Source organism: Pseudoalteromonas luteoviolacea (assembly GCF_001696455.1).
GTDB classification, from domain to species: Bacteria; Pseudomonadota; Gammaproteobacteria; order Enterobacterales; family Alteromonadaceae; genus Pseudoalteromonas; species Pseudoalteromonas luteoviolacea_C.
Window position 1 is genome coordinate 1 of sequence record NZ_MAUJ01000015.1, and the last position, 57671, is coordinate 57671.

General features: G+C 43.4%; 44 protein-coding genes and 1 tRNA gene. 17 read left to right on the forward strand and 28 right to left on the reverse strand.

Translation table 11 applies throughout. From position 1 onward, the window contains the following. The 4 genes from A7985_RS23395 to A7985_RS23410 all read right to left on the reverse strand — a co-directional run. Positions 1-2765, reverse strand: a 2765-nt coding sequence (locus A7985_RS23395; RefSeq protein ID WP_305119520.1) for a FimV/HubP family polar landmark protein, incomplete at its 3' end; no start/stop codon positions are given. Positions 2766-3035: 270 nt separating this feature from the next. Next, positions 3036-4052 (reverse strand): aspartate-semialdehyde dehydrogenase, encoded by a 1017-nt coding sequence (locus tag A7985_RS23400; RefSeq protein ID WP_065792837.1) that lies wholly within the window; start codon positions 4050-4052, stop codon positions 3036-3038. A gap of 2 nt (positions 4053-4054) precedes the next feature. After that, positions 4055-5185: a 4-phosphoerythronate dehydrogenase gene (locus A7985_RS23405; protein ID WP_065792838.1), complete on the reverse strand. Its 1131-nt coding sequence runs from the start codon at positions 5183-5185 to the stop codon at positions 4055-4057. Positions 5186-5244: 59 nt separating this feature from the next. Beyond that, positions 5245-5535, reverse strand: coding sequence for a DUF6419 family natural product biosynthesis protein (locus A7985_RS23410; protein WP_065792839.1), 291 nt, complete (start codon positions 5533-5535; stop codon positions 5245-5247). Between the two features lie 201 nt (positions 5536-5736). On the opposite strand from A7985_RS23410, the gene fadE reads away from it, so the two are divergent. Next, on the forward strand, positions 5737-8187 hold the full coding sequence (fadE, locus tag A7985_RS23415) for an acyl-CoA dehydrogenase FadE (RefSeq protein WP_065792840.1): 2451 nt from the start codon (positions 5737-5739) through the stop codon (positions 8185-8187). A gap of 164 nt (positions 8188-8351) precedes the next feature. Here fadE and A7985_RS23420 read toward each other — a convergent pair whose 3' ends face one another. The 4 genes from A7985_RS23420 to A7985_RS23435 all read right to left on the reverse strand — a co-directional run bounded on the left by A7985_RS23420 (position 8352) and on the right by A7985_RS23435 (position 13360). Continuing rightward, the gene (locus A7985_RS23420) at positions 8352-9428 is read right to left on the reverse strand and encodes a DUF6136 family protein (RefSeq protein WP_065792841.1); all 1077 of its coding nucleotides are present in this window, start codon (positions 9426-9428) and stop codon (positions 8352-8354) included. A gap of 8 nt (positions 9429-9436) precedes the next feature. Then, entirely contained in the window at positions 9437-10021 is a 585-nt protein-coding gene (locus A7985_RS23425) for an ABC transporter ATP-binding protein (RefSeq protein WP_065792842.1), read from the reverse strand. 92 nt (positions 10022-10113) lie between these two features. Next, positions 10114-11016: an SMP-30/gluconolactonase/LRE family protein gene (locus A7985_RS23430; RefSeq protein WP_065792843.1), complete on the reverse strand. Its 903-nt coding sequence runs from the start codon at positions 11014-11016 to the stop codon at positions 10114-10116. 94 nt (positions 11017-11110) lie between these two features. Continuing rightward, on the reverse strand, positions 11111-13360 hold the full coding sequence (locus A7985_RS23435; RefSeq protein ID WP_141685437.1) for a DUF5916 domain-containing protein: 2250 nt from the start codon (positions 13358-13360) through the stop codon (positions 11111-11113). 173 nt (positions 13361-13533) lie between these two features. Between A7985_RS23435 and A7985_RS23440 the strand changes: the two genes are divergently transcribed. The 3 genes from A7985_RS23440 to A7985_RS23450 all read left to right on the forward strand — a co-directional run bounded on the left by A7985_RS23440 (position 13534) and on the right by A7985_RS23450 (position 19465). Further along, positions 13534-15615: a winged helix-turn-helix domain-containing protein gene (locus A7985_RS23440; protein ID WP_081310708.1), complete on the forward strand. Its 2082-nt coding sequence runs from the start codon at positions 13534-13536 to the stop codon at positions 15613-15615. Between the two features lie 161 nt (positions 15616-15776). Continuing rightward, complete coding sequence (locus tag A7985_RS23445) at positions 15777-17720, forward strand: hypothetical protein (RefSeq protein WP_065792844.1); 1944 nt, start codon at positions 15777-15779, stop codon at positions 17718-17720. 11 nt (positions 17721-17731) lie between these two features. Next, positions 17732-19465, forward strand: coding sequence for a HEAT repeat domain-containing protein (locus A7985_RS23450; RefSeq protein ID WP_065792845.1), 1734 nt, complete (start codon positions 17732-17734; stop codon positions 19463-19465). A 269-nt stretch (positions 19466-19734) separates the two neighbouring features. Here A7985_RS23450 and A7985_RS23455 read toward each other — a convergent pair. The 4 genes from A7985_RS23455 to A7985_RS23470 form a co-directional block, all read right to left on the reverse strand. Then, positions 19735-19811: transfer RNA gene (locus A7985_RS23455), tRNA-Asp, on the reverse strand. A 226-nt stretch (positions 19812-20037) separates the two neighbouring features. Further along, complete coding sequence (locus tag A7985_RS23460) at positions 20038-21414, reverse strand: TIGR03503 family protein (protein ID WP_065792846.1); 1377 nt, start codon at positions 21412-21414, stop codon at positions 20038-20040. Positions 21415-21428: 14 nt separating this feature from the next. Then, positions 21429-22139, reverse strand: coding sequence for a DNA polymerase III subunit epsilon (dnaQ, locus tag A7985_RS23465; protein ID WP_065792847.1), 711 nt, complete (start codon positions 22137-22139; stop codon positions 21429-21431). A 194-nt stretch (positions 22140-22333) separates the two neighbouring features. Further along, complete coding sequence (locus A7985_RS23470) at positions 22334-22897, reverse strand: hypothetical protein (RefSeq protein ID WP_065792848.1); 564 nt, start codon at positions 22895-22897, stop codon at positions 22334-22336. Positions 22898-23088: 191 nt separating this feature from the next. On the opposite strand from A7985_RS23470, the gene A7985_RS27095 reads away from it, so the two are divergent. Beyond that, complete coding sequence (locus A7985_RS27095; protein ID WP_065792849.1) at positions 23089-25641, forward strand: PKD domain-containing protein; 2553 nt, start codon at positions 23089-23091, stop codon at positions 25639-25641. 107 nt (positions 25642-25748) lie between these two features. On the opposite strand, the gene A7985_RS23480 is transcribed toward A7985_RS27095, so the two are convergent. Next, complete coding sequence (locus tag A7985_RS23480; protein ID WP_065792850.1) at positions 25749-26807, reverse strand: metallophosphoesterase; 1059 nt, start codon at positions 26805-26807, stop codon at positions 25749-25751. Between the two features lie 328 nt (positions 26808-27135). Between A7985_RS23480 and A7985_RS23485 the strand changes: the two genes are divergently transcribed. Together A7985_RS23485 and rnhA are read left to right on the forward strand one after the other, a co-directional pair. Further along, the gene (locus tag A7985_RS23485; RefSeq protein WP_176716797.1) at positions 27136-29148 is read left to right on the forward strand and encodes a winged helix-turn-helix domain-containing protein; all 2013 of its coding nucleotides are present in this window, start codon (positions 27136-27138) and stop codon (positions 29146-29148) included. Between the two features lie 95 nt (positions 29149-29243). Next, positions 29244-29714, forward strand: a complete 471-nt coding sequence (rnhA, locus tag A7985_RS23490) for a ribonuclease HI (protein ID WP_065792852.1) — start codon at positions 29244-29246, stop codon at positions 29712-29714. A gap of 5 nt (positions 29715-29719) precedes the next feature. On the opposite strand, the gene A7985_RS23495 is transcribed toward rnhA, so the two are convergent. Then, entirely contained in the window at positions 29720-30466 is a 747-nt protein-coding gene (locus A7985_RS23495; protein ID WP_065792853.1) for a class I SAM-dependent methyltransferase, read from the reverse strand. A 52-nt stretch (positions 30467-30518) separates the two neighbouring features. On the opposite strand from A7985_RS23495, the gene gloB reads away from it, so the two are divergent. Both gloB and A7985_RS23505 read left to right on the forward strand, forming a co-directional pair. Beyond that, positions 30519-31286, forward strand: a complete 768-nt coding sequence (gene gloB / locus A7985_RS23500) for a hydroxyacylglutathione hydrolase (RefSeq protein ID WP_065792854.1) — start codon at positions 30519-30521, stop codon at positions 31284-31286. Positions 31287-31484: 198 nt separating this feature from the next. Further along, on the forward strand, positions 31485-33050 hold the full coding sequence (locus A7985_RS23505) for a lytic transglycosylase (protein ID WP_065792855.1): 1566 nt from the start codon (positions 31485-31487) through the stop codon (positions 33048-33050). Between the two features lie 57 nt (positions 33051-33107). Here the strand turns inward: A7985_RS23505 and A7985_RS23510 are convergent, their stop codons facing one another. The 3 genes from A7985_RS23510 to A7985_RS23520 are packed head-to-tail and all read right to left on the reverse strand — an operon-like array spanning position 33108 to position 34608. Then, the gene (locus tag A7985_RS23510; RefSeq protein WP_065792856.1) at positions 33108-33551 is read right to left on the reverse strand and encodes a flavodoxin domain-containing protein; all 444 of its coding nucleotides are present in this window, start codon (positions 33549-33551) and stop codon (positions 33108-33110) included. Continuing rightward, positions 33551-34285, reverse strand: a complete 735-nt coding sequence (gene truC, locus A7985_RS23515; RefSeq protein WP_065792857.1) for a tRNA pseudouridine(65) synthase TruC — start codon at positions 34283-34285, stop codon at positions 33551-33553. The genes A7985_RS23510 and truC overlap by 1 nt, the downstream gene beginning before the upstream one ends. Continuing rightward, entirely contained in the window at positions 34279-34608 is a 330-nt protein-coding gene (locus tag A7985_RS23520; RefSeq protein ID WP_256096842.1) for a YqcC family protein, read from the reverse strand. The genes truC and A7985_RS23520 overlap by 7 nt, the downstream gene beginning before the upstream one ends. Before the next feature lie 148 nt (positions 34609-34756). Here A7985_RS23520 and A7985_RS23525 point away from each other — a divergent pair, with 148 nt between their 5' ends. Then, positions 34757-35782, forward strand: coding sequence for a DUF3549 family protein (locus A7985_RS23525; RefSeq protein WP_065792859.1), 1026 nt, complete (start codon positions 34757-34759; stop codon positions 35780-35782). Then, a complete protein-coding gene (locus tag A7985_RS23530) occupies positions 35783-36088 on the forward strand; it encodes a DUF3301 domain-containing protein (RefSeq protein WP_065792860.1) in 306 nt (101 codons plus the stop codon). A gap of 113 nt (positions 36089-36201) precedes the next feature. Here A7985_RS23530 and A7985_RS26655 read toward each other — a convergent pair whose 3' ends face one another. Both A7985_RS26655 and A7985_RS23535 read right to left on the reverse strand, forming a co-directional pair. Continuing rightward, on the reverse strand, positions 36202-36354 hold the full coding sequence (locus A7985_RS26655; RefSeq protein WP_176716798.1) for a hypothetical protein: 153 nt from the start codon (positions 36352-36354) through the stop codon (positions 36202-36204). Positions 36355-37074: 720 nt separating this feature from the next. Further along, on the reverse strand, positions 37075-37740 hold the full coding sequence (locus A7985_RS23535) for a GNAT family N-acetyltransferase (RefSeq protein ID WP_065792861.1): 666 nt from the start codon (positions 37738-37740) through the stop codon (positions 37075-37077). Between the two features lie 124 nt (positions 37741-37864). Between A7985_RS23535 and A7985_RS23540 the strand changes: the two genes are divergently transcribed. From A7985_RS23540 to A7985_RS23550, 3 genes are all read left to right on the forward strand, one after another. Beyond that, on the forward strand, positions 37865-38092 hold the full coding sequence (locus A7985_RS23540) for a DUF2789 domain-containing protein (RefSeq protein ID WP_065792862.1): 228 nt from the start codon (positions 37865-37867) through the stop codon (positions 38090-38092). Between the two features lie 107 nt (positions 38093-38199). Then, the gene (locus A7985_RS23545; RefSeq protein WP_065792863.1) at positions 38200-38463 is read left to right on the forward strand and encodes a hypothetical protein; all 264 of its coding nucleotides are present in this window, start codon (positions 38200-38202) and stop codon (positions 38461-38463) included. A gap of 1 nt (position 38464) precedes the next feature. Then, positions 38465-39238, forward strand: coding sequence for a Zn-ribbon-containing protein (locus A7985_RS23550; RefSeq protein ID WP_065792864.1), 774 nt, complete (start codon positions 38465-38467; stop codon positions 39236-39238). On the opposite strand, the gene syd is transcribed toward A7985_RS23550, so the two are convergent. Beyond that, positions 39239-39781, reverse strand: a complete 543-nt coding sequence (gene syd / locus A7985_RS23555) for a SecY-interacting protein (RefSeq protein ID WP_065792865.1) — start codon at positions 39779-39781, stop codon at positions 39239-39241. Between the two features lie 60 nt (positions 39782-39841). Between syd and queF the strand changes: the two genes are divergently transcribed. Then, entirely contained in the window at positions 39842-40687 is an 846-nt protein-coding gene (gene queF / locus A7985_RS23560) for an NADPH-dependent 7-cyano-7-deazaguanine reductase QueF (RefSeq protein ID WP_065792866.1), read from the forward strand. A 47-nt stretch (positions 40688-40734) separates the two neighbouring features. Here queF and A7985_RS23565 read toward each other — a convergent pair whose 3' ends face one another. Genes A7985_RS23565 through A7985_RS23580 form a run of 4 tightly spaced genes read right to left on the reverse strand, consistent with a single transcriptional unit; the run spans position 40735 to position 47915 of the window. Next, the gene (locus A7985_RS23565; protein WP_065792867.1) at positions 40735-41616 is read right to left on the reverse strand and encodes a peptidylprolyl isomerase; all 882 of its coding nucleotides are present in this window, start codon (positions 41614-41616) and stop codon (positions 40735-40737) included. Next, a complete protein-coding gene (locus tag A7985_RS23570) occupies positions 41603-42442 on the reverse strand; it encodes a transporter substrate-binding domain-containing protein (protein ID WP_065792868.1) in 840 nt (279 codons plus the stop codon). The genes A7985_RS23565 and A7985_RS23570 overlap by 14 nt, the downstream gene beginning before the upstream one ends. After that, on the reverse strand, positions 42442-46176 hold the full coding sequence (locus A7985_RS23575; protein WP_176716799.1) for a translocation/assembly module TamB domain-containing protein: 3735 nt from the start codon (positions 46174-46176) through the stop codon (positions 42442-42444). The genes A7985_RS23570 and A7985_RS23575 overlap by 1 nt, the downstream gene beginning before the upstream one ends. 14 nt (positions 46177-46190) lie before the next feature. Then, positions 46191-47915: an autotransporter assembly complex protein TamA gene (locus A7985_RS23580; protein WP_081310710.1), complete on the reverse strand. Its 1725-nt coding sequence runs from the start codon at positions 47913-47915 to the stop codon at positions 46191-46193. A gap of 168 nt (positions 47916-48083) precedes the next feature. Between A7985_RS23580 and A7985_RS23585 the strand changes: the two genes are divergently transcribed. Beyond that, complete coding sequence (locus A7985_RS23585) at positions 48084-48410, forward strand: ribonuclease E inhibitor RraB (RefSeq protein WP_065792870.1); 327 nt, start codon at positions 48084-48086, stop codon at positions 48408-48410. Positions 48411-48456: 46 nt separating this feature from the next. On the opposite strand, the gene A7985_RS23590 is transcribed toward A7985_RS23585, so the two are convergent. The 3 genes from A7985_RS23590 to pyrC all read right to left on the reverse strand — a co-directional run bounded on the left by A7985_RS23590 (position 48457) and on the right by pyrC (position 52386). Next, positions 48457-50196, reverse strand: a complete 1740-nt coding sequence (locus tag A7985_RS23590; protein WP_065792871.1) for a DEAD/DEAH box helicase — start codon at positions 50194-50196, stop codon at positions 48457-48459. Positions 50197-50544: 348 nt separating this feature from the next. Then, complete coding sequence (locus A7985_RS23595) at positions 50545-50850, reverse strand: H-NS histone family protein (RefSeq protein ID WP_063359735.1); 306 nt, start codon at positions 50848-50850, stop codon at positions 50545-50547. 495 nt (positions 50851-51345) lie between these two features. Then, positions 51346-52386: a dihydroorotase gene (pyrC, locus tag A7985_RS23600; protein ID WP_065792888.1), complete on the reverse strand. Its 1041-nt coding sequence runs from the start codon at positions 52384-52386 to the stop codon at positions 51346-51348. Between the two features lie 325 nt (positions 52387-52711). Here pyrC and A7985_RS23605 point away from each other — a divergent pair, with 325 nt between their 5' ends. Further along, the gene (locus A7985_RS23605) at positions 52712-55096 is read left to right on the forward strand and encodes a bifunctional diguanylate cyclase/phosphodiesterase (RefSeq protein WP_065792872.1); all 2385 of its coding nucleotides are present in this window, start codon (positions 52712-52714) and stop codon (positions 55094-55096) included. A gap of 46 nt (positions 55097-55142) precedes the next feature. Here the strand turns inward: A7985_RS23605 and metE are convergent, their stop codons facing one another. Beyond that, the gene (metE, locus tag A7985_RS23610) at positions 55143-57413 is read right to left on the reverse strand and encodes a 5-methyltetrahydropteroyltriglutamate--homocysteine S-methyltransferase (protein ID WP_065792873.1); all 2271 of its coding nucleotides are present in this window, start codon (positions 57411-57413) and stop codon (positions 55143-55145) included. Positions 57414-57671: the final 258 nt, after the last annotated feature.

The following is a 57671-nucleotide window of genomic DNA, read 5'->3' on the forward strand; positions in this document are numbered from 1 at the left end:
GCTTCTAGCTCTGGCTCTGCTTCTAGCTCTGGCTCTGCTTCTAGCTCTGGCTCTGCTTCTAGCTCTGGCTCTGCTTCTAGCTCTGGCTCTGCTTCTAGTTCTCGCTCAGTTTCTAGTTCTGGCTCAGCTTCGAGTTCTGGCTCAGCTTCGAGTTCTGGCTCAGCTTCTAGTTCTGGCTCAGCTTCCGGTGATTCAAAACCTTGGGGGATATGTTCCTCTTCATCAAGCATTCCGTCTAAGTGACCAGAATCTACTCGGGAAGCCTGCTCTAACTCAATTTCCTCATTGCGTCCAATTTCAGCAAGATCTTCACCCCGCTCATCATTTAAGAATTCTTCTTCATGCGAAGTGTCTGGCTCTTCAGGTAATGCTTCTTCATCACCAACATCAGCCAGCAGGTCATCGATATCACCTAAGTTATCTTCATTAAGCTCTTCACCAAGTTCAGTGTCTAACACCTCACTCTCTGGTGTGGTGTCAAGTTCTTCAAGTAGCGCATCTTCATCACCGACATCGGCCAGTAAGTCGTCAATATCACCTAGGCTATCTTCGTCAAGCTCTGCGCCGAGTTCAGTATCTAACGCTTCACGCTCTGGTGTGGTGTCAGGTTCTTCAAGTAGCGCGTCTTCATCGCCGACATCGGCCAGTAAGTCGTCAATATCACCTAGGCTATCTTCATCCAGCGCTGCGCCGAGCTCAGTATCAAACGCTTCACGCTCTGGTGTGGTGTCAGGTTCTTCAAGTAGCGCATCTTCATCAGCGACATCGGCCAGTAAGTCGTCAATGTCACCTAGGCTATCTTCATCAAGCTCTTCGCCAACTTCGCCACTGGCTTCTGCCAACAATTCATCGATATCATCAAGCCCACTTTCTGAAATCTCGGATTCCACATTTGCATCTGGGAGTTCTTCGCTGGCTTCCGCTAATAGCTCATCAATGTCATCAAGTTCGGTTTCACCCTGCTCTTCAATCAGTGGCTGTTTGTCTTGCTCATCGACGGTATCACCGCCAGCCTCAGCAAGTAGCGCATCAATATCATCTTCTGCAGCGATCTCTTCTGTTTGCTCAGCTTGCGCGAGTAAATTATCAATATCTTGCTGTTCTTCGCTAACTGGCTCTTCAGCTGCGCTATCAATTAAGTCATCGATATCGCCCAGCTCTAATGCGTCATCAGCATCACTTTGCTCATCTTCGTCCAATGCGCCATCGAGCAAATCATCAATATCGTCAGCACTTAAAATACTCTCAGAATCATCAGCACTATCTGCAACTTCACTCTGCGAAACGTCTGCTGCTTCATCAATTAAGCTGTCTATATCGTCTAAATCTAGTTCATCACTGCTGGTTTCTGTTTGTGTATCCGATTCGTCCGCCAACTCCTCACTAAGTGCAGCCAGCGCATCATCACTCACATCCAAAGTGTCATCTTGTTCGTCACCGACTTCATTGAACAAGTCGTCGATATCGTCTGCGCTGAGAATATCATCGCTATCAGAGGCGCCATCCTCTACATCCAGAGTGACTTCATCACCAAGCGCGTCATCCGTTTCGTCAAAACTCTGCTGTAAGAAATCATCTAAATCATCGCTGCTTTCTGTGGCATCGGACTCATCGTCAAATACGATATCATCACTTAACAAGCTATCTAGTTCATCTTGATCTAGCGTGCTGCTACCTGTTTCAAAACCATCTTCTTCGTCTAGGGAATCAAACACGATGTCATCATCTTCAGGTAGAATATCATCGTCAAGCTGCACGCCTTCATCTAGCGGTGATATTTCATCTGTACCAGGCATATCTAAATCGAGCGGATCTACGGCGGCTGTAGCCGATGTCGCAGCACCAGCTGCTGCAGCCGCTGCCACCGGCGCTTGTGGTAGGAAGTCATCGTCTTCACTCGCAGCCTCGGTTGCCTGTTTACGCTTACGCATAAACAGCACTAAACCTCCGATTACGAGCAATGCTGGAATGGTTGCCAATAAAGCAATAACCAGAGGGTTAGACAACATTTCACCCAAACCAGCTTCTTGTTGCGCCATTTGTTGTGCTTCTTGCTGAGCGATCATTTCGCTCTGCATATCAATTACAACTTTCAACTGCTGCTGAATCTCACTGTCTTTTCCAAGCTGTTCTCTTACATTTTGCAGCTCGTCCGAGATGTCACTTAACTGTTTTCTTAGTTCGTTGTTTTCTTCTAATATTTCTTCAACACTGCTTACCGAAGATTTAAATTCGTTCTGCAATTCAAGCAACTTAGAGTCTTGTTCCATTCTCAAATTTCTAAGCTGATTGGTCAGCTCTTTTTGCGCTTGCTCAACATCTACTTTACGGGCTTGTGTTACACGTTTCCTCGCAGCCTCTATATCCGCTTGATTCAACGTACCGTTTTTCTTGCGCTCCCAAAGTACATCGTCTTGATCGGATTTTTGTTTTGCAATTGATGCATTTACACGGCGGATCTCTGCCAAGGTAGGAATACGTAAATACGCGCCATCACGCATGTGGTTTAAGTTTTGATCTAAAAAAGCATTGGGGTTTTTGTCATACAAAGCTTTCATGACTTGATAGACGGAAACCGAATCATCGGGCCTGATTTTTTGCGCTATTCGCCACAGCGTATCAGAAGATCTGATAGGTCCGACTGATCGGCCTTCCAGCCCGTAATCAACGCCTTTTGGACCTTTCAACACCGTACCTTCTTGAGTGTGAACGGGAGATGTTATGAAAGCCAATGCTAGGATACAAAATAAGGCTAAACCGCGCATGCTGTTCCTTTGTTTCAGGTGACCACTTACCCAACTAGTAAGCGAATAAAAAATTTGCTCATCTTTGCTTTTTGCAAGCTCTGTTCCAATTGCAAACTATAAACCAGTTGTAAGGGAATATCCATTGCCAACGTATTGAATCTTAACATCAGAATAGTCCTTTAGTATTAATTTGAAAATGTTTTATAAATCAGGAAGGTGGTAAATAGAAATGAATTTATAAGAATGTGGGGCAAAATGCTGCCATATTGTTTTCACCCCACACTTTTATTAAAGGTAATTTGCGATTAATTCTTCAGCAATTTGAATGCTATTTGTTGCAGCACCTTTGCGGGTGTTGTCAGAAACCACCCATAAATTTAATCCCATAGGGTGAGAGATATCAGCCCTTAATCGACCAACATAGACGGTGTCGTTACCGCTAGCATCGCCAACCGGTGTCGGATAGTCCTGCTCATCTTCAATCAACTCAATCCCAGGTGCATCATTCAGTAGCTGTTTTACATGCTCTAAATCAAAAGGCATACGAGTTTCTAAATGAATCGCTTCAGCGTGCCCGAAGAATACAGGTACACGCACCGCAGTAGGGTTCACCATTACGCTGCTATCGCCCAAGATTTTTTGAGTTTCCCAGACCATTTTCATCTCTTCTTTGGTATACCCGTTATCTTGAAATGTATCTATCTGAGGGATCACGTTAAATGCAATTTGCTTTGGAAATACTTCATTTTCCATAGGTCTCGCATTCATCAAATTTGCGGTCTGCTTTGCAAGCTCATCCACCGCTTCTTTTCCTGCGCCAGATACTGCCTGATACGTAGATACATTGATACGATCAATACCATAAGCGTCATAAATGGGCTTTAATGCAACCATCATTTGAATGGTTGAACAGTTTGGATTGGCAATAATATTGCGATTTCTAAAATCAGCTAAACTGGATGCATTAACTTCAGGTACAACTAAAGGAACATCGTAGTCATATCTAAAGTGTGATGTATTATCTATGACCACACAGCCAGCCTCTGCAGCAATAGGTGCATATTTTTCAGATACGCTACCACCAGCAGAGAATAAGCCGATATGTGCCTGCGAAAAATCAAACTCTTCAACGTCGAGTACAGTGACTTTTTCGCCCATAAAGTCAATTTCTTCACCGGCACTGCGGCTGCTAGCTAATGGGTATAAAGTATCGACGGGAAACTTTCTCTCAGCCAGTGTTTCAATAATTTGTTTACCCACTAGGCCTGTTGCGCCAAGTACCGCCACGTTAAATTTTTGCGACATGCTTATTCCTCATTCTTTTCTATTCGAAAGCCTAATTGTTGCAGCTTTTGCTGGTGGGCTTGCGGCGCAGATACACTCAATGTAGAAAACTCTCTTCTCACCGGATATTGCTTACGCAGCACATCAAACCCCTGACTTTCTAGATTCGCTCGCATTAAACCATTATCACGGCGAATATCATAGATCATATGCACAATACGGCCATAATCTGTTTCATCAAGTGTTTCATTGAGGCTACAGTGGCCTATAACAGGAATTGGTAAGAATGCTTCAAGTTGCTTAGTTGGGGCTAACTTTAAGGTTTTACAAAGTGCTTCGTATAGCATTTGTGTGCCTCTGGCTTTCCCCTCTAAAGTATGTCCTGCAATATGTACTGACGTATATAAACATTCATCCATCAGTGCGGTTAATATGGCGGGCTCATTTTCCCAAACATCCAATACCAATTCGAGCTGCTGTTTTGACTGTTTTGCTTGCAACAAGGCTTGATTGTCAATTACGTCACCACGGCTGGCATTAATAATTAACATGCCTGGCTTCAAAGCTTTAATTCTCTTTTCATTTAGTAGATGTTTGGTCTGATGCTCACCAAATTTCACAAGTGGCACATGAAACGTAACAAAGTCAGCTTCAGCTAACGCCGTATCAATATCAACATGCTCATCAAGCGTTCCCTCTTGCGCGCGAACTGGATCACATAGAATCAACTCAATACCACTGTATTTCAGCTTTTGCGCTAAGCACTTGCCTATATTACCGACACCCACAATGGCCAACTTTTTACCGCGCAGCAAAACATCACGATCTTGACTGTATGCATACAACGCACTAATGACATATTCCGCGACGGCGATTGCATTGCAACCCGGCGCACTCGAGAATGCTATTCCACGTTTACTTAAATACGTCTGGTCTATATGGTCAACACCAATCGTCGCGGTTCCGACAAACTTCAAATTATGTGCTTGTGCCAATAGGTTTGCATTCACTTGAGTGATAGATCGAGTCAGTAACACATCCGCCGCATGCACTTGCTCTGCGGTAACTGTGCGCCCATCGTAACGCTCTACGCGCCCCAAACTTGAGAAAAACTCTTCCACCAGCGGCATATTTTGATCAGCCAAGATCTTCATTTAACATCTTTCCTACACATTGCACGGAATGCCATTGTAACTCAGCTCTCGACAAGACCCTAGTTCCGCCTCGCACCAATTCCCAAAGCAATGAACATTAAGCAGAGTAAGAACAATACGAGGAGCTTGACGCTTGGCTGCTCTGAAACATTCACAATCGGACTGAAGATAAAGGCTTGAACATTACACCAAGCAAGGAAAAAAGCGGTATGTTGCGCACCAATATAAGCGTAACAAGCACACACAATACTACTGATAAAATTAATAAAGACTGCATGTTCATACGCCTCAACACTCAGCAACATCGCCACGAATGAAATCACAATGATACATATATTACTCAATTGCATAAATATCCCCTCCTTAGGACTTTTTTGTAATATAGATAAGTTTACAAAATTCGCAATTGAACAATTTTTAAGTGATTTGGGCCATTGGCAAGGTACAAAACTGGCTTCTAAAATGAACAATATCGGGCTTTTTTGCTTGAAATAACTGGTCAGACAAGCTAGCCTAACCATGTGGTCAGACCTCTAATAAGGAAGAACAACATGACACTTTTATTCACCCTCGCCTTGATAGCACTGGTCAGCGTGGCCTGTTATCATCGCGCTAGCTGGAATACCTGCTTAGGTGTTGCAGCTGCAACTCTTGTCGTAGGCACCTTTGCGGATGCCTTTGGTGCTTTGTCTTGGCTTATATTCTTAGCCATTGCGGTGCCGTTCTCTGTAACCAATATCCGCCAACAGTATGTGGTAGCGCCGCTTTTTACAGCATTTAAAAAAGTGACGCCAACGATGTCTGAAACCGAAAAATCTGCCATTGATGCCGGAACGACATGGTGGGAAGCTGATTTATTTTGTGGCAATCCTAACTGGAATAAGCTACATCAATTTCCAAAACCAAGATTAACTGCTGAAGAACAAGCTTTTTTAAATGGTCCAGTTGAAGAAGTGTGTGCCATGCTGGATGATTGGGAAGCAACCCATGAACTCACTGACTTGCCACAAGAAGTTTGGCAGTACCTCAAAGATAACAAGTTCTTCGCTATGATCATCAAAAAGCAATACGGTGGTCTTGAGTTTTCAGCTTACGCACAATCTTGTGTGCTTCAAAAACTAACGAGTAAATCCACACTGCTCTCTTCGATTGTGGGTGTACCTAACTCACTCGGCCCGGGGGAACTGCTTCAACACTACGGTACTGAAGAGCAAAAAGACCATTACTTACCGCGCCTTGCTGTAGGTGACGAAATCCCTTGTTTTGCACTGACCTCACCAGAAGCTGGCTCTGATGCGTCATCTATTCCTGATTTTGGCGTGGTCTGTAAAGGCGAATGGGAAGGTAAAGAAACGCTAGGTATTCGTCTCACTTGGAATAAGCGTTATATTACTTTAGCACCCGTTTCTACTGTGCTCGGCCTTGCTTTCAAAATGCAAGACCCTGATGGTTTGCTTGGTGATAAAGAAGATATTGGCATCACTTGTGCCCTTATCCCAACCTCTACACCTGGTGTAGAGATAGGCCGCCGTCACTTCCCGTTAAACGTGCCATTCCAAAATGGACCCACTCGCGGTCAAGATGTATTTGTACCGTTAGATTTCATCATCGGTGGACCGAAAATGGCGGGACAAGGTTGGCGAATGCTGGTCGAATGCCTATCTGTTGGACGTGTGATTACATTGCCTTCTAACTCTACCGGTGGCATAAAAACACTGGCCCTTGCAAGTGGTGCATATAGCCGTATTCGTCGTCAATTCAAATTGCCAATCGGTAAGATGGAAGGGATTGAAGAAGCACTCTCCAAGCTTGGCGGTTACGCATACAGCAGCGATGCTGCACTAAGCATGTCTACTGGAGCGGTCGATGCGGGTGAAAAGCCTTCTGTTATCTCGGCTATCCTGAAGTATCACCTGACAGAGCAAATGCGCGCATCAACCATTCATGCAATGGATATTCATGGTGGTAAAGGCATCTGCCTTGGTCCAAATAACTATTTAGGCCGCGGCTATCAAGGCGCGCCAATTGCAATTACAGTAGAAGGCGCGAACATTCTTACGCGTAATATGATTATCTACGGTCAAGGTGCTATTCGCTGTCACCCATTTGTGCTTTCGGAATTGAATGCTTGTAATATTAAAGATAAGCAAGAAGCATTAGACAGTTTTGATAAAGCATTAATGGGCCATATCGGCTTTACCATCTCCAACCTTGTTCGTACTAAGTGGTTGGCGATCACGGGTGGCCGCTTTAGTAAAGTACCATTCAATGACGAAACAGCTGATTACTACCGCAATGCAGCCCGTTTCAGTGCCTCACTCGCATTGATGTCAGACATTTGCATGGCTGTATTTGGCGGTTCATTAAAACGTAAAGAACGTATTTCCGCTCGCTTAGGTGATCTGCTGAGCTATCTATACTTAGTTTCTGCAACCCTAAAACGCTACAATGACGAAGGCCGTCGCAAAGAAGATCTGCCACTTGTGAAGTGGGCTTGTCAGGAGCACTTATATCTGTGTCAACGCGCGCTAGCAGACTTGATCAACAATATGCCTTCTATGGCACTGCGCGCTGCACTTAAGCTCATGCTATTCCCGTTTGGCCGTCCAGTGCGCAAGCCGACAGATGAGATGGAACACGATATTGCTAAGTTATTACAAACGCCTAATGAGTCTCGTGAGCGCCTAGCAAACTATATCTACACCACAGATGAACCATTGAACTTAATCGGCAAGCAAGAACAAACTTTAAAAGATATCTTAGCTGTTGAGCCTATTTTCGATAAAGTTTGTCGTGCAAAAGGGCAGAAACTTCCCTTTATGCAACTTGATAAAGTGGCACACATGGGACTTGAAAACGGTATCTTAACTCAGCAAGAGGCTGATACGTTGGCGGCCGTTGAAGCGAAACGCCTGGCAGTCATCAATGTCGATGACTTTGACCCAGCTGACCTGCTGGCAGGTAAAGCTCGCATTGTAGACAGCAATGTGAACGCCGCGTAGTTCATGTTAAATACATAAAAAGCGCTGTAGCGGCCTTTTTTATGTATATTGAAATCAGCATCAGTTCACTGTTCAAAATCTTTATGTCTATTTAATCATCGACTTCAGGTTTATTCTGATACAAGGTCCGTAAATCCCCCGCATTGACGAGTATTTGTGCCCTGTTAGCCAAACAGCACTTTACTCAGCATGATGCCAATAACTAACGTCGCCCATACTAGCGCTAAGCTTTTTGGCCGCTTTACAATCGCTAGCATCATCAGTGGCGTCACGAGTAAAATCGAAATCTCGAAAACCCCCATACCAAACAGCAACACACCTATTAGCCAGGCCACAGTCGTACACATCATCACCATCAAATACTGGCTATGCTGCATTTCATCTAACATCGCAAGGCTTTGCCAAAAACCTCGGTGTACAATGACCTGTTTATTGGTATCCAATAATAAACTACTCCACCAAAGTAAGTTGAACAACAATGCCATTAAGCTGTAATAGCTTGATAAGTCTGGCCGTTCAGTAACAATGATCATCGTGCACCAATAGGTTAAGGTACTCATACCAATTCTCCATAACACCATCCAAGGTTGCTCAATGACTAACTGTGTCCAAAACCCATAGGCTGATATAGCCGCAACTTTGTAGTGAGTTGGCCGCGGTTTGATACATGCACCAACCGCCATAACAGCCAGAATTGTAAGAAAGTACACCATTACAGAATTAACAATATAAACCAGCCCTAGCGCTACACATAAGCTCAAAAAGGCACTCTTTGGCCGATATAGCTGCAGCACGGCTAACGCAAATTGCGCCCCCATAAACATGAGCAATTGAGGCGCTTTCATAAGGTTTGCCCACCCCATAGAAACAGCCATCACAAAGGCGGCTAAGAATAACAAGTGGGACAGTAACAATAGGCTGTGATCAGCAATGAATTTGTGCACACGATTGGAAAGCAGAGTATGATGAAAAGTGCGATGATGGCTATCTAAGATCCCGCTTTTTATCGTTTGTATTAATAGGCTTTGCATAAGTAAAAAGCCAAATGACACCTCCAACGTTAAACGCACAGAGTCGCTTTCTACCAACTTTCCGAGCCCAAAGAAAATACCCATAACAAGGCTTGGTAAATAAATAAAAAACATCGCACTTACGAGCAGTGTGAATTGCTCTAGTTGCTTACCAAGCATGCGTAGCTCAGCCTTAAATGCGCGTAAACGGTAGTGATAATAGTGCAGCATTGGCTATCCTATTCAGCAAACAAAGGCTGATGCTCGAATCCAATCTGCATAAAAACGTCAGGATCGTGACAGCTCATTAAAATTTGGTTGGTCGAGGTATTCAGATACTCCACTAGCTTATGAACGCTTGCAGTATCTAATGCTGCGCTTGGTTCATCTAAAATTAAATATGGCGTATTTCGCATAATCGCATTGATAAGTTGGAGCTTTTTCAAGTTGCCTGACGACAGAGCACAAACACGCGTATTTAAAAACGATGAGAACTGTAACACTGAGATTAGCTCATCTGGCATTGCGCAATTCCAGCTCTTCATTGTCATAGCCAGCACTTGCTGTGCAGTCAAGAAGTCAGGAAATACGATAGCATCTGACGCCAACGCAACGACCTTTTGAGGCTCTTTGTATTCTTTATTATCGAATAAAATCTTTCCTTGATATGCTCGGTCAACACCTGCAATTAAGGTAAAGAGCGTGCTTTTCCCTAGTCCATTGGCGGCCTCAACACACACCCTTTGCGCTCTAAATTCCGCGCTATAGTTATCAAAAATAGGGTCGCGTAAAAACACTTTGGTCAGATTTTTAATGCTTATCATAAGCCCTCGAACATCATTGTTTTCAATGATACTAACAAACGAGGACCGAAATAAGGAAACTAAAAAATGTTTCGAAACATATCGAGCATGCGCTAGTAAAAGCCTGCAAAAGCGCGCCCTGCAAATTCAGTCATAAACGTTTCGATGGCACCCCGTTTTTGCATGGTAACAAAGACCTGCTGACCGTGTTCGCCACCAAATGCAATATTTGTCGGGTATTGCCCTTTAAGTTTAACAATTCTTAGTAACTCTCCCTGTGGAGAAATAATGGCAACTTCACCAGCACCATAACGAGCGACATAAAGATTGCCATTCACATCGGTACGCATTCCATCAAGGCCATGATCTTCAAACTGATAAAATAGTGACGCCTCGCCGATTTCACCATTGTGTTTAATTGGAAAAGACCAAATACGTCTTTGTATGCTCTCATTGACATAAAGTACCGTATTATCTGGGCTAACTTCTATGCCGTTCGTCGTGCCCATATTTTCTTGTAAGCGCACCACTTTGCCATTTGTATCAATACGCCATAGCTGCCCATTACCTTCCTGCCAATTGGGATCGCTCGCATACAGCGTACCATCATCTCGAATGGCAAGATCATTGGGTTGATTCATTGCGGGCTCATGGGCAAACACGGAGACCTTTTTATCCGGTGAAATACGCAAAATGTTATGCCCTAGATAGTCTGCAACATACATATTCCCTGAGCGGTCAAAGCGTAATCCATTGCCAATACTGCCTTTTGGCAGCGTAACAAAGAGGCTTGCAGTCCCTTTTTCTGTGATTTGCCCTACCGTGCCCTGCTGGGCAAAGTTAACCGCATATAGCACACCATTTTTACCAACAACAGGACCTTCAACACCTTGCGTAAATACGCCATCCTCCACCCAATCTTTTGCTTCGTAATAATTCGCCGTCGAGCGGTCGAGTAGTTGGCACCCAGATAGTAACCCCACTGCCAATAATGCAGTACTGATAGTAAATTTCATGCTCGCTCCCTGTAAAAATTGTCAGTATGCAACCCCGACCCACGCTTGTGAATTGAGTTTTATTCACACAGCTACTCGTAATTTCGCTCGCGCATTAAAACAAATAGCGTACTTTTAGTATCACGCTGTTTTCGATTGGCTTAGTCCAATTATCTTTGACACTTTCCAACCACGAACTTTGCCCTACTTGGTTTTTATCCAACATATTTAACTGTGTGCCACCTCGCCGATAGACCAGGTAAACATCAGAATACGCCCCCATCCGATAGCGTAACTTAAACTGAGACATCAGTCGTGCATCTTCAAAACTTGTATCTGTGTTGGCGTGTCTGTTTAGCCCGTCAGTGATAATGTCATAAACCCCTTTACTCTTCGCCTCAAGGATTGACCATTGCAAAGTGCTCGAGAACTCTAAATTCTCTGCAATCAGAGCGCTCACTTTTAAGGTATTTATAAACAACGTTCTGTCATACTCTGACAGTTGATTTTTCTGAGTTGCCACCAGCCAACCGTCACCGTCTCGATAATAGTTGTTAAACTTAATATTCCAGTTGGCGTGCGGCATCCAAGTCATGTCCAGTGCTAACTGTAAGGCATCACCGCTCAAGCCTTCCTGATCAAACTCAACACTGGCAGCCCAACTAAACTCACCCGTATAAGGACTCTGATAAAGCACACGGGTCTCAAATACAGTGGGTAAAAAGAAGGGCTCGCTGTTTGCGCCAATGTTGTCTTGCCAACCTGATCGAACTTGGTCCAAATGCACGCTCCACTGAGCGCCATTATTGAGCATCAATTGTGCTTTATAACCTTGTCTAGCAGGTAACTTCAGCCCTTCTGCATTGGCCTCATAGCTGATATTAAGTGTATGCTTTATTCGCGTTAACCAGTCATTACCCACATTGACAGCATGGCTGTAGGCAAGTTTTGAATATTGCCAATCATTGCGTTTCATGTAACCCATATCACGGTTGTCAAAGCCATCATTCAAACGCAAAAATTGCCCTTCAAGCTGAGTATTGGGAGTAAATTGATAACCGAGATTCAATGACAGGCCATTGCCCGATTGCGAGTCCCCTTCATCAATTTGGCTCAACAACACCGCGCTCTGCATCGACCATTTGTCATCTTGGTATTGGCTATCCCACGCTAAACTCTGTGCACTGCGATCCAACCATGGCCGCTCTACATGGGTCGCCAATACACCTGACTGCCAATTAGTCGAACGATAACTAAACCGACCTGCGTAAAAGTCTTTTCCCGCGCCACTGTCCAAACTATTTTCGTTTACTGCGAACGCGCCCCACTGTACGCTTTTTCCTTGGTGTACAAATCTAACAGCTGCGTCAATTGGCGTGATCAACTCACGGTTATCATCACTGCCGGCACCAATTCTACGGGTATGAATTAATTTGGTGTCTTGCAACGCACCGATACTAAACACACTAATATCTTGCGTGAAAAAAGGCCTTTTATCCGTACGTAGCGTTTCCACTGCGGAATAGTTAACATCAACATCATCGCTGTCTACTTGCGCAAAGTCAGGGTTCACAGCAAATGACAAGGTTTGGTGATGCGCAGGTTTATAAAATAGATCAAACCCCACATCGGCTTCATGACTTTTGTTTTGACGCGGCTCGAAGTGATGCTGATAGCTCACATAGGGCACAAAGTTAAGCTGGCTTTGCTGAGGAATGGCCACTTCTATTTTGGGCATATTCAAGAAAAAGTCACTGTTACCTATGGTCTGTTTTTGGTTGGCAAAAATATTATTAGATTTTAAATCATAAAGTTGAATTCCAACCCCAATGGTCGCAGCACCCGCTGCATCCACTTTTGGTGAAAATGACACACTGTGCCAAGGCACAAAGATTTCATTCGACCAGTATAGCGGTTGCTCATCAAATGCACTTTCCCAATCACCATCCCAATCCATATCCGTTGTGCGCTGTGGAGTCACGACAGCGTCTTGCTTTCCCCCTCCTAAAGTTGTCGCAAATAAGTAAGCACTACTACCATCACCGGAAAAGTCGAGATAGATACGATTAAACTCTCCCTGCATAAAACCATCTTGAAGATTAAATTGCTTTTTTCTTTGGGTTTCAGGCTGATAGTTAATTATGCCAATATATATCCCCTGCTCATTGGCCAATACTTTTGCTGCCACTCTATTTTCATATGCTGCATGCGTTGCTGGCACCACCTGAAAGAAAGTCGAGAAATCGATTGCTGACCGCCACGCGGATTCATCCAACTTACCATCAACTTGCATTTCTTGGCCGTAACAGAAAGGCACGCCAAAAAAGAACCCCAAGGCCATAACACCAGGTTTCAACACGCTCATACTTCTACTCCAAACAATTCATATAATGTTGTTACTTAAGCAAAAATATTGGTCAGAAAAGCTTATTTTTATCTGAAGAATGATTTGATAAAGCTGAATAAGATTGACTTTATCCTGAAGCCAGTTACCTTTAGGTGAACCTATATTGATAACAAGCTTGGCAGGAGGCCCACGTGAGTAACTCTCTACCAAATCCACCCACTGACGTGCTAAAAGTAGCGCCTACATGCTTTTACTTTCTGCACTGGCGTTTTGACTCCGAGAAAGATGAACTTTGGAATTTAGAGACACACTCAGCCACCAAACTGGAACCCCAAGTCGCAAGGCTATTATTCATATTGCTTACTCAGCAAGGCCAAGTAATAAGTCGGGAAAGTCTCAATGACGCGCTTTGGCCTAATACCATTGTCGAAGCAAATAGCCTCTATCAACTTTTAACCAAACTGCGTAAAGAATTAAAAGATAATGCTCGCAGCCCAGACTATATAAAAACAGTACCTAAAAAAGGTTATTTATTTTTACCAGAGATAAATACGGACTCACCCTACACAAAAACAATGTCCGTCGGCGATACAAACCGAGAAAAAGCAACTCAGTCCATCATCGCGACGCCTTTTCCTGCGCGTATAAAAAATACACTGCTAAAACACTGCTGGACACTCTTGTTTGCAACTGGCGCGTGTTTTAGCGCTATCGCATTTTTTTCAACAACGCCTTCGCCCGTATCACCGCCAAGTTACGAAAGACATAATATTACTTACGATCTTGGCGTCGAATTTAATATTGCGGCGCATCAAGACAAAAATTTATTGGCTTATGTGGAAAAGTTCAAAACCCTAGAAATTACGGATAAATCTGGCAAAAAATTATTCAAAAAGACTTTTGACACGCGGATTGCGCATCCAACATGGCACCCCTATGAAGAAAAATTGGCATTTTGGCAATATCAAAAAGATGCGTGCGTCTTACACATAGGTAACAGCCGCGCCGAAATTTTACATAGTAGCGATCCAATCCCCTGTCATTTGATCACGCCACCTTCATGGAAAAATGCGGATGAGCTCGTCCTCACAGTTACCGAGAAATACGGCAAAAAAGCCTATTTGTATCGCCACAGACACAATCAACTCGTTAAGCTGCCACTTCCCAAAGAGCCTGAAGAAAGCTATGTGGGAGCCGTACGGGCTTGGGAAGGAAAAATCTACTATCTCATTGTTGATTCCAAATTTCATTCTCGATTGGTTTCTTTGGATGGCAAAGTCCACATGACTTGGACATTTCCGGTTTGGTTATTTAACTTTGACCCAGCCCAACAAAGCATTATCAGTAATGATGGCAGTGCTCATCACAACCTCATTGGCAAATATAGAAACGGGCAAACTTACCCCGTATTTGCGACCACACAAGGGATGTTTACCAGCCTGTCAGTAGATAAATCCGGTGATATATTCACCGCCGCTGAAAGCTGGCAAGTCAATATTCGTGATGAATATAACTTACCCATCTTTTCGAGCTCGAGTATTGATTATCTACCGGTCACTAATAAGCTGGGCGAAACCGTATTTATGTCTCGCAGAACAGGGTATTGTGAAATTTATTTGCATACAGGTAACGAGGTGAAACAGCTCTCCTTCCACAAGGGGCACGAGTATGTGGACTTTCTTACTTGGGATCCGATGTTGAGTAAAATCCTCGCCAATCGAGATCGCTTTTTAGTGCTTTATGATAGAGCGGATGTATTAACAAGCTTCCAAAGCCAACACCAAAAACCTTTGAAACAATTTGGTTGGCGCAACAATCAAACGGTATGGTCAACGGACGGTATGTCGGTCAATACATTCGATTTGGACGGTCACTTACTCAGTACAACCCATTTTGAGTCTGACTTCATCATCTACCACACCGAAGACAAAAGCTGGATAGTGATTAAAGATGGTACATTGTATCGCGCCACATCGTTAATTAATTTTGAAGAACAAAAACAGGTGCTTGCGAAACTGCCTCGTGAAGCCCTTAATATGATCAAGAACCCCAGACTCAAAAATGGAGACCTATTCTGGCAATCAGCATGGTCTAAAACCGACTTGATCTGGAAAGTATCGTTAAATGCGCCTTTTGAGGTAACTAATATTAAAGAAGAACCGCTAATTTGGCATTATGATATTGCCCCTGATGGCGCACTCCTTGTCGCTAAAATGGAATCCGTCGAGTCTGACATCAAACTGATCAAGCCACAAACCAACGATCAAGAGTAATGGTCACCAAGGTCAAGCCAATGATGCGCAACGCGCACTGGCTTGGCTTATGACAAAGTAAACACCACAGCTGTGCGCTTAAGTTTCTTTACAGACTCCACAATCATTACACTTTTTGATGGTAAAAAGCGCATGACATAACAAAAAACGGTGATTTTCATATGATGCGCTCTAAGTACTTGGGATTAGCCTTGCCCTTACTATTAACCGCCTGCTTCGATGGCAGTGAAAGTAAGGTTGAGGTTGTCACCCCAGCCCCCTCCCCCGAAGTAACACAGTCCCCTAATGTAACACTTGCTGAAATAAAGACGCCTGAACAAACCTTATACCAACCAGGCCAACCAATCTCCCTAGATTTCTCCATTGAAACAATTCAGCTAGACACCCAACATATCGGTGTAACTTTTATGGCCATACCAAAGGACAAGGTTGCACAATTGGAGACTGACGATCAGCCTGAGGGCTTTAACTTGGGCACTCATTACATTGCACAGTTACAATCTGGTGTACAAAACCTCTCAGCGACCTTAATGTTCCCTAACGAACAAATGCCCAGTGGTGAATTTTTGATCGGGGCTTACGTCGACAGCGCAAAAATCATTCCTGATGAAGCGGATTTGACAGACAACCGCTCGCGGGGCCATGAAGGAGGCGATTTGACAACCTATGCATCAGTCACGATTGACGCTTCACATTATCATGACTTTGTTTTAGATAAAGTCGTCGTGGGTGACGGTTTTGCGATGTTTCCTGATATTGGCCAAAGAGAAACCACTTCTGAGGGTCAACCAAGCCAAAAACGCTCCGATATCATCGGGCATATCGATGCCAGCAAATTTGGTAATAGCGTCAATACAGCCCAAGTCACAGCTGAATTAATTGTTGCTGATCAGGCCTACACCGCACATTTCTGGCAAGAAGGCGAAGACCATTACGCAGAGAAGATGAAAATTTCATTTTCACAGTTTGAGCAAAGCCACTACTTCCCATATGACATTGCAATCAATGGTGCCTTGCTACATAAAATCCAGCAGGCATTCGATCCCGATTCCAGTGAAAACACGTTACAGCTGCGCTTTACGTTGCACGATATGTCAGAGTTTGAAGAAGCCAATACAAGTAACAACACACTGACAATCGATGTGCCCTACGGCTTATATCAAGATACGACCCCCAGTGACGAGCTCCTAGCAAAGCACAATCTACCGGGGTTATCTGACAGCAATGAAGCAAATAGAGCTGCTCGCAGCGCATTTTCTAACGGCCCAACACAAGACTTAAGCTTAACGCTCTCACAGCAAACAGATGAACAGTTTGTACTATTAGACTTGTTCGGCAATACCTATGGTGATAAGTCAAAGGTCGCAGTGGTCCCGAGCTTCTTATCGCTTATTATTTTAAAAGCCACCGATGGCGGATATGCATGGGCGTCCACTGGCGGTGGTTTTGATCTTTACATGTTTGACGATAGCGTCAATTTATTTTCTGCAGGCGCAAGCGGAATTGCGGATGGCGCAAACGGTACTCTCAGCTATGCAATGGGCGTTTCATTTCTTGGCAACTCCTTGATTGCAGACTCAGACTCTGTCACTGCGCTGGATGAGAGCTATACCCATGATTGGAGTGAAGAGCAAAAGCTATTCTCTGCAACCTTCACCATCGCAATTGTGCCGGTCAGTGTCTCAGCAGGCGTAAAAGGTGAAGTTGGTGTTGGTACTGAGCTTAAATATGCCGATCAACGTTTTAGCATTGGTGGAGATGTGTTAACAGCAAGTCTTGATGCCTATGCGACTGCGGGCATCGATTTGTTAATTGCCAGCGGCGGTATTGGCATCGACTTTCTTATCATTTCGGACACGCTCTCAGCAACCGCATACACTGATATCAGCAAAGCAATCACTGATTCCGAAATCAGCTACGGCATTGATATCAGCAATCACATGAAAGCAATTGAAGGTGAATTGTACCTGTGGGTGAAATACCCGGGTTATGAATTCTGCTGTTCGTTCCCAACCAAAACGGCAACAAAAACGCTGTATGACACCGGGGCGCTATATAATAAAACGTGGCAGATGCTGGACTACAGCGATAGTTTCAAATTTTAATTGAGTAAAGTATGAATCGGGTTATTCCATTATTACTTTGCACACTGACACTGCCATTTGGCAGTGTCAGTGCCAGCCAAGACTGTGCTCGCTGGGGCGATTTTACAACGCTTGCAAATACCAAAATGACAACACTTAACATGCCGAGCCAAAATCGTTTGTCCGTATCAGGGCAATTGGTTTTTCGCCCGCTTATGCAAAGCGATAAGTTTTACTGGCTAGGCCTACAGCTTGCATCTGCAAAATTAACGCTAGATAATACTGATATACAAGCACGCTACTACAGTGTGCCATTTGCAGTAAAAATCGCAGCTCAGTCCGGGGACATACTAGCATATCACTTTGCCGCCAAGCTAAAGGCTGAGGACGAGCAAAAGCTGATCGCAATTTATCAACAATTTCATATCGAGCACTTGAAAAAGTATGACCTGCGAAACCCAAAAATTCTCGAAGAAAGTGATAATTTAGGTCGCTATAAAATTCAATACCAAAGGCTTGCGGACAACTCTATTCAAAAGCACAAGTTAAGCTACACAATGACGACTCAGGGAACGCAATTGTTTGCTTTCAAAAAGCCTGAAATCAAGCAGGATTCGTTTATTTTCACAACATCTGCATGCTGGGTAGAAAAGTTAAATGGATTCAACAATACCCGAGTGGAGAGTGATAAAGGCGATATCCGAATTGACGTTGCGCAATCGATTAAATTTGTAACAAAAGCACAGCCCATCGCAGCTGATATCTCTCTTATGTCTCTGCCTATGGACCCGCTTAAGTGGCCTCTTCTTTCTGCCGACAATGTCTACCCAAAACCTTTGCCAGTCCCACTGAGTAGTGCTGAGGTTTTCACGAATGTGCTGCTCAACAAAGACCTACATGCCTTGTCCAGCGCAGAATTGTTGCAACTATTGTACGATAACCAAATCTACCTTGCCTCATTGCACGCGCTTATCAAGCAACAGGCGTTTTCGGATAAGCAGCTCAGTCGACTGTTATTGATGATTGGCAAAAGCGATTCTGTATATGCTCATCAGCTTTTAGGGACGCTTTACTTAGATACCGAGCTAGACAAAAATCAGCGCTTTCGTAGCTTAATGGCGCTGAAATATGCAGAGCAACCGCTTAACCCAGCTTTAGTAGAACAGCTTTATGCGCATATTGACAATGAGGCGCTATCCAAAACCGATGTCAAACTCGCTCGCACAGCTTTAATGGTGATGGGCATCATTGCTAAAAACCAGTCTGGTAGTGTGTTTGCAGAGCAACTGACAGAGTCCTTGGCCGATAGGCTTGTCACTACACGAGATAAGCACAAGCAAGCCACATTGCTGAATGCGCTAGGTAATAGTGCAGACTCTGCACATCAAGAGCGCATTTCTAAGTTTTTAAACAACGGCGATGCCAACTTGCGTGCCACGGCTGCGCTGGCACTCTCAAAGATGCCCAATGATGTTAGCCTTGGGTACGTCGAAAAATCGCTAAAAATCGAGACTGATAATAAAGCGAAGCAGGCACTACTCTCTGCAATGGGTAATAACCAACTCAGTGAGTCCCAAGTAGATGACGTGCTGATATTTGCTCATAAGCAACAAGGCAACGAGGTCCGTGTTGCAGCAATCAACGCATTGGCCAAACAACGTGCTCATCATCAAGGTGTGATTGAAAAACTGAAACCCCTGCTAAGGCAAGAGCGCGATCAGCAGGTCCTCAAAGCACTTATGCAAGCCATTCACGGCAACAGATAACCAACTATGAGGGGCAAGCACAGCCCCTCTCTTCAAACCCGGCTAAACAGCCATACACGCCACATAAGGCTTATTCGAAAAGTTTAAATACCGGATAATGATTGTCTTGCCAGTAAAACTATCTCGTGGGTATAAACCTACAAGCTTTCGTTGGCATTTTAACCGCTTAGAAAACGCAGTACTCAGACACAACAGACTAAATTGCTTAGTTTGATTAAATGAAATTAATAAGAAATTTGGAAAAATTTGAGGGGTAAAACTGTATGAAATGGCGGAGTGGACGGGACTCGAACCCGCGACCCCCGGCGTGACAGGCCGGTATTCTAACCAACTGAACTACCACTCCGCGATAATTTTGTATTTCACTGACAAGGTGTGCTCCCTGACAGCGGCGTGAATAATACGAATGACCCCTTTCAGAGTCAACTATTTTTTTGAAAAAAACCGTATTTTTAGCGTTTAATGACGTTACTCGCTGAAAATTGCATCAGCTTGCCTATTCTGCAAGCAGGTTTGAGGCAAATTACCATAAAAACAACTCAGCTTAGAATTTACGCCATGCTGTGAGCTAATCAACTTTTGTCATCTGACATGGACAAACTGAGTACATCGCCAGAGTCTGAGCCCTCTGTCCCCGCTTTGTCCTCACCTTCACCTTCAGGTCCAAGCTCATCTAAGTCCATTGTTTGTTTCTTTTTCAAAAATGGAATAGAAGTGGGTAATGGAATAGAGAACTTCAATGGTTTATTTTGTACAAAGACTCGGATCACTAACCAGCCTAGTAGCAACACCAGCAAATTCCCAGCTACAACAATGGACACAATTAGCGCCGTATTTACTTCCGGTTCCTCTGGTTCCGGTGGGTTCATTAGCTCTTCTGGCGTAATAGGCTTCGTTAGCTCTGGCACTTTTTCAATGGGTCGTTCAATTTCAAAGTTGTAGTCTGGAATAGCCGCCATAAACTCACGTCCATTGATATTTTCACCAAATGCGGACAATTGCACACTGTAGCGACCCCAGTCGTAATTTTTAATTTTTAGCTGGCGGTAGAAACGTTCTTCTTCGTTTAAAGTGTAAACCTGCTCTTCCCCATTGGGGTAAAGTATTTTTCCTTGCAAAATGACGGTTTCTGGCTTGATTATTTCTCTATTGAGCTTGATCACCAACTCATGCTCAAACTCTTCGTCATCAGCTAACTGTAATTCAAAAGTAAAAGGCGGCTCAGCAATGACGATAGGATCTTTCACCACACGGCGTTTTAATATAGGGGTCTCTATAAAAAACTCAGGTTGCCATTCACCCGCAGGGAAAGTGAGCTTAAACTCACCGGTAAATACCCCATCTAACGGCCGCTCATCAAAGTCTCTGCCATCATCTTTAAAATCAGTGACACTTTGAGTCCCTGCACCAAAATTGGCGTATTCTTCATTATTGGTACTAACAAATTCAACAAATAAAGTGACGACATCGCGAAAATAACCCACATCAATGGGTTTACCGTCGTTGGTAACCTTGCCATTTACTTTGAGCATTTCGCCGCGGAACAACAAAGGAGGCAACGGATCGACGATTAATTCGATGTCCCCGAGGACCATAATACGGCTATCTCTTTTAATTTGACCCAGTACTTGCCAAGGTCCCGGCATAGGCTTATCAATGATAATTAAGTCATAGCTTATTTCGTCGAACCATTCTAATGACTCATCTTTAACGGCATGGATTGAATAGATTTTACTGCCATCCGGGCGCACTAACACCACAGCAGGCGCACCAGTAGCCCTGAAAAATAATAAGGTAATTTTGTCAACGTTGTGGTCAATACGAAAGCGGTTGTCTAACAGCGGGATCTCATTGGACACCCCATCGCGCTCTAGCAACGTAATATCAGGGGTTTCTGATAGAGCACTTAAACTGAATATAATGCTAAAAACCGCTATCCAAATTCGCATTGATGATTACCTCTTTATTGTTGCCATAAGCTTTGTCCACTTGCTTTATTGACAATTTCCATGCGTTCAGTGTGCGCCAGCTCTTCTTCTTCACTGGCGTAAAGCACACGTAGCGATGGCCTGTCAGCCCCTAGTCTGCGAATACCGCCACTACCAGCTTGCTGCTCGCCATCACTCTGTTGAGCCAGATTCAGCTTCTTCTGTCCGCCTGTCATTGCCAAGTAAACATCTGACAAAATCTCGGAATCCAGTAATGCGCCGTGCAGGGTTCGCTTTGAGTTGTCGATGTCATAGCGTCGACACAACGCATCTAGACTATTCTTCTGACCAGGATGCAAATCACGCGCCATCACAAGCGTATCAAGCACTTCACAAACGTCATCGGTCGCGGGATACCCTTGGTTTAACATCGCAAACTCATGATCCATAAAGCCCACATCGAACGGCGCGTTATGAATTACAAGCTCCGCGCCTTCAATATATTCAAGAAACTCTCGTGCTACTTGATGGAAAAAAGGTTTACCACGTAAAAACTCGTTAGTGATACCGTGAACATCAATGGCTTCTTCTTCAATATCTCGTTGCGGGTTTATATAAACATGAAAGTTGTTACCTGTAAGACGCCTGTTGATTAGTTCAACACACCCAATTTCAATGATCCTGTGCCCTGCTTTAGGGTCGATGCCGGTGGTTTCTGTATCCAGAACGATTTGACGCTTTACCATGATTTACGATCTCTAACATTCATTTCTCTGCTTAAGCCCCCATATTAACTCACTTTCGACTTTGTTACATGACCTATTCACAAATCCTTTCAGCGTCAAATTGCAAAACAATGCCGTTTTGAACCCACACCACCTTAGCTGTAAGTCACTAGGAAATCTGCTTTTCTACGTGAGCGACTTATAAAATATAGAACTTATTCAATTAATAGCGCTAGGTTAAAGCTCAAATCACTACTTGTTTTAGACACTTGCCTTACTTCAACAGCGAGAATGTTCTCTCGCTTTAAACGCACATCATTACCCAATTCAACTTCATACCAACTATGCTCTATCAGCGAGCCCGTGGCCAATTGTGCACTATCAAGACTTTCTGCGGGTAATAACTGCCGATGTACTTCCTGATTATTGAGAAAAACGCGTGCGCCATCATCGACCAATAAACGTAGTTTGAGAGGTTGTTTCGTGTGTATTTCTTCCCAACTAAATTTGTGTCGGAAATAATGAACCAAGATAGGCTGCCCCTGCGCCTCTTTCGCAACAACGGTGCGTTCATCCCCTTCACCATAGCCCAGCTGGCTTCGGCCACTTGGCCAATTTGAATCGTCAAACTCAATGCTTTTCCAATCTTCACAGGGCTTTTGGGGCAAATCATAATACGCCCACATCGAATTGGCTGGTATCAACATCTCGAGCGCTTTGACAGCAGTCGCGCCGACACACAACCCCAATAACAACGTAATTTTAAAAAGAACTTTCATATATTCAGTGCTTATCAGTGACGAATTCACACCATACCCAATTGATATTTATAAGTAAAAAAAACGATCCGTTTATATCAGGTTATATCAGCCTTTATCACCAGCAATATTTCACCTTTTAGGACAGAGTGATATTGAGCGACTTTTTGCTCTTTACATATATAACTAACAACAACACAGGTTCGAAAAAGATGAAAACAACAATTATGAAGCTCCTGATCTCATCCGGCTTAGTTTGTATCCCCATCGTGGGATTAGCCGCAAATTTAACGCGAGGCCCCTACTTGCAAATGATTGGAGAGGATCAGGTAACCATCCGCTGGAACACCGACGAGAATACCAAAACAAGCCTAAGCTACGGTAAATCACTCGATCAACTGCAACGCATTACTACGGACGACTTACCTAAAAAACAGCACGAAGTGACTATTAAAACATTGACACCCAATGAAAAATACTTTTATGCCATCTATGATGCTCAAACACTGCTGAGTGGCCAAGATGAACTGACTTACTTTCGCACCGCACCCATAAAGCACTCAACCCAAAAGACAAGAATATGGATACTGGGGGATCCGGGTCGAGCTGGTACAGATCCAGATACAAATGCACAGAAAATTGTTCGAGATGGGTATTTAAAGTTTTCTGGGGATCAAGCCCCTGATTTTTGGATGATGCTGGGCGATAACGCCTATAATGACGGCACAATCCTCGAATACGATAATGCCGTATTCAATCAATATCCCACCATATTAAAACAGTCCCCACTGTGGCCCATTATGGGTAACCACGATAATCGCTCTGCCGACGTTGATACTCAACAAGGCGGATTTTATGATCTGTTCACGCTTCCCACAGCCGGCCAAGCCGGTGGAGTAGCCTCGTCACACGAAGCTTACTACTCATTTGACTATGGCAATATACACGTCGTTGTTTTGAATTCATCAGACAGAGCGCATTATAAAGAGTCAGATGCGATGTTGAATTGGTTGAAACAGGATTTGGCTTCGAGCCGCAGCGAGTGGTTGATAGCCACTTTTCATCACCCCGTGTACGGAAAAAGTGGCCATGACTCTGATGAAGCAGAAAATATGATTTATATGCGTGAGCGCTTCTTACCCATACTTGAGGATCACGGCGTAGACTTAGTTATGGCAGGCCACAACCATTTCTACACACGGTCGGTGCTCATGGCCAACCACTACGGCATGTCGAGTACCTATGACCGTACAAAACACATCGTTCATGACGGTAGCGGTCAACAAGATAAAGAGGGGGCTTACACTAAACAGCGAGGTCAAAAAGGTGCTGTCTTTATTACTCACGGCGCTAGCGCAGGAAGCGGACGGGGTTACGCGAGACAAGTTCGGCCAGATGAAATTGTCGACGGAAAGCGACACCCCAGTGATTACATGTATGGTGGACGAGGATCTATCGTTTTGGACGTGGAGGATAACTCGCTCACAGCCAATGTAATTGGTCCACAAGGAGACATTGTCGATTACTTCACTTTGCGCCATACAGATGGGGATGAGCCCACAAATGTGCCACCAGAAGTAAAAATGCAGCTCCCCACTCAACTCACTTTACTTGAACCCGGCAACTTTTCTAGTGAGGGGTCCAGAGACAGTGATGGTCATATTGTCAATTACCTGTGGCAATTCGGCGACGGACACAGCAGCACTTTAGCCAACACGACCCATCACTATACTGAGGCTGGAGAGTATGCTGTTAGTCTGACGGTAACAGACAACCAAGGTGCCAGCGCCAGCACAAACAGCCGAGTTTCTGTCATCTCAAGTCCCGATACCCAGTTGCAAAATAATGTGCCCATTTCGGTATCAGGGCATGCTAAAGACGCTGCATATTTCTTCTATGAGGTAACGGATACGGCAAAACCTCTCACCATATCCATTGTGGGCGGGCAAGGTGATGCCGATCTGTATGTCAAAAAGGGCGAGCGACCGACCCAATCCACATTTGATTGTCGACCATACAAAAACGGTAATGCTGAGCGCTGTGAGATCGCAGAAACACAAGCAGGCCTTTACTTTATTATGATCTATGGTCATAAAGCTTTTTCAGAGGTTACCTTACTAGCAGTACAGGACCAAACTGCCGAACCAGCCCCCAGTGCAGATGCCAATGGCCCATATCACGCCACTTCTGGAAGCCCCGTCCAATTTAGTAGTTCGGGTAGCATTAACCCGGGAGTTGGAGCGCTCAATTACCACTGGCAATTTGGGGACGGCACCACCAGCACACAAGCTTCACCTTCTCATACTTATGCCACTTCAGGCCAATACGAGGTGACGCTCACGGTTTCGACATCTGAAGGTCTTAACGACTCAGACACAACCACAGCAAAAATTACCGAAGGTACAGAACTGGAAGATAGCTGCGCTCAAAATGCGACACCATACCGAGGTGGCAGGTTGGAATTACAGACAACTTATTGCCTCGATAATCTTAGCAGTGCGGGACAATTGCAATATCAAGTTTACATTGATGAGCAACAAGCTGGTAAGGACTTACTTATCTTCACAGGACACGGTGACGGTAATGCCGATTTGTATTATCGATATGCACAACGCCCAAACCAAGCACTGTGGGATGCTCGTAACAACGAACCCAGTAATAACGCCACATTACTTATTCAAGGTGTTAAAAAAGGTTGGCATTATATCCATGTTCGAACTGAGCAAGATTTTAATGGCGTATCTTTAAGATTATTAACCCAATAGAAATGCAAACCCAAAAAGGCTAACCCTCTGGTTAGCCTTATTCACCGCTTCAGATGGTTTAACCAACTGGTTTTTACCTGCGAATATGACACGTACAATCAATCGATTTAACGCTCACCGAAATGTAGTTTCACTCGTTGGCCTTGCGTATCAGCCCGCCAAAACACACCTTTGTCAATGAGCAGCAACTCACCTTTATGCCCTAATTTGATACTGCTATCTATGCCAATTACTTTTCCAAAATGGCGACTAACGACTTCTGAGTGTGAGGTATGTCCAACAATAAAGCGGCTGGCGTTAAAATACGCCAATATCTTTGATAACGCCTCCCTGTCGATGTTTGAGAAAAGTCCACGATACCAAATTGGCCCCTTTGTACCATGCAAATACCGCCCTAACTTAGAGCGCTTAGCCACACTAAGCTCGTCTGCAACGAGTTCTGCTCTAAAAACGCGGTTTATCTCTTTTAGTGACGCCTTGAAGCCTAAGATATTTGGATGAAATCCACCGTGCAAAAATAGGTTCTCATTTATTTTAATCACCACATTCTTACTTCTTAACCACTGCCCCAAAACGCTCTTCTTGGAGAACAGTTGTTCAAAAGGTGTCCCAATAAGTGACGCTGCTTTTAGGTATTTTTTGTGCAAATAGCGCAAATCGCCATTAAGCACCATAACCTCATGGTTTCCCAACAGAAAATGCACTCTCCCTCCATATTTCAAAGCTTCACCTTCTAGCCATTTTATATACCAAAGCGCTTCTGTCACCTGACTGCCACGGTCAAAAATATCACCGGTAATTACTAAATGTCCCTTACCGAATACCCAGCTCCCATTTTCATCAACAATTTTATTGGCCTTGAGAAGTTGTATCATGATGTCGTATTGACCATGAATATCACTTAAGGCAGCCACAGGAAACGCGCCCTCTATCTGGGAGACCTGAGGTGGGTTCGGGGTTAACTCTAACGCCATACGCTGGCCACAATATTCAATATGACTTTGCGCTTGCAAGTAAAATGAGCGCGCCTTACCGGCGCAAATTAGCTCGACTCGATAACCCTCATTTTCCGAGAAAACATAGGGCCCCTCGTTAAACATCGCCATGCTGTTCGCTGAAATAAATAAGCCAAAAAGCCCTAAAACTAGTTTCTTGTTGATATACATATTGCTCTCATGGTTAATAACGTGACTGAAATGAGTTAGAACTGCCGCCCACTGAACTTGACACATGCTTAAACTAGCAACTCAATAGCTTGGAAACCAGTATTTACCAGCCCCACACTGAAAATTAAAACCAATAAAAACAGTAAGATAAATTCGTATCAGGTTATATCAGGTAACATCACAAATAATTCGCTCAGTACGTTCCACATTTCATGACTTTTCAACTACTTTGCGTGTTCCCAAAAGCATATCTACGCACAAATATGATAAGGTTTAAGCTTGATTAATATCACACTTTCAACTGGTTATGATTCACCAAAGTAACGTTTTGCTCGATCACTTTAAAATTAACGATTGGGTTATCGATTGTAAAAGGCTCACAGCAACACGTGCACAAAAGCTGGTGCGCTTAGAACCTAAAGCCGCGCTCATTTTACAGTATATGGCAGCTCGCCCGGGTGAAATAATTACCAGAGAGGAACTGTTTAGCGCTTTTTGGCCAAATCAAGTGGTCACCGAAGATGCTTTAAATAGAGTGATATCCGCCCTCAGAAAAGCGTTGAATGATAGTTCCACTGAACCCCAATATATTGCCACAATCCGCAAGAGCGGCTATCGATTGGTTGCCGACGTAAAGCTTACTTCTCCCCCCAGGAGAAGCCCAAAAGCACGCTGGATTTTCAGTCTTATTTTTATGCTCAGCTGCCTCGTTTTTTTTGCAATCCTTAAGCTTGATGACTCGATTTTGGCTCAAAGCGCCATACCCAAACTGAATGGCGAATTTCAACGCCTTACTCATAGTCATCAATTAAAAGTAATGCCTCACCTCAGCGAGGATGCATCACAACTGGCGTACATCGAGCGGGATCACTCAGCAAATACCTTAGTTTTAATGTCGGTAAAAAGCGGAGATAAACTGCGCTTTAAAAAAAATAACATCGCATTTTCGTTTCCCGTGCCAGCACCACGATTGCACACAGCTTTTGCCATCGCCAATCTCCTTGGTGATCCCAAAAGTTACACCATTTCCTTAATTGATTTCGATAAGCGTAAAGTTAAGCCTATTTTTCAGTTAGAAAGTGAGAGCAATGGACTGAGCTATCATGCGCAAAGTAACACAATGGCGTTTACACAAAGGACCCAACATATTGTTAATCACAAAGTGTTTCTTTTTAATCCCTTGCTCGCTTCAAGTACGGTGTTATCTTCACCACCAAAAGGCTATTCAGACAGTCATCCTGTATTCTCTCCAGCAGGAAAGGAAGTCGCGTTTATCCGCACTAAATCACCAACCGAACACGCAATATTCACTGTGTCTCTGGATGGTAATGAAACACAACGAACGCCGTATCAAAACAGTATAACGGGACTTGACTGGTATAATCATTCAGAACTCATATTTACCAATGAACAGGGTGTATATTTACTGTCAGGATCTGGCGTACACACTCAGCTATTCTCACCAGTTTCAGATCAATACGTTGCAACCCCTCAAGTGGCGAGCAAAGCAGGTCAGCTTCTTCTGACTTTTCAACATGCCAACTCTATTGGTAAAGCCATAGACTTAACGGTTGGTCCTACAACTTATTCGCTCACACTATCAAACGGATCCGATAGCGAGTTTGCTATTAGCCCAGACGCAACGAGAATGCTGTTTGCTTCAACTCGCTTAGGTAAAAAAACGTTGTGGCTGCGGTACAATAATCAACTATCCAGTCTGGGTGACGTGCACTTTGATGAAATTTACGATTTGGCTTGGTCATCAAACAGTCAACTATTGGCTGCTGCCGTTAAAAAGAACAATCAATATGGGACGCTCATTTTCAATATCGCCACCCATAAATGGGATGTACACTGGCAGCAACATTTCCCACTGCATGTTATTGGATGGGATAAAAACAATCGAATATGGCACTCCAGTTTAAAAAATGGAACTTGGGAATTATCTCACTCGCTTCCTGCGCAAAATATAGAAACATGGCAACCCAAAATCAGTGTATATCAGGCAAGGTTTACACCTGACAAAAAGCGCCTTTTTTATATTGATGCGGTTCACCAAGCACTTTGGGAGTGGGACTTCACCGGTGCACCTCAAAAAATTGCGCTCCCATATAGTATGACGCTCAATCGGAATTGGGATATTGATTCAAGTGGTGTTTATTTTATATCGAAAGAAGGCGCGCTCAATTATTTCAATACAAACGACAGATCAATAAAGCAATTAATTGATACGCAGAACGCATTTACCCCCATACACCGGCCACAGTTGCGGTTATATGGGCTCATTGGCACCCAACAAGTGGTTTCTTATAATGATTTTTGGTTGTCCAACCTTCCTTGATTATCAAAATGCCTTTTAATTTGGCATACCGTTGGCTGCCGAACTTTGCTATGGTTAGCGATTATCTGCCCACACCTTATTAAACAGGCGAATTCGTGCAAAAAACCGTAGAGATTTATACCGATGGCTCATGTCTTGGCAATCCCGGACCCGGGGGTTATGGCATTTATTTAAGTTACCAAGGTCATGAGAAAAAACTGCAACAAGGCTACCAGCTAACCACCAACAACCGGATGGAAATGTTAGCGGCGATCGTCGCACTAGAAACCCTCACTCGCCCTTGCGAAGTCGTCCTGTATACAGATAGCCAATATGTAAAACAAGGCATAGAGTCTTGGCTTGCAAATTGGAAAAAACGTAACTGGAAAACAGCAGCCAAACAACCCGTGAAAAATGTCGATTTATGGCAACGTCTCGACAACGCATGCCAAAGACATCAAGTAGAATGGCGCTGGGTCAAGGGTCATGCAGGTAACAAGTATAACGAATTGGTGGATGACTTAGCGCGAGAGGCCGCATCGCAAAGTGAGCTATTGGAAGATAGCGGCTACATAGCCCAGCAATAACCTTATTAGTCCCGCGTGCGGCTGTGCTTCAGGCGTGCGCCTTTAACTGCAGGCGTCCACTTGGGCCTTGCATGCCACTTAGGTTTTATGGGAGTTAACGGTGCTACCCGCTTTCTTGCCACCAGCATGTATACACTCCCCATCGGTTTTAAATAATGTCGACAAAACCGACGCCAAGGCGCAAAGCGAGACAATCGTGACCCTCGAGCCAACGAAGCATGAATGAAACGCTCATCCGTTACAATTTCAAAACCGAGCAGATTCAACCAGTCTTTTACCCGAGAAGGCGTAAAAAATCGGCCTGACCAAGGAAGCTTTTCACCACTAAATGGCAACATATGCGCCAAGCCACATAAGCTAAATGGGTTAAAGCCAGTGATCACAATGTAACCTCCCGGGATCAAAGTGCGGTGCGCTTCTCGCAAAATGTGGTGGGGATCAGAATGATATTCCAAACAGTGAGACAAAATACAGGCATCAACACTGTGTTCATAAAATGGTAACTCGTCAATTTCAGCAATGACACCGGCATGAGGGGCACTAGGAGAAATACACACTTGATGGTCAATGGGGCTTTCTGACGTATCTAACTGCCCGCTCAAACACCCTAATTTAAGCATATGGTAACCAAACATACGCGGCAGCCATCTTGACATACGGCGCTCAATACCAACCCGCACGTACTCCCCGTGAGGAAAGTCTCCCCATGTTTGTGGTATGGGTCCTTGCTGAAAACTTAATGCTGGCTTCATCGTGTGCGCTCGTTATACTAGTTGACACCTTCACTTTATAGAGCAATGAGTTATGACGCAAGTTCATCCGATCAACGCATTTAACGATAACTACATTTGGGCCATTTGTGATGGGCAGACCCCAGATACTTGGGTTGTGGATCCGGGACAAAGTCATCCAGTGCTACAGTTTTTGCGCGAACAAAATCGACAGCTCTCAGGCATCTTAGTTACCCATCATCATTGGGATCACACAGATGGCATTGCTGAGTTATTATCACACTACCCTGACGTTCCTATTTACGGACCAAATGATTCCCCTTTTAAAGGTATCAGTCACTCATTATCTCAAGGAGATACCCTTACTATAGCAGGTGAATGCTATCGTATAATTAAAACTCCGGGCCATACTCTAGACCATATTTGTTATATCAATGACGTGAGAGCGTTTACTGGGGATACTTTATTCAGTGGAGGCTGTGGTCGGCTTTTTGAGGGTACCGCAGAACAAATGTGGCATTCATTGCAAGCACTATCGACGCTTCCTGACACGTGCGCCGTCTACTGTACGCACGAATACACACTCGCAAACTTAGATTTTGCCAACGCTGTAGAGCCAGATAATGATAACCTGCGAGCCTATACCCAATGGGCCAAAGCAAAACGACATCACGACCAAGCAACGCTTCCCTCAAGCATAGGTAATGAACGGGCTATCAATCCGTTTCTTAGAACGCATGATGAATCAATCTTAGCCAATTTACCTGAAGGCCTCAAAGGTCCCACCGAGACCCCATGGCAGGTATTTGCAAAACTCAGGCTATGGAAGGATCAGTTCTAACCGCTTGGCTTACACAAACATAAAGCCACTCACTTGGCGGTGCTAACTTATACAGTTCGCACCGTTTTAAGTATAAATTCATATCAGCTATTTACGTACTCATGCGAGCTGAATCCTTGTTGTGTTGTTGCGAACAACTTTTCAATTACGGCAGATAAGGGTAATATTGCCGGGTTTTTGCCCGACAAAAAGAGATTTATGAAAAAGTCATTTCTGATAATTGCGATTATGAGTTTGCTTGCTGGTTGTCAAACGACAACAGAGCAGGTCCAATCTCAGCAAGCCGAGTTTTTAGACCATGCAAGCCCTGCACAAATAAGCGAAGCATTGTCTCACGCTATTCAAGAACCCATTGAGGCCGATGAGCCGCCACCTGTTTTTGATGACGTCTGGGAACGCATCCGTTATCAGTTATCTATACCGGTGCCACAAAACCGCCCCGTAGTAACAGAAAGGAACTACTACCAGCGACATCAGTCCTATTTAGACCGAATTTCAAAGCGTGCAGAGCCGTATCTCTATTTTATCGTAGAAGAAGTCGAAAAGCGCGAGATGCCTATTGAGATTGCGCTCCTTCCTATTGTCGAAAGTGCATTTGACCCGTTTGGTTATTCACACCGAAGTGCGTCCGGCATTTGGCAATTTATGCCGCAAACTGGTGAACGTTTTGACTTAAAACAGAACTGGTGGTACGACGGCCGCAGGGACATTGTACAGTCAACGCGTGCAGCGTTGGACTATCTGACTTACCTTCATAAAACACTTGATGGTGACTGGTTGAACGCAATTGCTGCTTATAACTCTGGCGAGGGCAGAGTGATGAGGGCTATTCGTAAAAATCGCAAAAAGCATCTGCCAACCGATTTCTGGTCGCTAGACTTGCCAAGAGAGACCACCGCGTATGTACCTAAGCTGCTTGCACTCTCAGACTTATTGATGCGCCAAGATGAGTTTAAGGTTAAATGGAATAAGATTATTAATGCGCAGGTTGTCGATACTGTCGAAGTGGGTACTCAAATAGACTTAGCACTGGCTGCCGACATGGCAGAAATATCGCTAACAGAGTTATACCGTCTAAACCCTGGGTTTAACCGCTGGGCAACAGATCCTAAAGGACCTCACTCATTATTACTTCCCCTAGATAAGATTGCCCAGTTTAAAACAGCGCTTGCGAACACACCAATGCAAGAACGCTTGCGCTGGCAATACTACACAGTAAATAAGGGAGATAGCCTCTCTGTTATTGCAAAAAAGTTTGATACAAATACCAGCGCAATAAGAACGCTCAACAAGCTTAAAGGCAATATCATTCGAGTAGGCCAACAGTTACTTGTCCCACTCAGTGAAGGTGAACTTAAAAGTGAACACTTACCAACATCTGTTAGAAAGGTTGCCAACAAAACCGAGCAAAGTAAGAAAGTGCATACAGTGAAAAGTGGTGACACACTGTGGGATATCAGCCGTGAATATGATGTCACAATTAAACAATTAGCTGCTTGGAATAAACTCAAACCAAGCTCGGTGCTTAAACTGGGCCAAAAGCTGACGATTTACAAAACACAGCAACAAAATAAGACCGCTGGTTTGCAAAATAAAGAGCGCACGATTACTTATAAAGTTCGCAAAGGCGATTCATTGGCAAGAATTGCCAATAAGTTCAATGTGTCAATCAAAGACATCGTGAAGTGGAATTCTCTGGCTGGTCAAAAGTACTTACACCCTGGGCAAAAATTAAAGCTCAAGGTCAATGTACAAACAACCTAATGCAAAAAAGGCCACGTAGCATAAACGTGGCCTTTTTTATCAGAACGCTTTTTAAATTTACAGTGCCGCTAACCAGCTCTGAAGCCAAGGCTCCACAGGCTCCCAAGGCTCAAAATACTCCCCGGCGTCTACATCCAGCCTCGGTTGTGGTAATTTTGCATTAAGTTCTCTTACCAGTGCATCAATTTGACGCCCCGCTCCGCAATAGGTTTCTCCGTAACTGCTATCCCCTAAAGCCACCACACCGACTTGTTTATTTGTCAACATGGGTAACTGCGCTTGCATCTGTAAAAACAAAGGAAACAAACCATCAGGAATATCTCCTTGACCAGTTGTAGAAGAGACAAAAAGCACATGCTGCGCAGCTTTCAAACTGTCCAAAGTAGGGGGTTCTGCGATATTCGCTTGATGCCCCTGCGCATTAATATGTGACTGTATTTGAGTCGCTAAGTTTTCCGCATTGCCGTAGACACTGCCTACAAATAGCGTAATTGACGCCATTATTGATAATCCTTCTCTGTTGTTGGCCAACCTAGCTGACGGCAAATACTGAGCATGTCATCACCTAAATTAGCGCGAATTAAAATAGGTTGCTTCGTGTAAGGATGTATAAACTTTAGCTCAGTTGCAAACAACATGAGACGCTGAAGCTGAAAATGATCACGGAAAAAATGGTTATGCTTATTATCACCGTGATTTACATCACCAATGATTGGGGTCGATAAATGATTCAGATGACGGCGGATCTGGTGCTTACGACCTGTTTTTGGAAAGCACTCGACCAGCGAATAACGTATGCTTGGATATTTACCAAAAGGTATATCAAGAGTTGCTCGGTGCAGACAACGTACCATTGTTTGGGCTTCCTGCGGGGCCTTATCTTGATCGGCAAACTTGTCGGCTATTTTGTCCAGTTGCTCTTTTAAAGGTTTATCGACAAAGACCTCGTCCTTACTAAACCCCCTCACCAATGCCAAATAGCGCTTATCGACTGTACCTTCAATAAACAACTGGTTGATGTCTCTAGCCGCCTCAGAGCTTAACGCGAATAACAATACACCGCTGGTTGGCCTATCTAAGCGATGCACTGGGAAAACATGCTGCCCCAACTGATCACGCAGCATTTGCATTGCAAACTGTGTTTCGCGCTTATCGAGAAAAGAGCGATGGACTAACAACCCAGAAGGCTTGTTGATGGCAACATAATTGTCATCTTGGTAAATAATCTCTAGCACGATTTCTCCCCACCAGCTGAAATAACGGTATCTATTTCATTTAACTTAGAAAAAAGAGCTTGTTGCTGAGGATGGTCTGCAAAGGCGACCTCTGCCATAGGTGCAATGGCAATGTTAGTCGGGAGAGATTGACCTGCTTGTATCATCTGTTGAATTTTTGGAATAAAGACAAATTGCAGCCACTGTTCAAAACGCAAAGTATCGCAACAAAAAGGCTGTGTGGACGCGAGTGCTTGCGCTTCCACAGGCTCTGCTTGCCAAAGTTTAGCTTGTTGTAATTGGCTTTCTAACTCAGCAAGATGCTGTAAAACTTGTTGGCTCACGGGAACCTCTCTTTTTCGTGTTATCCAAACGACCATTATACCATTGTGGACCAACAAGAGCATTTAACTTAGGAAGTTCAGGCAGGCCTTACTACAGGGCTTAAATACCGTTATAATCGCCGGCAAAGCAATTTTAAGTGAGTATAAAATGACGGCGCAAATTTCAACATTAGGCGAGCTATTAACATCAGCAGGCACTCAGTGGCGTGCTTATGATATCGGTCGTCGAATTACCAAGATAGACAAAAAACAATTTGCTCAAATTGAAAATACCCAGGTGCCGTACCCTTACCCACTGGGCAATCATGCATTAATTGCGATTCAATTTTGGGATAACCAAGCCACACAAGACCCTTATGTGTGGTTTCTCAAATTTCCACTAGACGAACAAAGTAAATTAGTCATTGCTAGTCGAGATCATTTTGCTTCCATGGTATTAGAAGCATTAGGTACGCAGCTAACGGGTGAAGCAGCCCAAGGGAAACTTGATAATAACCCTTATGTATATACACCCAACGCAAATAAGCTTGCCGCATTTAATGCACTTATGAAGTGTGAGTTAAAACGCCCTGCTTCTCAATATTATGAAACTGTAGAACAATATTTTACAAACAGTGCACGCCAAGACTGGCAAAACATTGCTTTACAAGGGCTTGCGGATTTTGCAATGCGTCTGGAGCATGGCGACAATCAATCCAACTTGATTGCCCGTTGGTCAAATCTGCCCGAACAAGTGCAAAGTCCATTAGCAGCAATGTTAGAACATGTTGCCATTTCAACTGAGCTGGCAGAGCATTTACAAACACAGCTATGCCAACATATTTCCCAACAAGATTTGAATGGCAGTATCAACTGCTTTAGGGCTATGTCGGGCAGCCATGGACTTGGCTTGATAGCACAGTCAGTGGATCACCTTCTGAACTCAGAACTTGCTGATCAGGCTGACGTTTTACTTACCATTGCAGGAAGAGGCTGGGAAACACTAACAGAGCCCGAGCGCCTTTACACATTTATGGATAAAGCTGCTCACAATATTCAAATTGATGGACTTTTTGAAAGTATTTTCACCGATTTAGTTGCAATTCCGATTCTCCGTCCACATGTATTAGGATTATTGAGAGCGCAAAATCGAAGCGACACACTTTCTAGAGCAATTGGTAGGCTATTTTCATAAATGACAACACTTTGGCTTTTTATACTCACCCTTACGGTTTGTGGTTTCTTTTGGTATAGTAGAGAGATCGCAGAAGCAGCCCGTGAACACGCAGCACAACAATGCGAAAAACTTAATGTACAACTGTTAAGTGTTGCGTGCCAGAAACGGCGTGTTGGCGTGCTTAAAAATGGCAAGCTGGGAATAAAAAGCCAATTTTTATTTGAGTTTAGCTCAGATAGAGATACAGCGTACAAAGGAACTTTGTACCTAGAAAATCAACTATTAGTCAAAATAGATGTACCTCCACACAGAATAGTGGAGTGATATTTATGAATACAAGTATTTCGGATTGGGAACCTGCTTAAAAAACTAAGGCGTAACCCTGTTTGTCACGCCCCAATCCGACGAATTCCCTTGGAGGTATCCACTACCTCTGCCTACAACATCACAGCAAGCCGCCAATTTTCATCTTCCCCTGAACGGGTATACATCCAATACACCCGATTATCCTCCATGCCTTCATCCTCAGTACATCCTGCACTGTTGTCCACTTCACACATCCTAGCGCGTTGTTCCAATTTACCAAGCATATCCTATGCCCGTACATCCGTTGTATTGCGGCTATGCCGCTCCTATGACATTCCCTATGTCCGCACATCCTGTGCTATATCCTCTGCCTTCTTGACTCCTCTTCACCTATTCCTTCGGCGCTCCTAATCCACTGACATTTCCTATGTCCGCACATCCTGTGCCAATATCCTTTGCCCCCTTGGCTCCTCTTCACCTATTCCTTCGGCGCTCCTAATCCACTGACATTTCCTATGTCTGCACATCCTGTGCTATATCCTTTGCCTTCTTGGCTCCTCTTCACCTTTTCCTTCGGCGCTCCTAATCCTCTGACATTTCCTATGTCTGCACATCCTGTGCTATATCCTTTGCCTTCTTGGCTCCTCTTCACCTTTTCCTTCGGTGCTCCTAATTCCCTGACACTTCCTATGTCTGCACATCCTGTGCTATGTCCTGCCGACTTGGCTCCTCTTCACCTGTTCCTTTGGCGCTCCGAACTTCCCGTGTATATCTGTATCCTACCCGCCTTCCTAGCGATTCAATCCTTTTTGAGTCCGTTCACCTTTCAACACGAATAAGTTTAAGCGAATTAATCTCAATAAATAGGAGATATTCTCAATTAAAGTTATTAAAAATTACTGAAATAAAACACAAAAACAAATTAAAACAATGACTTAAAAAACAAGTTAAGCCTAAAACAGGGCATACTTCCCATTAAAACTCACATCTATGTAGGAAAAGTCTCACAGTGCTTTTTCCAATTTGTCAGTGCGGTGCTTAAACAGCAATTCACCAGATGCTGATTTAAACACCAATTGCTCAATAAGCTGATAACCATGGGCCTCAAAAAAATTGACTTGGTTGCCCTTTGTGACAAATACAGCAAGCCCTGACGCTTCATGATTTTCATTAATTAATGTATCTAATGCACACAGCAAATGATGGCCATAGCCTAGCCCCTGGTAATGTGGGTCCACCGCGATAAATGATAAGAAGTAATAACTTTCGTACTCACTCAATTTGGATTTTATCGTACGTTCCTTTTCTAACAATTGCTGCGTCTGTAACCTCCCTGCCGCCATCATCAATCTCAATCGCCAGTTCCACCCCCGTGAGGCATCAATTTCAGATTGCGATATAAATACACATGCTACTGCCACCAAATTATCCGCTATATACACCCCAATTATGGGTTGCCCCGCTTTACTGAAACTAGACAACTCCTCTCTGATCAAGGCGCGTAATTTCGATTCAAACTTGCTGGCATTTGGCTCATCCAAAATATTAATAAGTAAAGGGTCTTCGTGATACGCTTGGTAAAGCAGGCTCGCTGCCACATGAATATCTTCAGGCGCTAAATATTTAACACTAATTTGCGTGTCGGGTAATTGTTCTTCTATTGTTGTCATGTCTATATCCCTGTCACAATTTGATTAGGTTTCGCGGATTTTTCACAAGGTAAATGCTTTCACACTATAAAGTCCGTCTGCTTCTACTATAGTTGTTGTATATTTCTTGTTCAATGAGACCTATATGGATACCAGCTACCACTCTTTAAAATCTTTATTTTCCCAATTAGGGTTAGAGAATAGTGATGAGCACATCTCACAATTTATCGATTGCAATAAGTTACAAAGCCACATCCTTATCAAAGACGCACCTTTTTGGAATGAAGGACAGAAAAACTTTATTGAGGAGTCTCTCAATGAGGATGCAGATTGGAGTGAGGTTATTGATGAACTCGATGCATTACTTCGATAAATACTGGCGAACTAAATCGTAAAAACAAACGACTGAGCCTGTTCTTTAAGCCATTTGGTAATCAGCTTAAAGATGGTAAACTGATTTTTATTTTTTGGTAGTTTGTTATGCACCCAGCTGTTCAAAAAGCCATCCGAACGTTAGTGTCGGAAGGCAAAACACCAACCGTTGCCACTGTTAAGTCTAAGTTGACATCATCGGTGCCCATGCCTGTGATTATTACCGCATTAACCTCATATAAAAATGCACCCGACTCAATTGATCATGATGTGCCTGAACAAGACGCTTCAGAACCGGATGCACTCTCTCAGCTCGATAGAATTGAAGCAAAGCTTGATAAATTATTGGCCATTTTAGAAGAGCGTAAGTAGCATGTTTGTCGTTGATCTCACTTTTGACTGCTACCAAGATACAACGTTGGATATGGCTGAACAGGCAATAAACCGCTTAGTTAATGCGCTTCGCTTTAACGGTCAAATTATCGGTGATGAATTTCCCACAGTATTGAAAGATGGTTACTTCATCACCCGTGTTATGTGCCCTTTAGAAGACTCTTTACACCCGCTGCACCACAGCCCTTTTGTTAAGCACGCAGTTGAACAGCTGCAACAAGCCGGACTACTTGCCCCCAAGGTTAAAGTAATTGGCCAAGATATTCATGCAAATGGTGCGGACCAATGTCAGTCTCCATCGAGCTACATACTTTACACAACGTATGTGCACACTTGCAGCCCACTCTATTGTGGAGATGACTTTTTGCCAGTCCCGTTATATAACATTCCTGCAATCGCCAATGGCGATTATAAAGCATTGATAAAATGGCAAGAAGACTGGCAAGCATGTGATCAAATACAGATCAATGGTGCAACACGCTGCGAATTTGCGGCGTTAGAAGAAATCAGCAGCCTTTCAAGTGACCTGACACGTCGTGGACTAGATTTAAGTAAACGTATTCGTTACCTAACCAATAAGCCCGTTTACTATTACTTATATCGGGTTGGTGGCGCAAACGTTGAAGCAGAACGCCAAAGAAAATGCCCAAGCTGCGATGGAGATTGGGCATTAGACGAGCCTTGGTTTGGCATTTTTGATTTTAAATGCGAAAACTGCCAGCTCGTATCGAATATTTCATGGGATTTTCAGTAATTAAAAACTTAGGCTTTTAATAAACTCCTCTAAACTAGCCGCCAGCACATGATGCGGTGGCTTGCCTACATACTCTAAACAGACCTCACCCGTTTTTAGTTTAACTGTTATCAATAGGTCTTCTTTTTCAGTTAGTCCAATGAATACCGTGTCATCTTGTTTTAATCGACGCTTCATCAACACATGGCCTGTGATATTCTGTTGTAGGTTGATAAAGTCCTCGTCATTCCACACTTGCAATAGCTCAACGTCATTACCATCAAACTGAGTCAGAATATTCCCGCCAAACATCACACCATAAAATGCATGTAGCGCAGCTGGAAATTCAGTTTCAAGTGCCTTGGCCAAGTCATCTAAGTTTTGCGTAGGGGTCCTAGATATTGCCTGCCATTGAATTTGCCCCTGCGCATCAGGCTGACCTATTTCACATGGACTTGGGTAGTCAGCGTCGTGCTGAATCAGCGGTAGATGCCCTAGGTTTTGTTGGGTTGACGACGCATATCGTTTGTGGAGTGCCGCCATTAAGTTTGTAACTGAAGCCATACTGCCAATCTCATTTTAATTCGCTATAATTCGGGCCATTGTAACCACTATTGGTGAAACATGACAGATTACAACAATGCACCTGAGCTAAAAGCATCAGTGTTAGGTAAAACAACCGAATATGCATCTCAATATGATGCAACTCTTTTACATCCAATTGCTCGTAAGTTAAATCGAGATCAAATTTCAGTAGATGAAAAAAAGCTGCCTTTTTTTGGTGAAGACACTTGGACAGGGTATGAGTTATCTTGGCTAAACAGTAAAGGGAAACCGCAAGTTGCCGTGGCTACATTTACGTTTCCATGCCAAAGTTCTCATATTATTGAGTCAAAATCATTTAAGCTGTATCTCAATAGTTTTAACCAAACACGCTTTGACTCGCAGCAAACGGTACAGCAGCATCTGAGTGAAGACCTCAGTGCCGCAGCACAATGCCAAGTCATCGTAAAGCTTTACGGACCGGATGAATATAACTGTCTTCCATTTACATCACTGCCAGGTACGTGCATTGATGACTTAGATATTGAGGTAGATACTTATAGCCCTTCTGAGGGTATGCTAAGCACTGCAAGTGATGAATGTGTAAATGAAACCCTTTATAGTCACCTGCTAAAGTCAAATTGCCTTATCACTTCACAGCCAGATTGGGCGAGCATTGTGATCAGCTATGAGGGCAATAAGGTGTGTCGCGAGTCTCTATTAAAATACTTAATTTCATTTCGAGACCATAATGAATTTCATGAACAATGCGTAGAGCGGATTTTCTGCGACATTAAGCGAGCATTGAACCCAAGTAAACTAGAAGTTTATGCACGTTACACACGCCGTGGTGGTCTGGATATCAACCCATTTCGTTCAACAGAGCAAGACACCACCAGCTTTAATATTCGCGTAAACCGCCAATAATAGAGTCAATTTAATAGGTGCCGTATCACACGGCACTTTTCTATTTTCTACATTGTCTTTCTTCTAGTCGGCACCGCGACTGAGCAAACATCCGCATAGTTTGGTGTAAATTTAAACCAAGGCTCTGGTCGGTTCGTTCTCGCGGCAATAAGTTCTTGAAAAAGCGGGGTACTCGTATCAAAGACTTCAAATTGTGTGCTGTCTTCACCGCTCAGGTCCGCTAGCACATCAACGCTCAGAATAGGATTATATGCACGCCCTGAAGTGGGTTGCCGTTGTAGTTTTTGGACATGCTCCATGCCTTCTAAAACTCGTCCAAAAACAGTGATATTTCTATCTAAATATCGCTGAGGAGAGAGCGTAATGTAAAACTCTGTTCCACCACTGTTAATCTCATTGCCACGCGCCATAGCAAAGGCCCCTGTGCAGTGAGTCATCCAAGTTTTTGTCGCATTGCGATTTTGTCCTACAGCAAAACCATCCAAGAACCCTGTTCTTATCGCGTAACCATCAGAGCCATCAAGCGCAGTGATCGGCAAACGAGATTGGGTTTTAAATGACAATTCCGCATCGAGTCTTTTTTTACCCTGCTGAGGGATTTTAGTATCTGTCTGATCGCCCCCTTGCGCAACAAACCCTTCGACAAAGCGATAAATACTCAAGCCATTGTAAAACTGCTCCCTCGCCAATAACTTAATGTTATTTACATGGTTTGGGGCCAATCGCTCATTGAGCTCAACATAGACATGGCCTGTTTCCAATGTAATACGTAAAATGTTTTCCTTGTCTACATCACGCCAATTTGATTGCGTTGCCGCATTCATAATTTCACTAGGAGAGCGAACCTCACCCTGAGGTTTATCTGGCTGCTGCATGCAGCCACTTAATATCAGGAGAGACGAGGCCAAAAATACATTACTTTTTTTCATTTTTTACTTCTTGTTGATACCAAAGGTGCTGATTTTCCAAAGGCGCACTTGGTGGTAGGCGACGATTTTTCAACTCTATCAACGTACGCCTTTCCAATTCCAATTCATCGACTAGCTCATGGAAGTATTTATCAAATAACTTCTCAAACTGACCATCTTGCAAAGCATTATTTAAACCGCTTGAAAGCGCACTATGCAGCGCTTGGTCTGATTTTTCCACAAACAGATAAACAGCCGATGGATAGTAAAGTAACAGCTTTTGCTCAGCGTATGTTTGATACCTTTTCACCAAATCAGGCAATTCTAAGATGCTAATAGGCACAGCGTCAAAGCGGTTAGACTTCAACATATTCAATGCACCAGTAAACGTTTTGAATTCATTTACTGACAATTTATTATCAATAAAAATACTGTGATCCGGCCAATCGTAGCGGAGCCCAAAATGAAACTTTTCAAGTTGAGATATATGATTTAGTTGGCTAAATTTCTTTTGATTTTCTTCATTTATGACTAGGATGCGATATCCCAATAACCCCTTTACTATGGGGATTCTAATGGCACGCGCCATGTTTTCGCGTTCCGAGCTCGTAACAGACCAAAAGATATCGATTCCATTATCTTTACCTAACAATCTAATTGCACGGCTTTGAGTTGGAATGTTGTCAACATAGCGGAGTTTGTAAGACGCTTTTTGATATGACAATGCCAACTTGATCAAATCTACTACATAAGGGTGTGCGCCCTGCGTAACTCTAACAACTTTAGCTTCTTTTGCGACCGCGGTGTGACAAAACATCACAACAAGCAAAACGCTCAAATAGCGCATCAACCACCCCAATCAAATTTATACAACAAGTCTATACTATCGTAGAGACCACTCGTAGCTTCAATATAAAGCTTTGAAAATATTCGATAACGTACTGCAATTTCGCTTAGCGATGCAAATACCCCAACGCGATAACTAACTTGTACACTAGGTGTAATGTACCCTGAAAGTTCAACTTGTGTATCATCACCACTGCCTTTTGCTGCCAAATTCACATCTTTCAGGCCTAATTTTTTTCCCGCTTTTGTAAATAATCCTTTACTTTTATCGATACTTTTCGACAATAAAAACTGTGCCAGCATCGTATTATTAGAGCTTTCTCCCGCCCCAAGCGCTTCGCCATTAAGTAAGTAAGCAAGCGCTTTGGCCTGATCCATGGCGGGCTCTGAAAATATTGTTAGTTCGGGTGCTGCAATACTGCCTTGCACTGCCACACCGGCTATCACGCCATTTGCTGTCGTATCTGGGTTGCGAATAGCTCGAATGTTCAAATAGGGTTTGTCTAGTGGACCATTGAAACCTAATTGACCGGTTTTAATAAAGAGGTCTTGGCCAAAAGCCGTATATTTCCCCTCTCGCAAAGAAACTTCACCCGCAGCCAATATCGCCGTGCCCAGCTGCTTTTCTAAAGATAGTTCACCATTTAAATAAGCGTCCAGACCTAATGCCACTACACGTACATCATCCAACAAATTAATATCGATATCAGCCTGAAAATCCATCAATGGGGATTGGGAAGCCTGCTCCTCGGCACCAAGGAGTACCTGATCTTCACTGACTACAATCGCGCCCTCAGGTAACGTGCTTAACGTAAACCGTGCAAACGGTACATTGATTTCCCCCATCACATTAAGCTGTTGTTGAGCAAATTGAATTTGCAAATCAGGTGAAACAGCAACTTGAACCCCGGCCATAGGCGTCATAAACAAATGCTGCCCATTTATATTGAGATCGATAGCTAAGTCAGGCTGCAAAGTGGCTGTGCCATAAAGATTCGCCACACCTGATTCTGGTGTTTGCACCTTTCCTTGCAACTTAACTGATTCGTCTTGTACGCCAATATCTAGCTCAAGATCAGTAATTTGCATAGGTAAGTAACTAGATAGTACCGATACCCCATCAGCTTTAAACCGCCCCATGACCTTGGGCTGTTCAATGTTGCCCTGCAATTCAACCCGGCCATCCAATTGGCCCGCGACGGTGAGATCTGGCCAAGCAAAGACCCTAAGGTACGGGGTGAATTCTTTGAGTTGAATTGCATTCACATCTATATACCCATTCACCGCCTTGGTGTTCGATATATCAGGAAAGAGCAACGAACCATTGAAGCTGCCAAGTTTAGCCAGCTGCACTTGCCAATCAACATGCGCCTTGTTGGCATCGCCATTTAGTTCGACATCAAAAGACTCTATGGTTAAAGCTGTTGGTAACGCATCCGGCAACTCTTCTACATTTGCCTGTGCTTTTGATAGCTCGACTTTGCCATTGATTAACCCCAAATTACCAGCTAGCGCACTGAGGCGATTATGGTCCCACTGTAACTCACTTTGACCTGTCAATTTTCCTTCAGCTGAAACCCCATCAGGAAACCACGCTGATGCAATATCAATTGGTATATCCGTTAAATTTACTTTGGCTTCACCCAGTGCATCTTGCTGATTGGCTGATAAACACGCTTGCCCGCTGGACACTTGCCAGCAATGCTCTGATATGGATAAGGCCGTGTCCGACACAGTAAGCTTTATCGGGTCGTTAAGCATCAGAGAAAGCGAAGCCATGGCAAAGCGGCTCTCATTTATTTGCCCATCCCAATGTGTATTTTTATACTGCCCTGAGATGGCCATATCAGCTGAGGCACGTTGGCTTTCTAATTTCAAATCCACCGTGTGGTTAATAAGGCTACCTCGGGCATTAAAGGCAACTTTTCCATTTTCAATGCCAGGTAAGTTGGCTTCAGCAATTGCCATTGAAATATTCCCCGCAAAGTCCTTCGCAAAGTCGATATCCGAGGTTAGTTGCGCATCTTTTAGAGTCAATTCATCATAGACAAAGCGCGATACCATCGAATTGGCAACCACTTTTGGAGCTGATGCTGGACCGGTAATCTCAAGCCCACCGTGCAAGGTGAGATCTACAGGTAACAGAGGCGTTGAGTGCTGATTTATCGCGAGCTTTGCTGTCAGATCTAGCTCTTTACCTAGCGTACCGCTCAGGTCGATGGCACTAGCGCCATATTGTAGCTGAGCACGCGCTAAGTGCCCTTGTAATTGCTCATTCACGTCTCCTCGAATAGTCAAAGACAGTGGTTGCTTGGCAACTTCACCATGTAACTGAAATTGCTCTATATTGGCATGCCAAGTGCTATCAGCTTGTTCAAATTGCATAGCGTAGGTACCGGAGAGAGAGCCTAGCAGGCCATTGCTTAAATGTTGATGATCTCCAAGCCCCATATTTGGGATCGGTAAATGCGCTAAAGCACCTTCAATGGCGAGGTTTATGCCCTGTTGCCAATCTACTTTAGCGGATAAATCAGTGTATGCTTTTTCAACTTGTATGCGGCTATTCTTTATCTCTAAACTGGACAGCGTGCCGCTCACTGATGCTTGAATATGGGCAGACAGTGTTTGCTCATAAAGGTGGCTTAAATCGGCAATTCCTTGCATTGAAAAAGCGTAATCATTGGCGCTTCCCTGCCCTTTCAATTTGAATTGAGACAGCCTTGCTGTTTGCCCAATGTCTACACGGCTAACTTGTGTATCCAAAGTAAAAGGCCAATTTTTTATAGCCGGGGAAACAGACAATAAAGCTTTTGCCTGCTGCTGCCCAGAAGCGCGACTCTTGATGTTTAACTTTTCAAAATTTCCCTGAACGACGGCAGAAAGTGCGCCCGTGGGGTGCGCAATCCCCACACTGCCATGAATTGAGTGTGCTTTAAAATCATAGTCTAGTGCAGCATATGCACTATGTTGCAAGTAATTAAACACCAGAGAGTGAACGCGAACTGTTTGTGACTTTACAGATAACGCCAATTCAAAATTATCAATTGCGATGGGCGCTTGCCCTACTGGGTGATACTCAATTTGAGAGATTTGTAGTTTAGGTAATTCAATGTCAATGGGAATATACAAATCTGGGGCAACTATAGGAGCGAGACTATCGGGTACATTACGCGACGGCTCGGACGATAATCGCAATTGCTTAATTCGAAAAACCTCACTCTGTAAATGAGCGATATGGATAAGAGAGTCATCAGCTTGCCCACTCATATTGATGTCTGAAAGTTCAATCAAATGATCATCGCTATTCAACACAAACGTATTCACATGCAGTGACGCAATCGCTAAGGAAATGGGCAAATCAATGGGTTCTCGTCGCCCTTCATCAAGAGTATCACTGTGCACAGACGCTTCTTGTGGCGCTGCTGCCGGCCCAGTGGCAGTGACCATCAATTTATCCACCTGCAAAGACAAGCAAATCGTCGCACAATCGAACCAAGTCAAATTCAGACGTGCATGAGTCGCGCTAACATTCACCGACGGAGACCTAAAGCTCAAAGAGAGCTTTCCACCAGAGAGCAGCTTGCCGTCGTGCAATTCAATGTTTATCTGTGGCATCAAATAATTAATGATCCCCACCAGCACCTTATTACCTGTATGCGACGCAAAGAACAAAGTAAACACCACGAGCAAAGCACCCATTGTAATCAGTGAGCGTTTTTTAAAATCAAAATTCACGGGCTCTCCTGCCATTATATTTCTGGCCCAATAACAATACTTAAACGTGTGCTGCGGCTAGGCTTGCTGAGCCCCCAAGCATGATCGACCCTAATTGGCCCTACAGGTGTCAAATAGCGAAAACCGAACCCTGCACCGAGTGCCCATTTCTCACTAAAGTCATTGGTTGCAGTGCCAACATCTACAAATAATGCAGCACGCCAATTTGGTAAAAACTGATAATTGTATTCGGAACTCGCTGTGACCAAGTATTTACCGCCAGTCAATTGCCCAAGCTCCCCTCGTGGAGAAATAGACTGAAAGGCAAACCCTCGAACACTTTGATCGCCGCCGGCAAAAAATCGCAAATTTAATGGCGTTTTATCAAAATCACTCACAGCCATCGCGCCTAATTCAGCGCGCAATAGCACCAGATGGCGCGCCATATACTGACGTAACCAAGCTTGCTTCCAATGAATTTTCAACAACGATGTCGATGACACAACGCTTTCATGGGCAGCTTCCAAAGTAAATAACTGTTCACTGCCCCAATAAGGGGTCATACCGCCTAGGCTTTGCTTCTTAGCATAACTGATACCAGGGATCAGCATTTCAGTATCTAAATTAAGCCCTACTTGCTCACTCTTCTCATGCTCGCGTTTAAGAAAAGCGGTTCTTACCCAATTGCTTTTTAATAACCACTGTCTTTGTAATTGAATATTCCAAGCGGTACTTTTTACCCCATCAGTCAGATCATCTTGCAATTGATATCCCCCAAGTACACGGTAAACATCCGAGTTTGGGTTCCCCACTGGTATAGTATAAGCTGCGGTTACATCTTGTTGACGCTGCGATAAATTTAAATCGGATACAAAAGAGTGGCCGCCCTCACTGACCCAAGGCTTGCTCCATTTTCCTCGAAACTTTGCACCTAGGTCTGTACTATAACCACCGCCAACCTCAAAACTATTCTCTGGTTTGTCTGACACCTCTACACGAATCGGCACCTCAAATGCTTTGCGAGACTTTAAGAGGGGATATACTTTGACACTCGCAAAGTAAGGCGTGTCACTCAGTGCGAGACTGTATGTGCTTAGCAGTTTTGCTTGGTAAGGGGTATCCTCACTAAACGGAGCGAGTTCTTTAATAAACCGACGCGCTTTCGACTGCCCAGCAAACATCAGCTCACCAAATCGATAGCGCGCGCCTGAATCGATTACCAGCACAGCCTGTGCCCAACCTTGTTTAGGGTTTACTTCCATCCGGCGCTGCTGCCACGTGTAATCAAAGTAGCCACGCTCAAGCAATACGCTCTCAAGTTCAGCTTTTGCAGCACCATAAGTGTCATGGCGTACGATCGTGTTAACCTGTAGTGGTGTCGATTCAATAACCTCCTGCAATGCGGCGTCATCTCGCCCAATACCAACGATCTGCACCTCTACTTTTTGCCATTTGATAGGGGCTTTTAGTTCTAATGACACTTGCAATATATTTTCTTGAGGTTCAAACTCAATCACACTGGCATAATTGTAAAACCCCACGGCTTGTAAAGCTGAGCGAATGTCTTGTTCAATCGCTTTTTTACGACTGTGAGTAAATGCGACTCCTTGATATTTAGATAGGTATTGCGTGACATTCTCTGTGGCATCGTCAACTGCTGACTCAACATTAATTTCATCAATTAATGGCTCTGAATTCGCCAAAACAGGCTGCAAGCACAAACTTAAAAATACGATTAAATAGATGATTTTCTGTGGCACTAATGGACTCTTTGACTTCGCGTGATTATTTTTTGCAGCGTATTGCGCTGAATATGAGTAAAATTAACACACCGCATGCGTATTTAACGACAAAAACTTTACAGTGATGCTTTTTATTTCATCTTGGATAACGGACAATATGGGCAATTCTACTAATTGAGTAATGATATGCAATTTCCAAATGATGACAATGGTCAGCTGTTATCTGAAATCGCTGCTGCGGGTGTCGATCTTACGCAAATGCAAAAAATTGACTTTTATATCTTGTTTGAACAAAAAGACAACGCAGAGCGCTTTATTGAAACCATAGGCAAAGATGAGTTAGCACCTCAAACCAAGTTGGATAAGTGCCCTGATACAGGTGTTTGGGAAGTATTAACAACAGTAACTATGGTACCTGCACACGAATTACTTAGCCAAACAGAACAATACCTAGAATCTATCGCAAATGGCCACGAAGGCTATGGCGACGGTTGGGGACTAATGGCTGAGTAAACACCAATTACGGGTATAAGCATACATCGCTTATATCCGTAATCCCTCAACTTTTGTCAGCGACGCGATAACTCCCCGCATAGTCAAAAATCTTTTCACTAATTTGCCACCCATACTTTTTGTGTTGTTTTGCTATAACAAAATCTGGTGGAGACAACCGCGTAATGTCTATCTCCTCAACATGTTTCCACTGTCCAACGGCACTACCATGCTTTAATCGCTTGGCGAAATTGCGATGAAAATAATAGCGACTCCCTTTGTTTGAGAAATCGTAGACCTCACTGGCCTCGGCACCATCTTCATCAAAATAGGTGACTTTAAGAACTTGAGGTTTAATGATTTCGGCAGTCATCCCACTGCATCTCAGCACTAACGCACTTTTTAAATTTAGGGCGTCTCTGAGCTTGTCATCGGGATCCGCCATTACTTCTCCACAACTGTGGCACTGTCGGGCGGCGATATCATTTTCGGCACCGCAATGACCACACTCTTTAAATTTGAAACGAAAGTCGCACTGCATTGTTTCACCATCGACTTCGTCTTCTAAGACCCCTTGGCAGCGCCTACCATAGTGCTCAATGACCTTGCCTTGCTCGTCTGTCTTGCCCCAAAACGTATTGGCAAATCCACACCCTGGACACAAAACTTGTACAGGCTCACTGTCAGGGTTTGGCTTTTTAGTCCCTACCTCTGGATGGAATAAATCAAAGTCGTTACCTGCATAATCAATAATAAGGCAATCATCTTTCCCCTCATCCAAACGTAAGCCTCGCCCAACAATTTGTTGGTACAAACTTACGGATTCTGTGGGCCTTAATATAGCGATAAAATCCACATGAGGCGCATCGAAACCAGTCGTTAGTACAGAAACATTGACTAGATATTTAATTTCTTTGTTTTTGAACCGTGTAATAATATTATCACGTTGCTTATTTTCCGTATCTCCAATAACCAGTTCGGTTTCTTTTTCGGGTAAATAACTCACAATTTCCTTTGCATGCATAACCGTTGCAGCAAATATCATTACCCCACATCTTGATTTAGCCTGCACCAATATATGTTCGATTATGCTTTTAGTCGCACGCGTGTGACTATTTAAGAGGTTATTCATATCGCTTTCACTGTAGCGACCTAGACTATCAGAAGTTAGAGATGAAAAGTCATAATGCTCAATGGCAGGGTCAACCTTATTTGGTGGAGTTAAATATTGATTGCTGATCATATAGCGCAACGGCAATTCATAAATACACTTGGCAAATGGACTCTCTTCCTCCCCTCGAATAAAACCATGATAATGTTCACGGTAAATCCACCCATGGCCGAGGCGATAAGGCGTAGCTGTCAACCCAAGCAACATAAGTTTTGGGTTAAATTCTTTTAAGCAATTTATAACCTGCATATATTGGCTATCTTCTGCCGTGCTGACTCGATGACACTCATCAATAATAACCAACGAATAAAAAGTATTTAGTCTTTCTAAATTCCGTGCCAACGATTGGACTGATGCGAAAGTGACTTGCTGGTCTAACTCTTTTTTGTTTAATCCAGCAGAAAAAACACTGGCTGTAAGTCCATAGCTTTCATACTTTTGGGCGTTTTGTTCGACGAGTTCTTTTACATGAGTTAACACAAGGATCTTGCGCCTTGCTATTCGCGCAAGCTCAGCAATGACAAGACTTTTACCCGCACCTGTGGGTAACACAATCACCGCAGGGCTACTGGTCTTCTTAAAGTGAGCAACCGTATTTGCAACCGCTTCTTGTTGATAGGGTCTGAGCGTATATATAGCAAACCTCTTAATCTGAGCTACATTTTCGACAGATATCTAGTATAACACCTTGCCTCCCCCTGATACTACAAAGTGTTTTTGCAACTCAACAGTCGATAAGTTTTAGGACAACAAATAGAAATAAAAAATCAATTGAATTTTTTCTAATTTAATCAAGTGTAATTGGAAACAGACCCTCATTAAAATTAATTAAAACTTTAAAAGGCATCGTTAATAAGCTGAAGAAAATTTGAGAATAGGCGAGACTTGTAGTGATTTTAAAAACAGGCGAGGCATTAATTCTGCCTCGCCATGTCAATCGAATAGTTCCTTTCGCTTTAGATTAAGAATTAAAATATTTTATATTTATATCTTATAATCATCTAAGTTTACATTTGCGAACGCCTTTGGTGTTTTACCACGGCCTGTCCACTCATGTACTTTACCATCGATCTCAATTCGATATTTTGGACTGACTTTGCTGCGCTTGTCCGTAGCACCAGAACCAACTAAGTCATCTAGCGTTAATCCCTTTTCTTTAATCAAAGCTAGCACTTCTACTCTTGCCTGTTCTTGCTCTTGTTGCTGAGCAATTGCTTCTTGTAGTAGCTCATGAGCTTTAGTTAGTTCATTGAAGCTAGCAGTTTTAATAAAAGACTTTATTTCACGCATTAGATTTCTCTCACAAAATGTTGATTACAAATTTCATTGAAGTATTAAAAAGCTCTAATACTGAGAGTATATTATATTTATATAATTTCAAATTAATAGCTATTATTTTATAGACTTTTAATATTATTAAAAATAGGTACAAATTAACTATTTGCTTATACCGCATTAATTCTTTTATTCTGAACCACTAAGAAACTTCTCTAAACATCTGTTTTCAAATGAATTTTAAAGCTGTTTCAATCAAAATACATTGTCAGGATTAAGTATTGATATTCAGGTGGATACATACTGAGAGTTTCTGAAAAGCACGCGCGCTTATACAGAAAAAATTTGATCACTGCTTGAGGTGATGGCGGATTCTAATAACAACTCTTAGATTAATTTATCCATATAAGAGCAATAATCGATGTTAAAAGAATTGGAGAGGGAAGCAAAAATATGGGTCTGGCTAGATGGGCCTAACATTCAAAGGCCCATCTATGATGGCTAAAACGGTTACTCTACCACTTGCCAATCAATTGTCGCACCGGCTTTAATTGGCACGACATTCGTATCTCCTAGAGGGTACGACTCTGGAACTTGCCAAGCATTTTTTTGCAAAGTAATGGTATCTTGGTTGCGAGGCAACCCATAAAAATCAGGGCCAAATAAGCTCGCAAACCCCTCTAATTTATCTAATGCTCCTGCATCCTCAAAGGCTTCAGCATATAGTTCGATTGCAGCATGTGCAGTGTATGCACCAGCACAACCACAAGCAGCTTCTTTCTTGTCTTTTGCATGAGGCGCTGAATCGGTTCCCAAAAAGAACTTTTTACTGCCACTGGTTGCAGCATCAATAAGCGCCTGCTGGTGGATATTACGCTTCAAGATAGGTAAGCAGTAATAATGTGGTCTGATACCACCTGCTAGCATATGATTTCGGTTGTATAACAAATGATGAGCAGTAATTGTCGCGGCGACATTATCCGGCGCTGATTGAACAAATTCAACAGCATCTTTGGTTGTAATATGCTCAAGAACAATCTTTAACTTAGGAAACGCATCTACAATTTTCGCCAGCTTGGTCTCAATAAATACCTTTTCTCTGTCAAAAATATCGATTGATGAATCCGTCACTTCTCCATGGATAAGTAACAACATACCCACTTCTTGCATCGCTTCTAGGGCTGGATACACATTTTCGATGTCCGTTACGCCCGAGTCAGAGTTGGTTGTAGCCCCTGCTGGATACAACTTCGCAGCAAATATGTGGCCACTCGCTTTCGCTTTTCTTATTTCCTCAGGAGACGTGTTATCTGTCAGGTACAAAACCATTAACGGTTCAAAACCTGACTTTGGTCCCGCAGCCATAATGCGATCTCGGTACGCAAGCGCAGTGTCCGTACAGGTAGCTGGAGGTACAAGGTTTGGCATTATGATCGCGCGCCCCATGTAACGGCTGATATCACGAACTGTGTCTTTTAGAACATCACCATCTCTCAAATGAACGTGCCAATCATCTGGTCGAGTAATAGTAAGGGTCTGATTACTTGTCATTGCTATTTTCCACTGCTGAATTTGCCCGATCATAGGCGCTGCAAGGCTGATAGTAAAGTAAATCGGGTTATTTTATATATCTAATGGAAGCCTTGAATAGCTTGACACTGCCTCGCTACTCAGAGTTGTGTAAAAACTTGAAAGCACATAACGGATCGTTAATTGGCAGCCTCTCTACCCCAAGGTTTACGCATCATGGCGACGGAGTCCGTCAGAATCTTGTGCTATTTTTTTTACAGCGTGGTAAAAGTTAATTTTAAACAATATTTGAGATTGCCACTCCTTCTAGGATAACGTGTAACTATTGTGCAATTGAGTCTTGCCTATGCTGTCTGAAAAAAAACTAGAATCAAAAACCGAACAGTTAAGCATTATTAATCAGTTTTCATCTTCCCTATTGCAAATCACCCACTTAGACGAGCTGTTTGACTATGTCACCTCGCAGGTGGTGAAGCGCTTGGGCTTTGTGGACTGTGTGATATACCTAACAGATCAAAATCAAAACTGGCTAGAAGCCGTTGCCTATATGGGAGTCGCTCAAGACACTGAGCGCTATGAAGTACTGCAACAAAAAATCCCTATAGAGGCAGGGATAACCGGGCATGTTGCACGTACCAAAAAGCCATTTATTTCCGGCAATGTATCTCAAGAGCCCATGTATATTGCTGATTCGCGGCCTGCCCTGTCAGAGTTGTGTGTTCCATTAGTATATAAAGAACACTTAATAGGGGTGATTGACTGTGAGCACCCTGAAAAAGACTATTTTAGTGCCAATCATTTACAGATCTTATCCACGGTTGCTCACTTGCTCAGTGCAAAAATTCATCAGGTCAGAACCGTAGATCACCTTACCGCTACAGTTTCTCAGCTTAACGATGCCCAGTTAATTGAAAAGTGCATACTAAAAATAGCCAACATCACTTATCACTCTCGCGAATTAGATACCTTTTACGATGAGCTTTATCAAATAGTTTATACATTATTACCAGCGGAGAACTTCTTTATCGGGATCTATGACACCAAACAGGACATGTTAGAGATCGAGTACTTAATTGAAGGAGGAATAAAGTGTCCTGCGCAGCAAAAAGTCTCAAAATCCCAATTGAAACAAACCGCCTCCTATTATGTGATCCGCACTCAATCCGCATTGTTATGTAACCGAGAGCAATTTCAAAGTCATATCAATAAGGGTGATTTCAATATGGTGGGCCGCTCGCCTCATGCTTGGCTTGGTGTGCCATTTGTTGTCAACGATCAATACCAAGGTGTCATTGTGTTACAGAGCTACGAAGAAGAAGATACCTTTAGTAGCCAGCACTACTCCATTTTGACCTATATTAGCCGTCAAATCAGTATGGCGATTGATCGTAGATTAGCTAAACAGGCACTGGAGCACCGCGCTTTGCATGATGAGTTAACGGGACTCGCAAATCGTTACCTGTTAATTGAACGTATGAAGCATGCAATTTTGTCCTTGGGGAGAAGCCAAACGAGCAAATTGCATTGTCTGATATATCTAGACTTAGATAGATTTAAAAGTATTAATGATTCCCTAGGTCATGAAGTCGGAGATAAGTTTCTTATTGCCATTGTAGAAGCAATACAAACTTGTATTCGTAAAACAGATACTTTTGCACGTTTGGGAGGAGATGAATTCGCCATATTTATGGAGAATATCAACCATGAAGTAGAAGTTGCCCAAGCGCTTAGTCGTATCACTGAAGCCATTGCAAAGCCATTCGTTATTGATACTCACATACTCCAAGCATCGAGTAGTATTGGTGTCGCATTTACTGAAAAAGATTCAGACAATGCAATTACGCTACTGCAACAATCCGATGCGGCAATGTATGAAGCAAAATCAGCCGGTCGAAGTCAGATACGATACTTTAACAATGCGATGCGCAGTAAGTTAAAACACCAAGCCGATATTGAAAATGATCTGCAACACGGGATTCAAAATGGTGAATTTGAGCTGTTCTTTCAACCCATCTTTACACTCAACGCCCCCAAGGTTGTGAGCTTTGAATCACTTGTACGCTGGCATCACCCCAAGAATGGCCTCGTTGCGCCCGATCAGTTTATTCCTATTGCTGAAAACACTGGGCAAATTATAGAGTTAGATTTACATATATTGGATCTCGCAGCCAAACAACTCGCTAAATGGCAGCAACAAAACCTTCCCTCTGTGAAAGTGACAGTCAATGTTTCATCAAGACATTTTGCCAGCCTTGAATTTATCGATCATATACGCGCTTTTTATGAAAAGTACGATTTACAGCATGGTAGCTTGTGCCTCGAAATCACGGAGTCTGGACTCATCGAAAACTTGGGACTAGCTACAAAAATCATCGAAGGGATAACCCCGCTAGGTGTACAACTTTATTTGGATGACTTTGGCACTGGATACTCAGCACTGGGTTATTTACATCAATTACCTATCCATGTGCTGAAAATAGACAAGAGTTTTGTAGATCAACTGACCACAAAAGACACCCCCCTCATTGATGCGATTTTATCTCTCGCAAAGTCGTTACAGCTTGAAGTTGTTGCCGAAGGCATTGAAACGCCTAAACAATGGGCCTTACTTAAGCGAAAGGGATGTCAATTAGGACAAGGCTACTTAGTCTCCAAGCCAATGCCAAATGAGCAAGCAATGTCATTTTTGGTGGCGCAAAACGCCAAAGACGGCAGTTCAACTGCTGAGTAATTAAATATCTAATTGAAAGCCCGAGACTAGCGGGCTTTAGTTATCCTTATTTAAACTCCGTTCGCAACTCTTTCGCCGCCTCAACCATGTTTGCCAGTGCTTCTCGAGTCTCTTTCCAATCCCGAGTTTTTAAGCCACAATCGGGGTTCACCCACAACCGCTGTACAGGGATTTTCTTCGCAGCTTTGTGGATAAGCTCTTTAATCCAAGTAATTTCTGGCACATTTGGGGAATGTATATCATAAACCCCCGGACCGATATCATTAGGGTATTCAAAGCGTTCAAACGCATCTAGTAGCGCCATATTTGAGCGAGAAGTTTCTATCGTAATTACATCCGCATCCATATCAGCTATGGCTTCGATGATGTTATTGAAGTCCGAATAGCACATGTGGGTATGGATCTGTGTTTCATCGTTTACACCACATGCAGATACGCGAAACGCGTAGGCAGCCCAATTTAAATATGTCTGCCACTGCGAAGCCTTCAATGGCATCCCTTCTCGAAAGGCGGGTTCATCGATTTGAATGATCTGAATACCTGCGTTTTGAAGGTCGACTACTTCATCTCGAAGTGCCAAAGCGATTTGATTCGCTAGTGTGGGCTTATCTATATCATCACGTATAAATGACCAACAGAGAATCGTCACCGGCCCAGTCAACATCCCTTTAACTCGTTTCGTCGTAAGCGACTGTGCATATTGCGTCCATTCCAAAGTCATCGGCTTTGACCTCGAAACATCCCCCCAAATAATGGGGGGCTTTACACAACGAGACCCATAGCTTTGCACCCAACCAAACTCAGTGAACGCAAAACCTCGCAACAACTCACCAAAGTATTCGACCATATCATTACGCTCAGCCTCACCATGTACCAACACATCTAGACCCAAGGCCTCTTGCTCTTTAATTGTATTGCGGATCTCTAAAGCCAGTTTGTTGTGATAGTCTTGTGCACTCATGACCCCAGCTTTAAAATCACGACGCGCGTCACGAATCGTTTGTGTTTGCGGAAAAGAACCTATTGTGGTGGTTGGTAACAGCGGTAATGGCAACGACTTAGATTGTTTCTTAATTCTTTGGGAAAATGTGGCACATCGAGTGCCATCCGAAGCTGCCAGTGTTGCCACCCGAGCCTGAACGGCTCTGTCGTTAACTCGATTAGAATTCAGACGTGCTTTTACAGGCGCTGAGTAAGCTACGATGGCTGCTCTGTCTCCAGTTGCAAGCCCATTTTTAAGCATCGTCAACTCTGTGCACTTTTGCTTAGAAAAAGCCAGCCACGTTTTAAGCTCATTATCTAACCTGTCTTCTTGCTCAAGATCGACAGGGGTATGCAATAATGAACATGAAGGCGCTAGCCAAAGGTATTCGCGTCGCTTTGTTGCTACTGCTTCAATCTGCTCAACGATCTCTTCTAAATTTGAACGCCATATATTACGACCGTTTATTACGCCCAGAGACAACACCTGCTGGTCACTCAATAACGCATCTAATTCGTGAATATCTTGCTTTGATGAAATACAGTCGAAGTGCACCCCTTCTACTGGGTAGGACGCGATGTCTTCAAAATAAGCAAAAACGGAATCAAAATAACTGGCAAGCAATAATTTCACACCATTATTTGCAAGTGCATTAAAGCTTATTTTAAGCGCTTGACGATAATCACCACTGAGTTCAAGCGCCAAAATAGGCTCATCAACTTGCACCCACTCAACGCCCAGCTCTGCCAAACTAGATAGTACTTGTCGATACACGGGTAACAAACGTTCCAACAATGCCAACTTATCGAATTCTTCACCAATGCATTTAGACAAAAACAAATAAGTCACAGGCCCTAAGAGGACTGGCTTGGCAGTATGACCAAGTTGTTGAGCCTCCTTTACTTGTTCAAATAATTCAAACCAACTTAATTGAAACACTTGATCCTTAGTCAGCTCCGGCACGATATAGTGGTAGTTAGTGTTGAACCATTTTGTCATCTCACTGGCTGCACAGGCAGAACCCGTAGGCGCTTGACCTCGGCCAACCCGAAAATGCGTATCCAAACTAAGCGTTTCATTATCACGATGACGGCTGGGGATGGCACCAACTAACATCGATATGCTCAAGACATGGTCGTACCATGCGAAGTCACCTACTGGGATTAGCTCAATCCCAGCTTCTGCTTGCATTGCCCAATTCTCAGCTCTGATTGTTTTTCCATGCTCAATAAGCGCACTTTGCGTGATCTTGCCTGCCCAGTATCGCTCTAAAGCACACTTCAACTCTCGCTTTTTACCAATACGAGGAAAACCTAAATTGTGAATAGTCGCCATAATGAATCTCTTCCCTTAATTTATTTGGACGCATAGATGGCTACAAAATTAGGCTTTGAGTAGAATTTTCTCAATTGATTGATTCTCAAATGCAACTTGAGCAAAATTAAATTGTATTTTTTTTAAAAAAAGTTAAATAAATAATGACAACGCTGTCAAAAATAGTGTTATAGTGATTTAGTGAAATTTTGAGCAATCGCTGATGGATTTGTAGACGTCTAGACGTTGAATAGCCAGCCTGTACAGCGTAATATGGAC

Bases quoted from the DNA above. Each gene is read 5' to 3' on its own strand.
- A7985_RS23400 (WP_065792837.1), bottom strand. From the start codon at position 4,052: ATGTCGCAAAAATTTAACGTGGCGGTACTTGGCGCAACAGGCCTAGTG.
- A7985_RS23405 (WP_065792838.1), bottom strand. From the start codon at position 5,185: ATGAAGATCTTGGCTGATCAAAATATGCCGCTGGTGGAAGAGTTTTTC.
- A7985_RS23410 (WP_065792839.1), bottom strand. From the start codon at position 5,535: ATGCAATTGAGTAATATATGTATCATTGTGATTTCATTCGTGGCGATG.
- fadE (WP_065792840.1), top strand. From the start codon at position 5,737: ATGACACTTTTATTCACCCTCGCCTTGATAGCACTGGTCAGCGTGGCC.
- A7985_RS23420 (WP_065792841.1), bottom strand. From the start codon at position 9,428: ATGCTGCACTATTATCACTACCGTTTACGCGCATTTAAGGCTGAGCTA.
- A7985_RS23425 (WP_065792842.1), bottom strand. From the start codon at position 10,021: ATGATAAGCATTAAAAATCTGACCAAAGTGTTTTTACGCGACCCTATT.
- A7985_RS23430 (WP_065792843.1), bottom strand. From the start codon at position 11,016: ATGAAATTTACTATCAGTACTGCATTATTGGCAGTGGGGTTACTATCT.
- A7985_RS23435 (WP_141685437.1), bottom strand. From the start codon at position 13,360: ATGAGCGTGTTGAAACCTGGTGTTATGGCCTTGGGGTTCTTTTTTGGC.
- A7985_RS23445 (WP_065792844.1), top strand. From the start codon at position 15,777: ATGATGCGCTCTAAGTACTTGGGATTAGCCTTGCCCTTACTATTAACC.
- A7985_RS23450 (WP_065792845.1), top strand. From the start codon at position 17,732: ATGAATCGGGTTATTCCATTATTACTTTGCACACTGACACTGCCATTT.
- A7985_RS23460 (WP_065792846.1), bottom strand. From the start codon at position 21,414: ATGCGAATTTGGATAGCGGTTTTTAGCATTATATTCAGTTTAAGTGCT.
- dnaQ (WP_065792847.1), bottom strand. From the start codon at position 22,139: ATGGTAAAGCGTCAAATCGTTCTGGATACAGAAACCACCGGCATCGAC.
- A7985_RS23470 (WP_065792848.1), bottom strand. From the start codon at position 22,897: ATGAAAGTTCTTTTTAAAATTACGTTGTTATTGGGGTTGTGTGTCGGC.
- A7985_RS27095 (WP_065792849.1), top strand. From the start codon at position 23,089: ATGAAAACAACAATTATGAAGCTCCTGATCTCATCCGGCTTAGTTTGT.
- A7985_RS23480 (WP_065792850.1), bottom strand. From the start codon at position 26,807: ATGTATATCAACAAGAAACTAGTTTTAGGGCTTTTTGGCTTATTTATT.
- A7985_RS23495 (WP_065792853.1), bottom strand. From the start codon at position 30,466: ATGAAGCCAGCATTAAGTTTTCAGCAAGGACCCATACCACAAACATGG.
- gloB (WP_065792854.1), top strand. From the start codon at position 30,519: ATGACGCAAGTTCATCCGATCAACGCATTTAACGATAACTACATTTGG.
- A7985_RS23505 (WP_065792855.1), top strand. From the start codon at position 31,485: ATGAAAAAGTCATTTCTGATAATTGCGATTATGAGTTTGCTTGCTGGT.
- A7985_RS23510 (WP_065792856.1), bottom strand. From the start codon at position 33,551: ATGGCGTCAATTACGCTATTTGTAGGCAGTGTCTACGGCAATGCGGAA.
- A7985_RS23525 (WP_065792859.1), top strand. From the start codon at position 34,757: ATGACGGCGCAAATTTCAACATTAGGCGAGCTATTAACATCAGCAGGC.
- A7985_RS23530 (WP_065792860.1), top strand. From the start codon at position 35,783: ATGACAACACTTTGGCTTTTTATACTCACCCTTACGGTTTGTGGTTTC.
- A7985_RS26655 (WP_176716798.1), bottom strand. From the start codon at position 36,354: ATGCTTGGTAAATTGGAACAACGCGCTAGGATGTGTGAAGTGGACAAC.
- A7985_RS23535 (WP_065792861.1), bottom strand. From the start codon at position 37,740: ATGACAACAATAGAAGAACAATTACCCGACACGCAAATTAGTGTTAAA.
- A7985_RS23540 (WP_065792862.1), top strand. From the start codon at position 37,865: ATGGATACCAGCTACCACTCTTTAAAATCTTTATTTTCCCAATTAGGG.
- A7985_RS23545 (WP_065792863.1), top strand. From the start codon at position 38,200: ATGCACCCAGCTGTTCAAAAAGCCATCCGAACGTTAGTGTCGGAAGGC.
- A7985_RS23550 (WP_065792864.1), top strand. From the start codon at position 38,465: ATGTTTGTCGTTGATCTCACTTTTGACTGCTACCAAGATACAACGTTG.
- syd (WP_065792865.1), bottom strand. From the start codon at position 39,781: ATGGCTTCAGTTACAAACTTAATGGCGGCACTCCACAAACGATATGCG.
- queF (WP_065792866.1), top strand. From the start codon at position 39,842: ATGACAGATTACAACAATGCACCTGAGCTAAAAGCATCAGTGTTAGGT.
- A7985_RS23565 (WP_065792867.1), bottom strand. From the start codon at position 41,616: ATGAAAAAAAGTAATGTATTTTTGGCCTCGTCTCTCCTGATATTAAGT.
- A7985_RS23570 (WP_065792868.1), bottom strand. From the start codon at position 42,442: ATGCGCTATTTGAGCGTTTTGCTTGTTGTGATGTTTTGTCACACCGCG.
- A7985_RS23585 (WP_065792870.1), top strand. From the start codon at position 48,084: ATGCAATTTCCAAATGATGACAATGGTCAGCTGTTATCTGAAATCGCT.
- A7985_RS23595 (WP_063359735.1), bottom strand. From the start codon at position 50,850: ATGCGTGAAATAAAGTCTTTTATTAAAACTGCTAGCTTCAATGAACTA.
- pyrC (WP_065792888.1), bottom strand. From the start codon at position 52,386: ATGACAAGTAATCAGACCCTTACTATTACTCGACCAGATGATTGGCAC.
- A7985_RS23605 (WP_065792872.1), top strand. From the start codon at position 52,712: ATGCTGTCTGAAAAAAAACTAGAATCAAAAACCGAACAGTTAAGCATT.
- metE (WP_065792873.1), bottom strand. From the start codon at position 57,413: ATGGCGACTATTCACAATTTAGGTTTTCCTCGTATTGGTAAAAAGCGA.